The sequence below is a fragment of the Bradyrhizobium rifense genome, assembly GCF_008123425.1.
Lineage (GTDB): Bacteria > Pseudomonadota > Alphaproteobacteria > Rhizobiales > Xanthobacteraceae > Bradyrhizobium > Bradyrhizobium rifense.
The window spans coordinates 281,216-337,532 of the sequence record NZ_VSSS01000024.1 but is presented as its reverse complement, the minus strand read 5'-3'; the positions used below and the strand labels follow the sequence as shown (position 1 = coordinate 337,532).

54 protein-coding genes and 1 pseudogene (2 of these 55 cut by a window edge) are annotated in these 56,317 nt (G+C 64.1%); 39 read left to right on the top strand and 16 right to left on the bottom strand.

Annotation, left to right across the window (positions count from 1 at the left end):
• The 11 genes in view from FXB40_RS15355 to dhaK are tightly spaced (at most 38 nt apart) and all read left to right on the top strand, a layout consistent with a single transcriptional unit that may run on beyond the window.
• Positions 1-631 carry the 3' portion of a carbohydrate ABC transporter permease gene (locus FXB40_RS15355; RefSeq protein ID WP_148773015.1) on the top strand. It extends 329 nt beyond the left edge of the window, so 631 of the gene's 960 nt are visible here — the last part of the coding sequence; its start codon lies beyond the left edge, outside the window; it ends in the stop codon at positions 629-631.
• Positions 628-1,581, top strand: coding sequence for a carbohydrate ABC transporter permease (locus FXB40_RS15350; RefSeq protein WP_148773014.1), 954 nt, complete (start codon positions 628-630; stop codon positions 1,579-1,581). Before FXB40_RS15355 ends, FXB40_RS15350 begins: the two co-directional genes overlap by 4 nt.
• Entirely contained in the window at positions 1,578-1,790 is a 213-nt protein-coding gene (locus FXB40_RS15345) for a hypothetical protein (protein WP_148773013.1), read from the top strand. The genes FXB40_RS15350 and FXB40_RS15345 overlap by 4 nt, the downstream gene beginning before the upstream one ends.
• Before the next feature lie 5 nt (positions 1,791-1,795).
• Positions 1,796-2,893: an ABC transporter ATP-binding protein gene (locus tag FXB40_RS15340; protein WP_148773012.1), complete on the top strand. Its 1,098-nt coding sequence runs from the start codon at positions 1,796-1,798 to the stop codon at positions 2,891-2,893.
• Entirely contained in the window at positions 2,886-3,893 is a 1,008-nt protein-coding gene (locus tag FXB40_RS15335) for an ABC transporter ATP-binding protein (protein ID WP_148773011.1), read from the top strand. Before FXB40_RS15340 ends, FXB40_RS15335 begins: the two co-directional genes overlap by 8 nt.
• Positions 3,890-4,504: a dihydroxyacetone kinase subunit DhaL gene (gene dhaL / locus FXB40_RS15330; protein ID WP_148773010.1), complete on the top strand. Its 615-nt coding sequence runs from the start codon at positions 3,890-3,892 to the stop codon at positions 4,502-4,504. Before FXB40_RS15335 ends, dhaL begins: the two co-directional genes overlap by 4 nt.
• Positions 4,501-4,902 carry a dihydroxyacetone kinase phosphoryl donor subunit DhaM gene (gene dhaM / locus FXB40_RS15325; RefSeq protein ID WP_129267357.1) on the top strand — a complete coding sequence of 134 codons (402 nt, stop codon included), beginning with the start codon at positions 4,501-4,503 and terminating at the stop codon, positions 4,900-4,902. The genes dhaL and dhaM overlap by 4 nt, the downstream gene beginning before the upstream one ends.
• On the top strand, positions 4,895-5,209 hold the full coding sequence (locus FXB40_RS15320) for an HPr family phosphocarrier protein (RefSeq protein WP_148773009.1): 315 nt from the start codon (positions 4,895-4,897) through the stop codon (positions 5,207-5,209). Before dhaM ends, FXB40_RS15320 begins: the two co-directional genes overlap by 8 nt.
• A 4-nt stretch (positions 5,210-5,213) precedes the next feature.
• Positions 5,214-6,812, top strand: a complete 1,599-nt coding sequence (ptsP, locus tag FXB40_RS15315; protein WP_148773008.1) for a phosphoenolpyruvate--protein phosphotransferase — start codon at positions 5,214-5,216, stop codon at positions 6,810-6,812.
• A complete protein-coding gene (locus FXB40_RS15310; protein ID WP_148773007.1) occupies positions 6,809-7,240 on the top strand; it encodes a hypothetical protein in 432 nt (143 codons plus the stop codon). The genes ptsP and FXB40_RS15310 overlap by 4 nt, the downstream gene beginning before the upstream one ends.
• 38 nt (positions 7,241-7,278) lie before the next feature.
• Entirely contained in the window at positions 7,279-8,268 is a 990-nt protein-coding gene (gene dhaK / locus FXB40_RS15305) for a dihydroxyacetone kinase subunit DhaK (protein ID WP_148773006.1), read from the top strand.
• A 10-nt stretch (positions 8,269-8,278) separates the two neighbouring features.
• On the opposite strand, the gene FXB40_RS15300 is transcribed toward dhaK, so the two are convergent.
• The 5 genes and pseudogenes from FXB40_RS15300 to FXB40_RS15280 form a co-directional block, all read right to left on the bottom strand.
• Entirely contained in the window at positions 8,279-9,076 is a 798-nt protein-coding gene (locus FXB40_RS15300; protein WP_246207621.1) for a carbohydrate ABC transporter permease, read from the bottom strand.
• The gene (locus FXB40_RS15295) at positions 9,073-9,963 is read right to left on the bottom strand and encodes a carbohydrate ABC transporter permease (protein ID WP_148773005.1); all 891 of its coding nucleotides are present in this window, start codon (positions 9,961-9,963) and stop codon (positions 9,073-9,075) included. The genes FXB40_RS15300 and FXB40_RS15295 overlap by 4 nt, the downstream gene beginning before the upstream one ends.
• Before the next feature lie 160 nt (positions 9,964-10,123).
• Positions 10,124-10,441, bottom strand: a complete 318-nt coding sequence (locus FXB40_RS15290) for a hypothetical protein (RefSeq protein ID WP_148773004.1) — start codon at positions 10,439-10,441, stop codon at positions 10,124-10,126.
• A gap of 39 nt (positions 10,442-10,480) precedes the next feature.
• Positions 10,481-10,881 (bottom strand): annotated as a pseudogene (locus FXB40_RS15285) (DUF302 domain-containing protein).
• Positions 10,882-11,109: 228 nt separating this feature from the next.
• Positions 11,110-12,897: a peptide ABC transporter substrate-binding protein gene (locus tag FXB40_RS15280; protein ID WP_148773003.1), complete on the bottom strand. Its 1,788-nt coding sequence runs from the start codon at positions 12,895-12,897 to the stop codon at positions 11,110-11,112.
• A 288-nt stretch (positions 12,898-13,185) separates the two neighbouring features.
• Here FXB40_RS15280 and FXB40_RS15275 point away from each other — a divergent pair, with 288 nt between their 5' ends.
• Entirely contained in the window at positions 13,186-13,758 is a 573-nt protein-coding gene (locus FXB40_RS15275) for a hypothetical protein (RefSeq protein WP_148773002.1), read from the top strand.
• A gap of 171 nt (positions 13,759-13,929) precedes the next feature.
• Complete coding sequence (locus FXB40_RS15270) at positions 13,930-16,251, top strand: molybdopterin guanine dinucleotide-containing S/N-oxide reductase (protein ID WP_148773039.1); 2,322 nt, start codon at positions 13,930-13,932, stop codon at positions 16,249-16,251.
• Positions 16,252-16,467: 216 nt separating this feature from the next.
• On the opposite strand, the gene FXB40_RS15265 is transcribed toward FXB40_RS15270, so the two are convergent.
• Positions 16,468-16,905 carry a hypothetical protein gene (locus tag FXB40_RS15265; RefSeq protein ID WP_148773001.1) on the bottom strand — a complete coding sequence of 146 codons (438 nt, stop codon included), beginning with the start codon at positions 16,903-16,905 and terminating at the stop codon, positions 16,468-16,470.
• Between the two features lie 171 nt (positions 16,906-17,076).
• Here FXB40_RS15265 and FXB40_RS15260 point away from each other — a divergent pair, with 171 nt between their 5' ends.
• Positions 17,077-17,376, top strand: a complete 300-nt coding sequence (locus tag FXB40_RS15260) for a hypothetical protein (protein WP_246207619.1) — start codon at positions 17,077-17,079, stop codon at positions 17,374-17,376.
• Between the two features lie 53 nt (positions 17,377-17,429).
• Here the strand turns inward: FXB40_RS15260 and FXB40_RS15255 are convergent, their stop codons facing one another.
• From FXB40_RS15255 to FXB40_RS15245, 3 genes are read right to left on the bottom strand one after another with little or no spacing between them, the layout of a single operon-like run.
• Entirely contained in the window at positions 17,430-18,305 is an 876-nt protein-coding gene (locus FXB40_RS15255; protein WP_148773000.1) for a polysaccharide deacetylase family protein, read from the bottom strand.
• A 28-nt stretch (positions 18,306-18,333) separates the two neighbouring features.
• Entirely contained in the window at positions 18,334-19,419 is a 1,086-nt protein-coding gene (locus FXB40_RS15250; protein ID WP_148772999.1) for an LLM class flavin-dependent oxidoreductase, read from the bottom strand.
• 31 nt (positions 19,420-19,450) lie between these two features.
• Complete coding sequence (locus FXB40_RS15245) at positions 19,451-20,095, bottom strand: FadR/GntR family transcriptional regulator (RefSeq protein WP_187436895.1); 645 nt, start codon at positions 20,093-20,095, stop codon at positions 19,451-19,453.
• A 183-nt stretch (positions 20,096-20,278) separates the two neighbouring features.
• Here FXB40_RS15245 and FXB40_RS15240 point away from each other — a divergent pair, with 183 nt between their 5' ends.
• From FXB40_RS15240 to FXB40_RS15185, 12 genes are all read left to right on the top strand, one after another.
• Positions 20,279-21,442, top strand: coding sequence for a zinc-dependent alcohol dehydrogenase (locus FXB40_RS15240; protein WP_148772997.1), 1,164 nt, complete (start codon positions 20,279-20,281; stop codon positions 21,440-21,442).
• 46 nt (positions 21,443-21,488) lie between these two features.
• Positions 21,489-21,932, top strand: coding sequence for a cupin domain-containing protein (locus FXB40_RS15235; protein ID WP_148772996.1), 444 nt, complete (start codon positions 21,489-21,491; stop codon positions 21,930-21,932).
• Between the two features lie 31 nt (positions 21,933-21,963).
• The gene (locus tag FXB40_RS15230; protein ID WP_148772995.1) at positions 21,964-22,947 is read left to right on the top strand and encodes a quinone oxidoreductase family protein; all 984 of its coding nucleotides are present in this window, start codon (positions 21,964-21,966) and stop codon (positions 22,945-22,947) included.
• 102 nt (positions 22,948-23,049) lie between these two features.
• Positions 23,050-23,928: a branched-chain amino acid ABC transporter permease gene (locus FXB40_RS15225; protein ID WP_148772994.1), complete on the top strand. Its 879-nt coding sequence runs from the start codon at positions 23,050-23,052 to the stop codon at positions 23,926-23,928.
• On the top strand, positions 23,928-24,926 hold the full coding sequence (locus FXB40_RS15220) for a branched-chain amino acid ABC transporter permease (RefSeq protein WP_148772993.1): 999 nt from the start codon (positions 23,928-23,930) through the stop codon (positions 24,924-24,926). Before FXB40_RS15225 ends, FXB40_RS15220 begins: the two co-directional genes overlap by 1 nt.
• Positions 24,923-25,687: an ABC transporter ATP-binding protein gene (locus FXB40_RS15215; RefSeq protein ID WP_148772992.1), complete on the top strand. Its 765-nt coding sequence runs from the start codon at positions 24,923-24,925 to the stop codon at positions 25,685-25,687. The genes FXB40_RS15220 and FXB40_RS15215 overlap by 4 nt, the downstream gene beginning before the upstream one ends.
• Positions 25,677-26,408, top strand: a complete 732-nt coding sequence (locus FXB40_RS15210) for an ABC transporter ATP-binding protein (RefSeq protein WP_148772991.1) — start codon at positions 25,677-25,679, stop codon at positions 26,406-26,408. Before FXB40_RS15215 ends, FXB40_RS15210 begins: the two co-directional genes overlap by 11 nt.
• Before the next feature lie 35 nt (positions 26,409-26,443).
• Positions 26,444-27,718: an amino acid ABC transporter substrate-binding protein gene (locus FXB40_RS15205; protein WP_246207626.1), complete on the top strand. Its 1,275-nt coding sequence runs from the start codon at positions 26,444-26,446 to the stop codon at positions 27,716-27,718.
• A 32-nt stretch (positions 27,719-27,750) separates the two neighbouring features.
• Positions 27,751-28,671 (top strand): NAD(P)-dependent oxidoreductase, encoded by a 921-nt coding sequence (locus tag FXB40_RS15200; protein WP_148772990.1) that lies wholly within the window; start codon positions 27,751-27,753, stop codon positions 28,669-28,671.
• A gap of 10 nt (positions 28,672-28,681) precedes the next feature.
• A complete protein-coding gene (locus FXB40_RS15195; RefSeq protein WP_148772989.1) occupies positions 28,682-28,969 on the top strand; it encodes a DUF1330 domain-containing protein in 288 nt (95 codons plus the stop codon).
• A gap of 595 nt (positions 28,970-29,564) precedes the next feature.
• On the top strand, positions 29,565-30,815 hold the full coding sequence (locus tag FXB40_RS15190) for an efflux RND transporter periplasmic adaptor subunit (RefSeq protein WP_430647344.1): 1,251 nt from the start codon (positions 29,565-29,567) through the stop codon (positions 30,813-30,815).
• Positions 30,812-33,949 (top strand): efflux RND transporter permease subunit, encoded by a 3,138-nt coding sequence (locus FXB40_RS15185; protein ID WP_148772988.1) that lies wholly within the window; start codon positions 30,812-30,814, stop codon positions 33,947-33,949. The genes FXB40_RS15190 and FXB40_RS15185 overlap by 4 nt, the downstream gene beginning before the upstream one ends.
• 13 nt (positions 33,950-33,962) lie before the next feature.
• Here the strand turns inward: FXB40_RS15185 and FXB40_RS15180 are convergent, their stop codons facing one another.
• The gene (locus tag FXB40_RS15180; protein ID WP_148772987.1) at positions 33,963-34,538 is read right to left on the bottom strand and encodes a TetR/AcrR family transcriptional regulator; all 576 of its coding nucleotides are present in this window, start codon (positions 34,536-34,538) and stop codon (positions 33,963-33,965) included.
• Positions 34,539-34,691: 153 nt separating this feature from the next.
• Here FXB40_RS15180 and FXB40_RS15175 point away from each other — a divergent pair, with 153 nt between their 5' ends.
• A complete protein-coding gene (locus tag FXB40_RS15175; RefSeq protein ID WP_148772986.1) occupies positions 34,692-36,119 on the top strand; it encodes an MATE family efflux transporter in 1,428 nt (475 codons plus the stop codon).
• Between the two features lie 6 nt (positions 36,120-36,125).
• On the opposite strand, the gene FXB40_RS15170 is transcribed toward FXB40_RS15175, so the two are convergent.
• Entirely contained in the window at positions 36,126-36,404 is a 279-nt protein-coding gene (locus tag FXB40_RS15170) for a hypothetical protein (RefSeq protein ID WP_246207617.1), read from the bottom strand.
• Between the two features lie 331 nt (positions 36,405-36,735).
• Between FXB40_RS15170 and FXB40_RS15165 the strand changes: the two genes are divergently transcribed.
• From FXB40_RS15165 to FXB40_RS15120, 10 genes are all read left to right on the top strand, one after another.
• Complete coding sequence (locus FXB40_RS15165; RefSeq protein ID WP_148772985.1) at positions 36,736-37,518, top strand: MetQ/NlpA family ABC transporter substrate-binding protein; 783 nt, start codon at positions 36,736-36,738, stop codon at positions 37,516-37,518.
• A 125-nt stretch (positions 37,519-37,643) separates the two neighbouring features.
• Positions 37,644-38,678 (top strand): putative FMN-dependent luciferase-like monooxygenase, encoded by a 1,035-nt coding sequence (locus tag FXB40_RS15160; protein ID WP_148772984.1) that lies wholly within the window; start codon positions 37,644-37,646, stop codon positions 38,676-38,678.
• A gap of 30 nt (positions 38,679-38,708) precedes the next feature.
• On the top strand, positions 38,709-39,308 hold the full coding sequence (locus tag FXB40_RS15155; protein ID WP_187436894.1) for a CMD domain protein: 600 nt from the start codon (positions 38,709-38,711) through the stop codon (positions 39,306-39,308).
• 14 nt (positions 39,309-39,322) lie between these two features.
• On the top strand, positions 39,323-39,901 hold the full coding sequence (locus tag FXB40_RS15150; protein WP_148772982.1) for an alkylhydroperoxidase domain protein: 579 nt from the start codon (positions 39,323-39,325) through the stop codon (positions 39,899-39,901).
• 62 nt (positions 39,902-39,963) lie between these two features.
• Entirely contained in the window at positions 39,964-41,121 is a 1,158-nt protein-coding gene (locus tag FXB40_RS15145) for an ABC transporter substrate-binding protein (RefSeq protein WP_148772981.1), read from the top strand.
• Positions 41,122-41,174: 53 nt separating this feature from the next.
• Positions 41,175-42,998, top strand: a complete 1,824-nt coding sequence (locus tag FXB40_RS15140; protein ID WP_148772980.1) for an ABC transporter permease — start codon at positions 41,175-41,177, stop codon at positions 42,996-42,998.
• On the top strand, positions 42,998-43,846 hold the full coding sequence (locus FXB40_RS15135; RefSeq protein ID WP_187436893.1) for an ABC transporter ATP-binding protein: 849 nt from the start codon (positions 42,998-43,000) through the stop codon (positions 43,844-43,846). The genes FXB40_RS15140 and FXB40_RS15135 overlap by 1 nt, the downstream gene beginning before the upstream one ends.
• Entirely contained in the window at positions 43,843-44,583 is a 741-nt protein-coding gene (locus FXB40_RS15130) for an ABC transporter ATP-binding protein (RefSeq protein WP_148772978.1), read from the top strand. The genes FXB40_RS15135 and FXB40_RS15130 overlap by 4 nt, the downstream gene beginning before the upstream one ends.
• Before the next feature lie 104 nt (positions 44,584-44,687).
• Positions 44,688-45,752, top strand: a complete 1,065-nt coding sequence (locus tag FXB40_RS15125; protein ID WP_148772977.1) for a HoxN/HupN/NixA family nickel/cobalt transporter — start codon at positions 44,688-44,690, stop codon at positions 45,750-45,752.
• Positions 45,733-48,018: a TonB-dependent receptor gene (locus FXB40_RS15120; protein WP_148772976.1), complete on the top strand. Its 2,286-nt coding sequence runs from the start codon at positions 45,733-45,735 to the stop codon at positions 48,016-48,018. Before FXB40_RS15125 ends, FXB40_RS15120 begins: the two co-directional genes overlap by 20 nt.
• A gap of 157 nt (positions 48,019-48,175) precedes the next feature.
• On the opposite strand, the gene FXB40_RS15115 is transcribed toward FXB40_RS15120, so the two are convergent.
• Positions 48,176-49,687: a helicase HerA domain-containing protein gene (locus FXB40_RS15115; RefSeq protein WP_148772975.1), complete on the bottom strand. Its 1,512-nt coding sequence runs from the start codon at positions 49,685-49,687 to the stop codon at positions 48,176-48,178.
• A gap of 360 nt (positions 49,688-50,047) precedes the next feature.
• Here FXB40_RS15115 and FXB40_RS15110 point away from each other — a divergent pair, with 360 nt between their 5' ends.
• Complete coding sequence (locus FXB40_RS15110) at positions 50,048-51,112, top strand: ketopantoate reductase family protein (RefSeq protein ID WP_148772974.1); 1,065 nt, start codon at positions 50,048-50,050, stop codon at positions 51,110-51,112.
• Positions 51,113-51,408: 296 nt separating this feature from the next.
• Here the strand turns inward: FXB40_RS15110 and FXB40_RS15105 are convergent, their stop codons facing one another.
• The 4 genes from FXB40_RS15105 to FXB40_RS15090 form a co-directional block, all read right to left on the bottom strand.
• Positions 51,409-52,044 (bottom strand): MarR family winged helix-turn-helix transcriptional regulator, encoded by a 636-nt coding sequence (locus tag FXB40_RS15105; RefSeq protein ID WP_148772973.1) that lies wholly within the window; start codon positions 52,042-52,044, stop codon positions 51,409-51,411.
• A gap of 856 nt (positions 52,045-52,900) precedes the next feature.
• Complete coding sequence (gene fliI, locus FXB40_RS15100) at positions 52,901-54,226, bottom strand: flagellar protein export ATPase FliI (protein WP_148772972.1); 1,326 nt, start codon at positions 54,224-54,226, stop codon at positions 52,901-52,903.
• Between the two features lie 36 nt (positions 54,227-54,262).
• Positions 54,263-54,991 carry a flagellar basal-body rod protein FlgF gene (gene flgF / locus FXB40_RS15095; RefSeq protein ID WP_148772971.1) on the bottom strand — a complete coding sequence of 243 codons (729 nt, stop codon included), beginning with the start codon at positions 54,989-54,991 and terminating at the stop codon, positions 54,263-54,265.
• A 3-nt stretch (positions 54,992-54,994) separates the two neighbouring features.
• The gene (locus FXB40_RS15090; RefSeq protein ID WP_187436892.1) at positions 54,995-55,786 is read right to left on the bottom strand and encodes a DUF1217 domain-containing protein; all 792 of its coding nucleotides are present in this window, start codon (positions 55,784-55,786) and stop codon (positions 54,995-54,997) included.
• A 142-nt stretch (positions 55,787-55,928) separates the two neighbouring features.
• On the opposite strand from FXB40_RS15090, the gene motA reads away from it, so the two are divergent.
• Positions 55,929-56,317, top strand: partial view of a flagellar motor stator protein MotA gene (gene motA, locus FXB40_RS15085; protein ID WP_187436891.1) — the start only. Its footprint extends 508 nt past the window's final position; only the first 389 of its 897 coding nucleotides appear in the window; it begins with the start codon at positions 55,929-55,931; the stop codon falls past the right edge of the window.

The window sequence follows — 56,317 nt, the reverse complement described above, 5'->3', positions numbered from 1 at the left end:
CCTCGGATTTGGCCTTGCCTACCTCATCGACAAGAAGTTCCGCGGCCACGGGATGTGGACCACGATCATCCTGCTGCCGATGATGCTGTCGCCCGCCGTCGTCGGCAATTTCTGGACGTTCCTCTACCAGCCGCAGATCGGCTTGTTCAATTACGTGGTCGCCTTCTTCACCGGCCGCGCGGCCTCGTCATTCCAGATGCTGGGCGATGTCACGCTAAGCCCCTGGGCCATCGTCATCGTCGATGCCTGGATGTGGACGCCTTATGTTATGCTGATTTGTCTGGCAGGCCTGCGCTCGATCCCGGACTACATCTATGAGGCGGCTGAGGTCGACCGCGCGTCGAAATGGCGGCAGTTCTGGTCGATCACGCTGCCGATGGCGCTGCCGTTCATCATGCTGGCGGTGCTGTTCCGCGGCATCGAGAATTTCAAGATGTTCGACATGGTCAATCTGCTCACCGGCGGCGGGCCGGGATCGACCACGGAAGTTGCCTCGATCACGCTCAAGCGTGCGGCGTTCGAGAGCTGGCGCACCGGCTATTCCTCGGCCTTCGCGATCATCCTGTTCGTGACGGTGTTCGGCCTCGCCAACATTTATGTGAAGGCGCTGAACAAGGTGAAAAGCCGATGACCTCAGCCACCACAGCCCATTCCGTCGTCGAGCCGTCGATTACGACGCGGCGCTTTGCCGGCTCGCTCGTCGTGCTCTATGCCGTCATCACCATGATCCCGCTGGTCTGGATCATGCTGACCGCGTTCAAGTCGCCCGACGACGCGATCTCCTATCCGCCCAAGGTGATGTTCAAGCCGTCGCTCGAAGGCTTCTGCAACCTGTTCACGACCCGCTCGCGCCAGACCCCGGAGTTCATCCGTTCGCTCGGACCGCCGCAGGGGCTTTGCGACAGCATCGCGCGCAGCCGCAACATGGTGGTCGCCGGTCCCTCGAACTACGTGCCGCGCTTCATCAATTCGCTGATCATCGCGTTCGGTTCGACCGTGCTCGCCGTCGCGCTCGGCACCTTGTCGGCCTATGGCTTCTCGCGCTTCCGCGTGCCCCTGAAGGACGATCTGCTGTTCTTCATCCTGTCGACCAGGATGATGCCGCCGATCGCGGTCGCGATCCCGATCTATCTGATGTACCGCACCATCGGTTTGTCGGATACGCGGCTCGGAATGATCCTGCTCTACACCTCGGTCAACGTCTCGCTCGCGGTCTGGCTGCTCAAGGGTTTCATCGACGAAATCCCGCGCGAGTACGAGGAGGCGGCAATGATCGACGGATACACGCGCTTCCAGGCCTTCGTGAAGGTGGTGCTGCCGCAGGCCACCACGGGAATCGCGGCAACCGCGATCTTCTGCCTGATCTTCGCCTGGAACGAATACGCCTTCGCGGTGCTTCTCACCTCGGGCAACGCGCAGACGGCGCCGCCTTTCATTCCGATCATCATCGGCGAGGGCGGACAGGACTGGCCCGCGGTGGCCGCCGGCACGACGCTGTTCCTGGTGCCGATCGTGGTGTTCACGGTGCTTCTGCGCAAGCATCTGCTGCGCGGCATCACCTTTGGAGCCGTCCGCAAATGAGTATCGATGCCACCCCATCCATTGCGCGTCGCGGTCTTGCGGATCGTGTCCTGCGCCGTGGTCCGCTGGAGGCCGCGGCGACCACGATCATCGCGGCCGGTGTCGTCATGCTGATGCAGCCACTCTCCCTGACGCTGTATTCCTGGTCGTTTGCGACGACCCTGTTCGGCACGGTGATGTTCACCATCGTGTCGAAGGTTCGGGAGTAGGCGCGATGGCACAGATCAAGGTCGAGGCGCTCGACAAGTCTTTCGGTGCGTTTCATGCGGTCAAGTCGGCCAGCTTCACGGTGGAGGACGGCCAGTTCCTCTGCCTGCTCGGACCTTCCGGCTGCGGCAAGACCACGACGCTCCGCATGATCGCCGGCCTGGAGCTGCCGACATCAGGCACCATCCGGCTCGATGGCGAAGACGTGACGATGAACCGCGCATCGGCGCGCGACATCGCGTTCGTGTTCCAGCTCTTCGCGCTCTATCCGCATATGAATGTCCGGCGCAACATCGGCTTTCCGCTGAAATGCGAGGGCATCAGTGCGGCCGAGCGCGACCGGCGGGTCGTCGAGGCCGCGCGCATCCTGCGGATCTCCCATCTCCTCGACCGCTCGGTGTCGGGCCTTGCCGGCGGCGACCGTCAGCGCGTCGCGCTGGGGCGGGCGATCGTGCGCAAGCCGAAGTGTTTTCTGATGGACGAACCGCTCGGCGCGCTCGATACCGAGATGCGGGAGGCCATGATTCATGAACTGCGTTCTCTCCATGACCGGCTGGGCGCGACGACCGTCTACGTTACGCATGACCAGCTCGAGGCCATGGCGATGGCCGACAGGATCGCGGTGATGAATAATGGCGTCGTCGAGCAGGTCGCAAGCCCGCGTGACATCTATGATCGACCGGCCTCGCTGTTCGTCGCGGACTTCATCGGTTCGCCGCCCATGAACTTTCTGCCGTTCCGGAGTGGTCTGCAGACCGGCGCAGAGGCGATCCGGCTGGGCGAGCGTGACGTTGCAATTCCGGCCGCGCGCGAGGCCATGGTGGAAAGCGAGCTCGTGCTCGGGGTGCGGCCGGAGCATGTGCGCTTCACCGACCGCGGCATGGTCCGCGGCGAGGTCTATGGCACGGAATATCTGGGCACGACGCAGATCGTGACCGTGACGACGCACTACGGCGCACTCAAGGCCCGCTCACCGAGCAGCAGATCGTTCCGGACCGGAGAGACGGTCGGGCTCGACTTCCGGCCTGATACGCTGTCGATCTTCGACAAGGCGTCGGGTCGGGCCATTCGCACCGCGCTGCATGAGGGAGGTGCGCATGGCTGAGGTCGAGATCAACGCCGTCTCCAAGGCCTTCGGCAAGACGCAAGCCTTGAGCGACCTGTCGCTGACCATCGGCGATGGCGAGTTCGTCGCATTGCTCGGGCCGACTGGCGCGGGCAAAACCACGGCCTTGCGCTTGATTGCCGGATTGGAGCAGCCGGACAGCGGTTCGATCCGCATCGACGGGCGCGACGTGACCGGCGATGCACCGGCGGACCGCGACGTCGCCTTTGTCTTCCAGCAATATTCGCTGTATCCGCATCTGACCGTGTTCGAGAACATGGCCTTCGCGTTGCGCGCGCCGACCCGCCGCGTGCCCGAAGCCGATATTCGCGTGAAGGTGCAGGAGGTGGCGCGTCTGCTTCATATCGAGACCAAGCTGGACAACAAGGCGACGCAGCTGTCGGGCGGGCAGATGCAGCGCGTCGCGATCGGTCGGGCCCTGGTCCGTTCGCCCTCGATCTATCTGATGGACGAACCGCTCTCCTCGCTGGATGCCAAGCTGCGCGGCGAACTGCGCCTCGAGCTCAAGCGGATCCAGGTCGATCTCGGCGCGACGATCCTCTATGTCACCCACGACCAGACCGAGGCGATGACCATGGCCTCGCGCATCGGCGTGCTCGAAGGCGGGCGGCTGATGCAGATCGGCTCGCCGCGCGAGATCTACGAGAACCCGATCAACGCGCATGTCGCGGCACGGCTGGGCCAGCCGACGATCAACCTGCTGCCGGCAGCCCTGTTCGGCGGCGCGCCGGCCGGCGCCGAGACGATCGGCGCGCGGACCGAGCACCTGACGATTGCGCGCGGAGGTGGCGACGTGTCGGCGACCGTCAAGCGGGTCGAACATCTCGGCGACCAGAGCCATCTCCATCTCGACGTCGCCGGGCGACCGGTTGTGACCCTGGCGGATCCCGAGACGGGCTTCGGCGCCGGTGATGTTGTTTCGCTCCGTCTGAACAAGCCGCTGTTTTTCGATGCGAGGGGCTGGAGGGTAGCGGCATGAGCCTTGATCGGGTAGCCAGAGAAAGACTGGTGCGAGCGCTGGCAGGAGCGGTGATCGAACACGCGGACGAATTGACGAGCCTCGACCAGGCGATTGGCGATGGGGATCACGGGCTGAACATGAAGCGCGGTTTCGAGGCTGTGCTCGCGACATTGCCGGGCCTTGCCGACAAGTCGCTCCCCGAAATGCTGAAGGCGATCGGAATGACCTTGGTCATGAAGGTCGGCGGCGCTTCAGGGCCGCTGGTCGGGACATTCTTCATGGAGCTGGGCAAGGCACTTCCGGAGCAGCCAAGCCGGCCCGATCTCGTCACAGCGACGGAGAAGGCGATCGAGGCCGTCAAGGCGCGCGGGCGTTCGGAGGCAGGACAGAAGACGCTGCTGGATGTCCTGGTGCCGGTTCACGCCGTGTTGGCGGAAGGTGGCGACGCCAAGGCGATCGCGGCGGAGGCGGTGCAAGCGGCCGATCGCACCACGCCGATGCAGGCGATTCGCGGCCGCGCGTCGTTTCTGGGCGAACGCTCCATCGGTCATATGGACCCGGGCTCGCGCTCGGCGTCCCTCCTGATCGGCGCAGCAGTTGAGACACTGAAGTTCGAGGTCAATACATGAGCAGTTTACGTCCCGGCAATGTCGGAATTGTCATCGTGTCGCATTCGCCGAAGATCGCGGAAGGCGCGGCCGATATGGTGCGCCAGATGGTTGGGGACGCTGTCCCGCTGGCCTGGACCGGTGGCGATGTCGATGGCGGACTCGGTACGAACGTTGCAGGAATCCTCGAAGCAATCGAGACGGCCTGGTCACCGGCAGGCGTCGCGATCCTTGTCGATCTCGGTGGTGCCGAGACCAATTCGGAGATGGCGGTGGAGATGCTCCCTGAAGATCGACGCGCGCGCGTCCTGGTTTGCAATGCCCCGGTGGTCGAGGGCGCTGTGATCGCTGCGACCGAGTCTTCGGGCGGCTCGCCGCTGGCCGCCGTCAAGCGCAGCGCGGAGGAATTCTATGCATGATGCCAACGCCAACCGGGCGGCCCAGACGTTTGCGACGCTGACCGCCTCCGCGGTCCTCGTCAATCCGGTCGGCCTGCACGCGCGGCCATCGGTGAAGCTCACGCAATTGGCGAAAGGCTTTACCGCAAAGATCGAGATTGCGCTCGCCACCGATGGACCCTGGACGGACGCCAAGAGCCCGGTGAAGGTGATGCGTGTGAAGGCGCCGCAGGGTGCAACGCTGCATTTCCGCATCGCTGGCCCTGACGGCGAGGCAGCGCTCGCGGCGATGCTGGCGCTGGTGCATGACGGTTTCGGCGAGGCCTAGAATCGTGGGCGAGATCCATCTCACCGGCCATCCCGCCTCGCCAGGTCTCGCCATCGGCCCGGTCGCCGTGCTGACGAGTGCCGCGGCGAGCAGAGCGGCGAAGGGCGATCCCGCTCAGGAGGCCGCAGCGCTGAAAGTGGCGATCGAGGGAGCAGCAGTGGAGCTTGCCGACCTGATCGCAACGGTTCATGGCGAGGCCGCGGAGATCCTGGAATTCCAGGTCGCGATGCTCGGCGACGATGCGCTTGCGGAGGGGGCCTACGAAGCTATTGCGGCTGGTACGGCGGCCGATGATGCCTGGCGCGCGGCACTCGACGCGGAGATCGCCGGCTATCGCGCGGCGGATGAGGAATATTTCCGGGCCCGTGCCGCCGATCTGGTCGACATTCGTGACCGCGTGCTCGCGGGTCTGAATGGCGCGGATGCGGTCGCAAAGATCTCCGGCGATTCTGTCGTCATGGGTGATGACATTTCGCCGTCGACGTTCCTTGCCGTCGACTGGACCCGTGGCGGCGCTATTGCGCTTGCAGCCGGATCGCCGTCGTCGCATGTCGCGATGCTCGCGCGATCGCGCGGCGCCCCGATGGTGGTCGGATTGGGTCCATTGCCATGGAACGGGCAACCGCCGTCATTGGCGCTGGTCGACGGTGACACCGGCACCGTGATCTTTGATCCCAAGCCCGAAACGCGCCGCCTGTTCGAGCATCGCATGGCGGCCGCGAATGCTGCGCAGCTTGCTGCTGATGCCGGTCGCCTCAAACCGGCGCTGACGGCCGATGGCCGGCGCATCACCGTCCTGCTCAATGTTGCCGCGCCCGAAGATCTTGCGGGCCTCGATCCCGCCATCTGCGACGGCATCGGCCTCGTGCGGACGGAGTTTCTGTTCGAGGGATCGAGGGGCCTGCCCGGCGAGGATGCGCAATACGCGGTCTATCGGCGCATTCTCGAATGGGCTGCGGAACGGCCGGTGACGATTCGCACCCTCGATGCTGGCGGCGACAAGCCAATTGCCGGCCTGACGGTCGATGGCGAGCGCAATCCATTCCTGGGCCTGCGCGGGATCCGGCTCTCGCTTGCGCGGCCGGAGGTGTTTCGCGTGCAGTTGCGGGCGCTGTGCCGTGCGGCCGTCCATGGGACGCTGAAGGTGATGTTGCCGATGATCGCGGTCCCCGCGGAGGTAGATCGTGCCAACGTCATGCTGGATGTGGAGTTTGCGGCGCTCAGGGCAGAGGGCATCGCCTGTGCCCGGCCGCCGCTCGGCATCATGGTCGAGGTCCCGGCGGCAGCGCTATGCGCGGAAGATTTCGGCGCGGCATTCTATTCCATCGGGTCGAACGACCTCACCCAATATACGATGGCTGCGGCGCGCGATATCGGCGCTGTCGCCGACCTCAACGATGCCGGTCATCCGGCCGTGCTCGCGCTGATCGCGCGCACCGTTGAGGCCGGGCGCAAGCGCGGCGTCGAAGTCTCGCTCTGTGGCGATGCGGCGGCCGACACGCGCTTGACGAAGGCGCTGCTGGCAACCGGGCTGACGACGCTCTCGGTCTCGCCGATTGCGGTGGCGCGGCTCAAGGCCGCCATCGCCGGGGTGACCGCATGACCGACGATGCAGGCGAAGACACAAGCCGGCCGGGCGACAGCAATGTCGCGGACTACAAGCTCATCCTGCGGCGGGCGCTCGACAACCGGCCATCGGGTACGCGGTTGAAGCTCGCGGCGGCGCTCGGCAAGAACCGTTCCTTCGTCAGCCAGATCACCAATCCGGCTTATCTGGTGCCGATCCCGGCAAAGCATGTCCCGATTATCTTCGAGGTCTGCCATCTCGCAGGTGCCGAGCGCGCGGCTTTCCTCAAAGCCTATGGCCGTGCGCACCCGGGGCGGCTGCGCGGCGCCCACCGCGAGGCGCGCACACGCGTCGTTACGGTGACGGTGCCCGATCTCGGTGACGACAAGAAGAATCGCGCGCTCGAGCAGCTCATCGTCGACTTTGCTGCTCAGCTCGCGCGCTACGCCGAAAGCATCGGCTGACGAATTCGGACTGCAAAAAAGATAACCGGGAGGACGCCATGAAAAAGCTGATCAACAGCGCCGACACGGTGCTCGAAGAGAGTCTCGATGGGTTGGCGGCTGCACATGCCGATATCCTGCTGCTTGGCGCCGAGCGGAAGTTCGTGCGCCGCCGCACCCTGAAGCCTGGCAAGGTTGCGCTCATCTCGGGCGGCGGCTCCGGCCATGAACCGCTCCATGCGGGGTTCGTCGGTGTCGGCATGCTCGATGCCGCGTGTCCGGGCCAGGTCTTCACGTCGCCGACGCCGGATCAGATGATCGAGGCGGCCGAGGCCGTCGACACCGGGGCAGGCGTGCTCTTCATCGTCAAGAACTACGAAGGCGACGTGATGAATTTCACGATGGCCGCCGAGATGGCAGGGCGCGAGATCGTCAGCGTCGTGACCAATGACGACGTCGCGGTCGAGAAATCGACCTACACGACCGGCCGTCGCGGCGTCGCCGGCACGCTGATCGTGGAAAAGATGGTCGGCGCCGCGGCCGAAAAGGGCATGCCGCTCGCCGCGCTCAAGACGCTCGGCGATGACGTCAATCGGCGCACCCGCTCGATGGGCGTGGCGCTGCTGCCGTGCACCGTTCCGGCGGCGGGCCGGCCGAATTTCACCCTGGCTGACAACGAAATGGAAATGGGTGTCGGCATTCACGGCGAACCGGGTCGCCGCAGGGTGCCGTTGGCATCTGCCGATGCGATTGCCGCCGAGATGCTGAACGCGATCCTGGACGATCTCGCACCGGGCAAGGGCAGCGAAGTCCTGCTTCTGGTTAACGGCTTCGGCGCAACGCCGTTGATCGAGCTCTATCTGATGGCCAACAGCGCCAAGCGCATTCTGGATGGCGCCGGGATCACGGCGACGCGCTTCTTGACCGGGTCCTATGTGACGTCCCTCGACATGGCCGGTGCGTCGATCACCGTCTCCGTGCTCGACAGCCAGTCAAAGGAATTGTGGGACGCTCCCGTTCATACCGCGGCGCTTCGATGGGGCACCTAACCTATTCGGCTCACGTCCGGATCACAAAACCCTTGGCGAGATGATTCCGCACGAAATAGATCATCGCTACCCCCGGCACGAGCGCGAGCACGGTCATCGCCATGACGAGGCCGAAATCGGTTCGGAAGCCGAACAGCGCGTTGATCGCCATGGTGATCGGCTTGCCGCCGGTCGTCGTCAGGATGCGTGCCAGCACCACCTCCACCCAGGAGAAGATGAAGCAGAAGAACGCGGTGACGCCGATGCCCGGCGCAATGGCTGGAATGAGGTGGCGGAAGAAGAAGCTGGGAAGCGAATGGCCGTCGAGGAAAGCCGTCTCGTCGAACTCGCGTGGCACCGAGGCGATAAAGCCCTCCAGGATCCAGATCGAAATCGGGATGTTGAAGACGCAGTGAACCAGCGCGATGCCGACCGGTGTGTTCTCCAGGCCTACTTGTGCGAACAACACGAAGATCGGCAGCGACAGCACGACAGTCGGGGTGATGCGAAACACCAGCAGCAGGAAGAACAGTTGCCGGTCACCAACGAAGCTGTAGCGCGCGAAGGCATAGGCGGCCGGCAATCCGACGCCGAGGCAGAGCGCGACGTTGAGCACGACGTAAATGATGGAGTTGAGAATCGCTTCCTTCAGAACCGGCGAATAAAGGATGTTCAGGTAGTTGACGAGGCTGAAATGCCCTTCCGTGATCCCGGCTCTCGGCAGTGTCGACACAAAGCTCGTGATGATCGTCTGGGCCAGTGGCACCAGGACGAAGGCGCCGACCAAGGCGAACAACGCGATCCGCCCAACGGATGACAGCGACTTCACGTGGTGAGTTCCTTGGCCGGCTCCATGGCGACCGGCGCCCGTGTGCTCGTTGCCGCCTTGAAGATCCAGGCGACCGTCAGGACGATCAGGAAGTAGACGATCGAGCGGGCGGCGGACGGTCCATAGTTGAAGGACTGAATCTCCTCGCCGAGGTCGAGGCTGAGGAATGCGGTGGCGCCATCAGGGCCACCGGCATTGATGCGGAAGGCCTCGATATAAATCATGAAGCTGTCCATGAAACGAAGCAGCACGGCCATCGACAGCACGGTCTTCATTTTCGGCAGCTGAACGAAGCGGAACACCTGCCATGGCGACGCCGCGTCGATGGCGGCGGCCTGATAGTAGGCGGGCGGAATGCTGGAGATGCCGGCGTAAGCCAACACGACGACAAGACCCAGCCAATGCCAGGTGTCCATCACGACCAGCACGATCCAGGTGTGCAGGGCATCGAACTTGTAGTCGAAGGCGACACCCAACCAGGCCAGCGTCCGGCCGGCAAGACCGATGTTGGGATTGATGAAGTTGAGCCAGATCACCGGGATCATGTTCCAGGGCACCACGAGCGGCACGGTGATCAGGACGAGAACGGTGCTGACGACAAAGCGATGCGATCCTTGCAGCAGCAGCGCGATCCAAATGCCGAGCGGCAGCTGGATCGACAAGACGATCGCCGAGAACAGAAAACTGCGCCCCAAGCTCGCGTAGAAGCGTTCCGACGTGACGATGTTCCGGTACCAGTCGACGCCGACCCAATAGGGGTTGTTCAGGCTGAACAGGTCCTGGAAGGAGTAGTTGGTGACGGCGACCAGAGGGAGGATTCCGACGAAGGTCACGATGACCAGGGCAGGAAGCACCAGGAACCAGGCTCTGTTGTCGTATGGCTTCATTTCAGACAATTGCAATGGGGACACGTTCGGGCACGAAAAAGGGCCTCGGTCGACACCGAGGCCCTTTCAGCATTCCGGATCAAGCCAGAACTAGCCCGTCAATTGACTGAAGTCCAAGAGACGGCAGCGCAGCCCAGTTCCGCGCGGCGATCATGTGTCGTCAGCGCGGGCCGCGTCCATCGTCCGGATCGCTCTCCGGTTCGGGGATCAGCACGACCGGTTCGTCGTAGCCTTTGCGGCTGCTGTAGAACACCAGCGCCATCAGCCCGGCGCCGACGAGCAGCGAGAACACGACGCCGAGCACCAACGCGACATAGCCGGCTTCCGGCACCTTGGTGTCCGTGCTGGTCCAGCCGAGATAGCCGAGACTACAGGCAGCAACGAGCAGAACGGACAGCACCGCGATGACGACCCATCTGGCGACCTTGCCGCCTCCGGGGCTGGATGGCGCGAGCGACTGATTGTCGGTGTTGGTCATGGGCCTCTCCTCTTGCGCCTATATTGTGCGGCCGTCGCGCTATGGCGCGGTGGCCTTGGTCGCGATTGCATGCAGCGCTCCCGTCATTGCGGCAACCGCAGCATTGGCCGGTTCGCCAATGCCGTGACGGCCGGCGAGATAGGCCGGATCATTGTAGGACAGCCAGGTCGCGCCTTGCACGTCCTGCCAGACCAGCGCCTTCAGCGGCAGGTCGATGCCGACAGTCTGCGCCTGTTGCATCAACGGCGTGCCGCCCTTGGCATTGCCGAAGATGAGAAGGTCAGTCGGTCGCAGCTTCAGGTCGACGGCGGCCGCCCCGCGGCGTGATCGACATGGGCGAAGACGGTGAGGCCCCTGGTCTTCACCTCGGCCTCGAGCCGCTTCATCGTGTCCGCAGGTCCAAAATTGCTCTTGATGGTGATGAGTCCGTTCGTGGCCATTGCCTGCGTCTCCCATGAACATGTCGCTGCAACCAGCGCGAAGATGCTTATACGATCTCCCGCTGATAATCGTGTGTTTTGGAAAACCCGATCGCATTCATGTCACGACACTTACCGCATGCCGCGACGATTGCTTGTTAGGTTGTGTTAGAAGGAGTGAGCGTTGACGCGCTCACTCGTACCTTCGTTGCGCGCTGATGGCGGAGCCGGGTGCTCGGGCGGCGACGGTCAGCTCCGATACCAGCTCGCCACATTCCACGTCGTGACGTCCCACCCCGAGATGTCGGTCATGAGGTTGTTGACGGCGCCGCCGGTGATGTAGCGCGACAGCAGCGGCAGGAAGATGTTGGCTTCGCAGAAGATCTCATTGACCTTGATCAGCAGCGCGGCGCGCTTGACCGGGTCGAGCTCCTGTTGCGCGGCCTTGTAGGCCTTGTCCGCCTCGGGATCGGACCAGCGCGAGACGTTGCGGCCGAGCCATTTGTTGTCCTTGTTGGCGATCTCCCAGGAGACGCACTGGTTCAGGAACCGCTCCGGATCGGGCTGCGGCATCGTCGTGTTGTACATCTCGATGTCGCAATAGAATTTCGAATAGGTGTCGGGGTTGCCGACGTCGGAGGAGAAGAACACCGATGCGGTGACCGATTTGAGCTCGATCTCGATGCCGGCCTTCTGGCAAGCCTGCTTGATGATGGCCTGCGTCTTCTGGCGTGGCGCGTTGATCGACGTCTGGAACACATATTTGAGCTTCTTGCCGTCCTTCTCACGGATGCCGTCCGCGCCCATCTTCCAGCCGGCCTCGTCGAGAATCTTGTTCGCCTTGTCGACATTGAACTCGAAGCTCAGCTTTCTCGACTTGAACTGGCCGGGCTGGTTGACGAAGCTTGCGGTTGCGACGGCGCCGCGGCCGTAGATGAATTTCTGGATCCCGTCGCGGTCGATCAGCAGGTTGAGCGCCCGGCGCACAGCCGGGTCGGACAGCGTCGGATGCGTGGTCTTGGCGCTGGAGCGTTCGCTGTCGACCTCGGTCCACGGGTCGGTCGTGTTGAGGATGATGAACTCGACGCCGCCGGAGATTGTGAACTCTACCTTGCCTTTGCCGCCGGCCTCCATGCGCTTGAGGATCTCGTCCTCCACCAGCAGGTTCCAGGCATAGTCGTATTCGCCGGTCTGCAGCACGGCGCGCGCCGCGGAGACCGCGTCGCCGCCACCCTTGATCTCGAACGTGTCGAAATAGGGCTGGTTTTTGACGTGATAATCGGGGTTGCGTTCGGCCCGAACCAGATCGCCCGGCTTGAACTCGACGAATTTGTAGGGACCGGTGCCGACCGGCTTCAGATTGCCCGGCGCGTCGCGCGACTTCGCGCCGACATAGTCGCCAAAATGATGCCTCGGCAGGATCTGACCGACCGAGCCCACGAAGGGATCGGCCCAGAACGGGGTCGGCGCCTTGAAGGTCACCTTGACGGTGTAGTCGTCGATCTTCTCGACAGTGATGTTCTGATAGGATCCCGTGGTGTAGGCGGCGGTGGCGAGATCCGCGGCGTATTGCCAGGTGAAGACGACATCGTCGGCGGTGAAGGGCTTGCCGTCATGCCATCGCACGCCCTGCTTCAGCTTCCAGATCACGGTGGTGCCGTCGGCGGAGAGGCCGCCATTCGCCTTGGTCGGGACCTCGGCGGCGAGGCAAGGGATGAGGTTGCCTTCCTTGTCCCAGCCCGCAAGCGGCTCGAAAAAGACGCGCGAGGCGACCTGGTCCTTGGTGCCGAGCGCAAAATGCGGATTGAGCAGCGTCGGGGCCTGCCAGAGCAGGAGCTTGAGCGGACCGCCGCCGCCGGCCTTGGTCGGCTTGTAGGCCAGCGTGGCGTCCGCCATCGCCACGTCGTTCCAGAGCAGGATCTGGCTCGCGACTGGCGCTGCGATCCCGACCGCAGCCATGGTCTGGATGAACGAGCGCCGCGAGAGCGTGCCTTGCTTCACCTCGGCGATGAAGCCGCGGATGTCGTTTTCGTTCATCAGATGACCTCCAACCGTCAAAGAACAGTCGTCACCGGCGCCCCATCATGTTGCATCAGGGACGAGGCGGCAATGCCGACAACGTCGGAAAGCCCTGCGGCGAAATGGCGAGCGCGCGTTCGGCAATGCGATATGGCAGCAGGTCGGCAGCTTCTGCCGGGACAGATTTGCCGTCGCGATGGATCTGCCGACTGGCGTTCGCGATAAGTCCTTGATGGCAATGACGCTCTCGTCTGGCATGCCCGTTGCACGCGGTACGTGCGTTCGCAATGACAGTGGAGTTCGCGTATGAGCGTCGGCAGCATGAGCAGCATCAGTGGTGGAAACGCGACGAGTTCGTCCTCATCCACCAGCCCCTCCAGCCCCTCGAAATCGACAGACGGTTCGCAGGGAGACGGCTCGACCTTCGCCTCGCTGATGCATGACGGCACGCCTTATGACGAGGTCAAGGTCAATTTGCCGAACGGCATGTCGGTCGGCATCGTCCACTTCGGCGGTGGCGGCTTCGACAGCAATGCGCTCAAATCCATCGAGGATTTCGTGCAGCATTTCGCGAGCCAGCAGATATCGGGAAGTTCGTCCTCCGCGACCGGCCAATCGCAGAATGATGATGCCCCTGACACCGTCGGGATCGACAAGATCCATGTCGATCTCCCGAACGGATTCTCGTTCGAGGTGATTCATTCTTCCGGCAATCAGGCATCGGACAGCGCTGCCGTGATGAAGGAGCTCACCCATGCGGCGGAGGAGCTCACCGAGTCCTTCGCGCAATATTCGCCGGTGTCGCAAGCCACGTCCGCCTATGCCGCGCAGCAGGCCGCGTCATCCGATCGTACGAGCCGGGTCGACGCCCAGAGCTGAGCAGGGCTCTGCTCGACGCGCCGCAGGCCGCCGTGTGATCTGCGGGATGCGGCCATGCGCGCGGTTCCGGGCATCGGTAATCCGTTGCCCTTCACGCTCGCGCCTCATTATATTGGCTCCATAATTGCTGCCGGAGCCGCCTGCACGGCGCTCCGCGATGAGGGCCACGCGATGGACGATACGATTGGTTTCCCCGACCCCGGCCTGGATTTGTCGGACGGATTCAAGCCGCACACCTCGCATTGGGGCGTGTTTTCCGCACGCAACAGCGCAGCCGGGCTGGAGGTGAGGGCTTATGCGGGCGACCCCGATCCGAACGGTATCATCGACAATTTCCCCGGCGCCTTGCGTCACCAGGCGCGCATTGCACAGCCGGCGATCCGCCGCGGCTGGCTCGAGCGTGGGCCCGGCCCCGACGACCGGCGCGGCCGCGATGAATTCGTCTCGGTCAGCTGGGAGAAGGCGCTCGATTTGCTCGGCGACGAGCTGGCGCGCATCCGCGATACGCGCGGGCCCGGCGCCGTGTTTGGCGGCTCCTATGGCTGGTCGAGCGCGGGCCGTCTCCACCACGCCCAGAGCCAGGTGCACCGCTTCCTCAACATCGCGATGGGCGGCTATGTGCGCTCGGTGAATTCCTATTCGTCGGGCGCGTCCTCGGTGCTGCTGCCGCAGATTCTCGCCGGCTACGAAGACATCACCAAGCGCAACGTTACCTGGGAGCAGATCGCAACCGAAACGGAGATCGTGCTCGCGTTTGGCGGCATGGCGCTGAAGAACTCGATGGTCGCCGGCGGCTCGATCAGCAAGCATGTCGAGCGCGGTGCGATGGAAGCGGCGCGCGAGCGCGGCTGCGAGTTCATCCTGATGAGCCCGCTGCGCGAGGATCTGCCGGTCGAGGCCGGCGCGGAATGGATGACATGCATCCCCGGCACCGATACCGCGCTGATGCTCGGTATCGTCCACACATTGGTCGAGGGGGGCCTGCACGACCAGGCCTTCCTCGATCGCTACACCGAAGGCTGGCCGGTCTTCCTGCGCTATCTCACCGGCGAGAGCGACGGGCAGGCCAAGGATGCTGCCTGGGCTGCCGCGATCTGTGGCGTCGATGCGAATACGATTCGGACGCTGGCGCGTCGTCTGGCCGGCAAGCGCGCGCTCATCACCGTCTCGCACTCACTGCAGCGCGCCGAACATGGCGAGCAGCCGGTGTGGATGGGCATGGTGCTGGCGGCCGCTCTCGGCCAGATCGGTCTTCCCGGCGGCGGCTACGCCTATTCGCTGGGCGCGATCGGCTATTACGGCCGCCGCGTCAACGACGTGCCGGGGCCGACGCTCGGGCAGGGCCGCAACGGCGTTAGGGATTTCATTCCGGTGGCGCGCATTGCCGACATGCTGCTCAATCCCGGCAGCACCTATCGCTACAATGGCGAGACGCGCACCTATCCGGATATTCGCATGGTCTATTGGGCCGGCGGCAATCCGTTCCATCATCACCAGGACATCAACCGCCTGCGCAAGGCGTTTGCGAAAGTCGACACGCTGGTCGTGCACGAGCTCGCCTGGACCGCGACCGCGCGCCACGCCGACATCGTGCTGCCCTCGACCATGACGCTTGAGCGCGAAGACATCGGCTATTCCACCAACGATCCGCTGATGGTCGCGATGCACCGCATCGCCGAGCCGTTTGGCCTCGCGCGCGACGACTACGATATCTTTGCCGATATCGCCGATCGCCTCGGCGCACGCGAGCCCTTCACCGAGGGGCGCACGTCGCGAGAGTGGCTGGAACATCTCTACGAGCCGACCCGCGCCTCACTCGCCAAGCGTGGCCTCGAAGCCCCGAGCTTCGACGAATTCTGGCAGCGCGGTAGTCTGGTCGTGCCGCAGCAGCCGGACGATGGCGGCCGGCTGCGTTCCTTCCGCGATGACCCCGTCGCTCATCCCCTGCCGACACCGAGCGGACGCATCGAGATCTATTCCGCGAAGATCGCTGCGCATAACGATGCGGATTGTCCGGGACATCCGGTCTGGCTCGAGAAGAGCGACATGCCGAAGCCTGGCGCGCCCTGCTTCCTCGTCGCCAACCAGCCGGTAACGCGGCTGCATAGCCAGCTCGATTTCGGCGGGCATTCGCTTGCCGCAAAACATCGCGGCCGCGAGGTAGCGCGCATGAATCCGCGTGATGCGAATGCGCGCGGTATCGTTGATGGCGACATCATCCGCCTCTTCAACGAACGCGGCGCCTGCCTCGCCGCGGTGAACGTCACCGATGGCATCGCGCCCGGTGTCGTGCAACTGCCGACCGGCGCCTGGTATGATCCGATGGACCCGGAAGACGAGGCGCCGCTCTGCGTGCACGGCAATCCGAACGTGCTGACGCGCGACATCGGCACCTCATCCTTCGCGCAAGGCTGCACCGGCCAGCTCACCACGGTGGAGGTGGAGAAGTTCACCGGCAATCTGCCGCCGATCCGGGCGTTCGATCCGGTGTAAGAGCGCTTGCTACGCGCGCCCGGTGCGTGGCCTCAGCCAGGCCATGACCATGCTCTGCGGCGTCAGCCGGCTGCGGGGCAGCGCGTGTCGTACGATTGCGCCGTTTGCAAAGGCTGTGGCCTGCTCGCCGGAGCGTCGCTGAGCCGGCGGAAGGGCCATCCACTCGCGAATGACGGCGCGTCGTATCCTGGATCTCAACATCTGCTGGTCTCCCGTTTACGCCGCCTTCTGCATGGGATAGGCCTGCGAACGTCGCGCCAACAGCATGCTGCCACACGGATGCTCGGCGCCTTGCAGGACGACAAAGCCGTGCCTGCTCACGGCGGCGCGGAGATTGTCCTTCGCGGCCGGCTTCTGTGCATTGACCCAGATCGCGAGCACGGCACGCGGGCTGAGGAAATTGTCGAGCCAGTCCATCGTCGTATCCAGCGCATTCAGCGTGCGCCGTCGCCAATCGACCAGCGCGACCTCATACTGGCCGGCCGGAACGCCGCAATTGCCTGCCGCAGCCGCCTGCAGGTACCCACGGCGGTGCAGCGCCATCATCAATTCCATGCTTTTCGTGCCGATCACGACGATGCGCTGGCGCGCCGTGCAGCCCGTGATCGCGATCATCGGATCGAGGATCCTGTCGCCGACAAGAGGGGTAGACATGAGTTCACCGGAACGTTCGTTGCTGCCCGGCAGGAGAGATCCCGCCAGGCGTCACGCGAATGTGCGTGACGCCGCCGATATGGTGCCGGATGCAGTATGATTTCGAGATTGCGCCGGCCCTCGCCGTATAGGCGCGGCATAGGATGCGATCTCGCCGACAGGCAAAAACTTATGCCGCGCCTAAAATTGAAGGGTGCGATCCCCATCGAATTCAAATGCCGTCAGCGTCATCTTCCGGGACGAACGCTGGCTTTGACACATGACCTGGAGGTCAAAATGTCCGCTTACCGTGCATTGATCGTCGGGCGACACGACCGAGCGATCGGCGTGATCCAACTGGATTGCAGCGATGATGACGCCGCTATCACCCGTGCCCAAAAGCTCGTCGACGGCCACGATATCGAGCTTTGGCAGATGGATCGGCCGGTCGCCCGATTCGATGCGCGATCCGGCGAGATGCGCCGGAAATAGGCCGCGAACGCGCAAAGGAGGAGCCTGCTGCCGGCAGGCGCGGTCCGATTGCGTCAGACCCGCGCCATCTCCGCGCGATACCAGTCGCCGATCTCGCTCGCCGTCATCAGCGCGACGCCGTCGTGGCCGATGACGTAGTCGAGCAGCTGTTCGAGATATTTGATCCGGTGCGGCACGCCGGTGATGTAGGGATGGATCGAGATCGCCATCACCCGCGCGTTGTCTGCGCCTTCGAGATACAGCCGGTCGAACTGGTCGATGCCGCGCTTCAAAAACTGGTCGGACGGCAGATGCTGGAGCGCGTGGACGACGATGTCGTTGGTCTCGACCGTATAGGGGATGGTCGTGATGGTGCCGTGCGGCGTCGCGATGTCCTGCGGCAGATCGTCGATCACCCAGTCCGCGACATATTCGATGCCGTGGAGGCGCAGCAGGTCGAGCGTCTCCTCGGTCTCGGTCAGGCCCGGAGACTCCCATGAGCGCGGCGCGCGCCCGGTGAAGTTTGCAATGGTCTCGACTGAGCGCTTGATTGCATCGGCCTGGTCGGGAAGCCTATGCATCGGGCCCTGCATGAAGCCGTGGCCCATGAATTCGAAGCCGGCCTCGCGCGCGGCGGAGGCAACGCGCGGATAGGCGTTGCAGACATCGGCATTCGCGGCCAGCGTCACCTTCATGTTGCGATCTGTTAGCGCCTTGAATTGCCGCCAAAAACCCGCACGCATGCCGTATTCGTGCCACGACCAGTTCGGCACGTCAGGCAGCAGCGGCTGTCCCATCGGCGGGCTCAGCACGACGCGCGGCATTGCGTTCTCGATCCGCCACTCCTCGACATTGAGGATCACCCAGACCGCGAGCCGCTTGCCGTTCGGCAGCTTCAGCTTCGGCCGGTCGATCAGGGCCTGATAGGGAATGCGATCACTGAGGGCCATCGTGAGCCTCCTGCCTCAAAAGCTGGAACTATTTTCTGCCGGCGGTGACGCGCGGCATCACCTGCTCGGCCATCAGGATCATCGAGCGGCGCCCGAGCTCGCGATCGCGCCAATCCTTGCCGGCATAGAGCAGAGTGCCGAACTCGCCGACCTCCTCCTGAAGCGCCAGGATCCGGTCGGCGACGCTGTCGGGCGTGCCATAGATGATCAGCTTCTCGCAGACGGATTCGAGTGTGACCTCGTCATCCGGCTGGTCGCGGCGGGTCTTGAACAGCTCGATGCGCCCGTTGCGCTTCAGCTTGGTGAAGAGGGAGCGGTAGTAATAAACGTAAGGACTATCCGGATCGGTGGCGTAGGCCTTGGCGGTCGCCATGTCCTCGGCGACGAACACGCTCTTGGCCACGCGCCAGTTGCCGGAATCGACCGTCCTGCCGACGCGCTCGCAGCCCTCGACATATTTCGGCCAGTGGCTCTTGACCCACATCGGCATCAGGAAGTTGGCGGAGATCGGGTCCCAGCCGCGCGCGGCGGCCTCGGTGACGCCTTTGGAGAATGGCGCGACGGCGGTGACGACGATCGGCGGATGCGGCCGCTGCAAGGGCTGCGCGATAAAACCCTGGCCGATGTCGGCCATCAGCGTCTTCTCCGTCGTGATGTTCCAGAACTGGCCCTTGATATTGTAGGGCGGCTCGCTCGCCCAGATTTGCAGCACCTGGTTGATCGCCTCGAGGAACATGGCGTTGCGATCGCGTTCGAGCGTGCCGAACAGCTCGGCATCCGAGAGCAGGCCGCCCGGGCTGATCCCGAAGATCAGGCGACCGTCGAGCATGTGGTCCAGCATCGCGACGGTGGCGGCGACGGTGGCCGGGTGAACGTTCGGCATGTTGACAGTGCCGGTGCCGAGCTTGATCTGCTTTGTGGCAGCCGCGATCCAGGCCAGGAAGGCGATGCATGAGGTGATGTTCTCGGCGCGGTCGGTGACGTGCTCGCCGACATAGGCCTCGCTGAAGCCGAGCTCGTCGGCCAGCAGGAACGCCTCGCGATCCTCCTGCAGGGACTGTCGCCAGTCCTTCTCCAGCGGATGGATCGGCATCGTGAAGAAACCCAGTTTCATGGCCGGCACCTTGTTGTTTTTATGTGGGACGTCAGGCCTGCGTTCCCATCAGCTTGTCGACGGTGGTTCGCAAATGCCGGCGCATCGCCTCCATTGCGCGCATGCGATCGCGCTGCTCGATCGCATCGATCAGCGCGTCGTGCTCGGCAAAGGAGGAGTAGTCTTCCGGCGGACGCTCCGGCCTGGTATCGAGCCATCGCCACACCACCGCGCGCCGGACGTCGTCGACCGTCTGATGGATCGCCGACAGCAGCGGATTTCCGGTCGCCTCCGCGATCAGGCGGTGCAGCCGCCCGTCCAGCGTCTCGTAGTCCTTCCACGTTTCGGCCTCGCGCATCTGCTGCGCCAGCACACGCATGCCTTCGATCTGCTTGAAGGTGGCGTTGACCGCGGCGAGGCTGGCGATCTCCGGCTCCAGCACGAGCCTTGCCTCCATCGCATTGCGCGGGCTGGTGCTGTCGCGTAGCGCGGCGAGATTGGCGCTGCCGTTGTCCGCGGGCGCGCGAATGAATGTGCCGCGGCCGACCTCGCGCGAGAGGCGGCCGTCGAGTTCGAGGCGTGCGAGCGCCTTGCGGATCTCGTTGCGCGAAACGCCGAACTGCGCCGCGAGTTGTCGCTCGGGAGGAAGGCGCGTGCCGGGACCGCTCTCAGTCAATCGGGCCAACAAATCGAACACCGGTCCAATCCTCGCAACCAATATCAACCAATCCGTATTTAACGCGCGCGGCGTTCACAAATGCAAGACCAAAACGATGGGCATGAAAGTTAGGCGTTGACTTCGGCGGATTTGAAAGCGAGGCTTCAACCAATCAAAAAGCCAATTGTAAAATTGGTTGACCAATAGGTGAGGATCGTTGTGATGGTCGAGGTTGCTGGCGTTCGCACGTCAACCGACATGCCGATTCCTGACACGATGAAGGCCTGGGTGCTGGGCGACCCCGGCCAGCTGCGTCTCAGCGAAAAGCCGGTGCAGATGCCGAAGCGCGCGGAGGTGCTCGTACGCATCGATGCAGTTGCGATCTGCGCAACGGATCTGGAGATCATCGAACAAGGAACGCCGGCACTGATCCAGGGCGGCCCGCCCTTCAACAAGAATTTTACGCCCGGCCACGAATATATGGGCACGGTCGCAGCGCTTGGTCCCGGCGTCGACGAATACAGGATCGGCGAGCGCGTCACGGTCGAGATTCATGCGGGCTGCGGACAGTGCAAGCGCTGCCGGCAGGGCATGTATACGTCCTGCCACAACTACGGCCTGAACTACGGCGATGTCGACAAGGGCCATCGCGCCAACGGGTTCACCACCGATGGCGGCTTCGCCGAATATGCCGTCAACCACATCAACACGCTGTCGCGCGTGCCCGACGACATGAGCGACGAGGAGGCGACGCTGGTCGTCACCGCCGGCACCTCGATGTACGGCCTCACTGAGCTCGGCGGCCTCGTTGCCGGCGAGAGCGTGGTCGTCACCGGCCCAGGTCCGATCGGCCTTCTCGCGGTGGCGGTTGCGAAAGCGCTCGGCGCGAGCCCGGTGATCCTGTCGGGTACCCGTGACGCCCGCCTTGCCATCGGCACCAAGCTCGGTGCCGATCGCGTCGTCAACGTGCGCAACGAGGATCTCGTCACGGTCGTCAAGGAGATGACCGGCCGCGGCGCTGATTATGTCGTCGAATGCGCCGGCACCGACACGGCGATCAACGAAGCCGCCAAGATGGTCAATCGCGGCGGCAAGATTTGCCTCGCCGCGTTTCCGCACGAGCCGGTGCTCGCCGACATCGGCGCGCTCGTGAAGAACAACATCTACGTCTACGGCATTCGCGGCGAAGGCAAGAGCGCGACGCACCGCGCCATGGCGCTGATGGCGGAGAAGCGTTTCGACGCCACGCTGATCCACACCCACACATTCCCGCTCGCGGATCTGCCCATGGCGCTGCACTACGCGCGCAATCGCATCGACGACGCCATCAAGGTCGTGATCAAGACCCGCGGCGTGGTCACCCAGACCAGGAAGGAAGTGGCGTGAGGACGCCGCCCCTCGACAATTGCTAGCATCTGGAAGGAAACGGCTCATGTCGGACTCGAATCCCCGCGCTCATTGGCCCGTCGAAGTGCAGCGCGAATACGAAGAGGGGCGCAACAGCGGCTGCGTCGGCAGCGTGCTGGTGTCGGAGACCGATAGCGTGCGCGTCTGGCACCTGTCGATTGCGCCGGGCAAGCGCTGCGGCTTCCATCGCCACGTGCTGACTTATTTCTGGACCGCGCATAATCCGGGCAAGGCGCGCGGCTATTTCGAGGATGGCCGCATCGTCGATGTCGAGCACTACAAGGGCGAGACCAGGCATCTCGCCTTCGGTGCCGGCGAGTACATGGTGCATGCGGTCGAAAACATCGGCACCACGGATCTGCTGTTCACGACGGTCGAGTTCCTCGACAGCGCCAACAAACCTCTCGCGGTGCCCGACCATGTGCGGCTGAAAATTCCGCAGGGCGCTGACATCAAGATGGCATCATAGCCGGGCAGGATCGGCAGACGGGAATTTCGGTATGGGTACGAAAGCCAAGGCAATTCGCATGGCCGCGCAGGGCGGCCCTGATGTCCTGAAGCTGGAGACGGTCGAGCTGGCCGCGCCCGGCAAGGGCGAGGTGCTGATGCGGCAGACCGCGATCGGCCTCAATTTCATCGATGTCTATTTCCGCGACGGCTCCTATGCGCTGGATCTGCCGGCCGGCCTCGGCGCGGAAGCCGCTGGTGTGGTCGAGGCCGTCGGCGAGGGCGTGACCGATTTCAAGGTGGGTGACCGCGTCGCCTATGGCGGCTCGGCGCCGGGCGCCTATGCGACGCATCGGCTGATGCCGGCCGCACGCCTCGTTCCCGTTCCGCAATCCGTGAGTGACGAAGCCGCAGCGGCCGTGCTGATGAAAGGTATGACGGCGGAGTACCTCTTGAACCGCTGCGTTGCGGTCAAGCCGGGGCAGCAGGTGCTGTTTTACGCTGCCTCGGGCGGCGTCGGCCTGATCGCCGGCCAATGGGGCAAGCATCTCGGCGCCCGCATGATCGGCGTCACCAGCGGTGGGAAGAAGGCTGAGCTCGCGCTCGCGCACGGCTACGATGCCGTGATCGACCGCAAGACGGAACGCATCCCTGAGCGCGTGAAGGCGCTGACCGGCGGCAAGGGTGTCGCGATTGCCTATGATTCCGTCGGCAAGGACAGTTTTGAGGCCACGCTCGCCTCGCTTGCTCCGCGCGGCTACTTCGTCACCTTCGGCGCGACCACCGGCGCGCCGCCGCCGCTCGAGGCGGCATTGCTCCAGAAGAACGGATCTCTCTATTATACGCGGCCGACGCTTGCGACCTACATCGCGGCGCGCGACGATCTGGTAGCATCGGCTGCCGCCGTGTTCGACCTGGTCGGCAAGGGCGTCATCAAGCCGATGATCGGGCATCGCTACGCACTGTCCGAGGCAGCGGCCGCGCACCGTGATCTCGAGGCCGGATCGACCCGGGGATCGTCGCTGCTGATACCCTGACTTTTCTGATGGAGGCGGACAGCTGCCGCCTCCATGCGACCCGCGAAAAAACGACAACAAGAATCTCGGTTGCGTGCGTGAACAGGAGGAGGCCGGCAGCGGATGGGTCAAGTCGCAGGATTATTGCTCGATGCCATCGTCTCAGGCATTCTCGTCGGAGGCTTCTACGCCGCCATGGCGGTCGGTATCTCGATCGCGTTCGGCATGCTCGGCATCAGCAATATCGCCCATCCCGCGCTCATTCTGCTCGGCTCGTTCATTGCCTATGTGCTGAACGCCCAGTTTGGACTGGATCCGATCCTGGTCGGCGTGCTCGCGACCGTCCCGTTCTACTTTCTCGGGACGCTGCTCTACACCGCCTATGAATTCGCCTTCGAGCGGCGCGGCACGCAGCTGATCCGCGGGCTCGCGTTCTTCTTCGGCCTGCTCTTCATCACCGAGGTGGGGCTTCAACTGATCTTCGGCGTCGACTACCGCCTGGTCGAGGCGCCCTATATCGGGCCGTCCTACAATTTCGGACCGGTCTCGCTGCCGGTCCGGATGCTGATTCCGTTCCTGGCCTCCGTCCTGCTCCTGATCGGCCTGCAACTGTTCTTCACGCGCACCTTCACCGGGCGTGCCATCATGGCGGTGGCACAGGACAAGTTCGCGCTTCAACTGATGGGCGCGGCACCCGTTCGCATCAAGCGAATCGCCTTCGGTTTGTCCACTGCGACCGCGTCGCTGGCCGGCGCGTTCCTGATCATTCTCCAGCCGGTCGAGCCTTCGATGGGCCGCGACTATATCGGCAGAATATTTGCGATCTGCGTGCTCGGCGGCATCGGCTCGCTGCCGGGCACCTTCATCGCGGCCGTGATCGTGGGCGTCGCGGAAAGCATCACGGCAACCTTCTACGGTCCGTCATGGTCGCCTGCGATAGCATTCGGCTTCCTGCTGATCGCACTGGTGGTCAGGCCCGCCGGCCTGTTCGGGAGAGCTTGATGTCGAACGGGCGCTTCATCTTGCTCGCCTGCCTGGTCGGCGTCGCGCTGGTCGCGGCCAGCCTGTTCGTGACCAACGAATATTATGTGTTCGCGGCGTATTTCGTTCTTCAATACGTCGTGCTGGCCACAGCCTGGAACATTCTCGGCGGCTATGTCGGTTACGTCAATTTCGGAACGACCGCGTTTCTCGCCATCGGGCTCTACAGCGCAGCCGCTTTGAACAAATGGCTTGATCTGCCGATTCCGGTACTCATCCCCATCGCTGGTGTGCTCTGCGGCGCCGTGGGCCTCGCCATGGGCTACCTGACGATCCGCCTGCGCGGTGTCTACTTTACCATCGCAACGCTGGCGCTCTCCGTCGTCGTCCAGACCTTCATCACCAACTGGGATTATGTCGGCGGCTCGCGCGGCATCTACATCATGCGGCCGACCGATGTTCCGGTGTTCGGCAGTTATGTCGCCTATCTCTTCTTCCTGATGACGGTGCTTGCGGTTGCTTCCGTTGTCATCGCGCGCGTCATCGAGCGTTCGACCTTTGGCTTCGGCCTTGCCGCCATCCGCGACGACGAGACGGCGGCCGCCGCATCCGGCGTTCCGGTACTGCGGTTGAAGCTGGTCGCCGCGGCCATCAGCGGCGCCTTGATGGGAATGGCCGGCGCGCCGCTGCCGTTCTATTTGACCTATGTCGAGCCGACCTCCTCGTTTAGCCTGGCCTACACCGTTAACAGCGTCGCGATGCCGCTGGTCGGGGGCACCACGAGCTGGCTCGGGCCGGTGATCGGCGCTGTCCTGCTCGGCACCATGCAGCAGGCCATGACGGTCTTGATTTCGTCGTCGGTCAATCTGCTCGTGGTCGGCGTGCTGCTCGTGATCTTCGTGATCGCCGCGCCGAACGGAATTTTGGGATTGATCCGCTCCATGGGCGGCAAGAAGCCAGACCCCGAGACCAACCCGCTCGCCGCGATGCTCGTGACCGAGAAGCGGAGCAGCCAATGACGATCGAGGCGAGCGCTGCGACGGGAAGCGATCTGATCCTCGATGCCCGTGGTATCACCAAGCGTTTCGGTGGCTTTGTCGCGTTGAACAATGTCGACCTCGCGGTGCGGCCAGGCGAGCGGCTTGGCCTGATCGGCCCCAACGGCTCGGGCAAGAGCACGCTGACCAACTGCCTGTGCGGGGCGCTCAAGACGGACGGCGGCTCGATTTCGTTCGCGGGCAGGGCGATCGACAATCTCTCGTCCTATCAGCGCGCGCGGCTCGGGCTTGGCCGCAGCTTCCAGCTGCCGCGGCCGTTTCACAGCCTGTCGCTGCTCGACAATCTTCGCATCCCGCTGGTCTATGCCGTCAATGCGCGGGGCGGCACGCATCTGACCGAGCAGCAGATCCGGGCGCGCAGCACGGAGCTGCTCGGCGAGTTCGGCCTCGGCGGCAAGCTGCATCGCCTGCCGGGCGATCTGACCCAGGTCGAGATGCGCAAGCTCGAGCTCGCGCGCGCCATGGCGACGGACCCGACGTTGCTGGTCTCGGACGAGGCGCTCGCCGGCCTGTCGCATTCCGAGGTGAACGAGATCCTGGCGCTGCTGCTCGCGCTCAATAAGCGCGGCGTTGCCGTGATCTTCATCGAGCACATCATGCGCGCGGTGATGGCGTTTTCGGAGCGGCTCGTGGTGCTCGTCGCCGGCGAAAAGATCGCGGACGGTGCGCCGAAGGACGTGATCGCCGACGAGCGGGTGATAGGGGCGTATCTTGGCCAGTAGCATCCGCATCGACAACATCAATGCCGGCTACGGGGCGGTCCGCGTTCTCCACAACGTGTCATTGAACGTCGGCGCCCGCGAGACGGTGACGCTGCTCGGCACCAACGGCAACGGCAAAAGCACGCTGATCAAGACCATCATGGGCGTGGTGCGGCCGAGCTCGGGACGCATCGTCGCGACCATCGACGGCAGGGACCACGATCTCATCGGCAAGGAGACCGAGGAGATTGTCGACCTCGGCGTCGCGCTGGTGCCCGAAGGACGGCGGCTGTTTCCGCGCCTGACGGTCGAAGAGAACCTTCTGCTCGGCGCCTATCGTCCGACGGCGCGGGCGCGGCTGAAGGACAACATGGCTTACTGCTACGAGGCATTTCCGCGGCTTGCGGAACGCCGCGCCCAGCTTGCCGGCACCATGAGCGGCGGCGAGCAGCAGATGCTGGCGCTGGCGCGCGCGCTGATGTCGGCGCCGAGCATTTTGATCGTCGACGAGCCGTCGGTCGGGCTGGCGCCGCTGTTCGTCAGCCGCACCATCGACATGATCGCGCAGCTGAAGGAGCGTTATCATCTGACCGTGCTGATGGCGGAGCAGAATTTCACGCAAGCGATGCGGATCGCCGACAAGGGCTATGTGATCGTCCACGGCGAGATCGCATTCCGCGGCGAGAGCCCGGGGGAGATGCGGCGGAGCGACCTGATACGACAGCATTATCTCGGCATGTAGAACTCAAAATAGAAAACAGGGAGGACGACGTGAGGATGTTTCGGCTGACTGGCTTGAGGGGCGTCGCACTGGCGCTCTCGACAATGATTGCCGCGCTCTATGTGTTCACGGGCGCGGCGCGCGCGGCGGATCCGATCAAGATTGGCTTCGGCATCCAATTGACCGGGCCGCTCGCCGGCAACGGCAAGGCGGCGCTGCTCGGTGCGCAGATCTGGGCCGACGAGGTCAACAAGGCCGGCGGCCTGATCGGCCGGCAGGTCGAGCTCGTGCCCTATGACGACCAGAGCAATCCCGGTCTCGTGCCCGGCATCTATTCCAAGCTGCTTGACGTCGACAAGGTCGATCTGCTGCTGTCGAACAACACCAACCAGACCGCGCCGGCGATGCCGACGATCATCCAGCACAAGCGGCTGATCATGGGCATGTTCGCGCTCGCCATCAACGAGCAGTTCAAATATCCCGGCTATTTCCAGATCCAGCCCTATGGACCGAACGGCAAGGATTCGCTGACCCGCGGTTTCTTCGACAACGCGATCGCGATGGACCCGAAGCCGACCACTGTGGCGCTGGTCGGCGCGGATGCGGAATTCGCCAAGAATGCGCTCGAAGGCGCCCGCGCGCAGGCCAAGCGGCTCGGTCTCACCATCGTCTATGACAAGGTCTATCCGCCGACGACGGTGAACTTCACGCCGGTGCTGAAGGCCCTCCAGGCGACGTCGCCGGACCTGGTGTTCGTCGCCTCCTATCCGTCGGACACGGTTGGCATCATCCGGACCGCGCACGAGATCAATCTCGAGCCGAAGGTGTTCGGCGGTGCCATGGTCGGCACCCAATATGCCGCGATCAAGCAGCAGCTCGGCGAGGCGCTGAATGGCGTCGTCTCCTTCGAGCAGTACATCCCCGAGCCGACCGTCAAATTCCCCGGTATCGAGGACATGCTGAAGAAGTACCAGGCCAAGGCGGCGGAGGTCGGTGTCGACGCGCTCGGCTATTACGTGCCAGCGTTCGTCTACTCGGCGCTCCAGGTTCTCGGCGAAGCGGTGACCAAGACCGGCGGCGTCGATCAGCAGAAGCTGATCAATTACATCCATGGCAACACGTTCCAGACCGTGGTGGGCGACATCACCTTCGGTCCCGATGGCGAGTGGGTCGAGCCACGGATGTTTGCGGTGCAATTCCGCAACATCAAGGGCAACGACATCCAGCAGTTCACCCAGGCCGGCAAGGAAGTGATCATCTTCCCGCCGAAGTACAAGTCCGGCGACCTGGTCTATCCCTTCGCCAGCGCCCAGAAGGCCGCGCAGAACTGACCAGACCGTTCAAAAAGAAGAAACGAGACGTCATGACTGAAACGATCGGCATGCTCGGCATCGGGATCATGGGCTCCGCCATGGCGGGGAATTTGATCAAGGCCGGCTTTGCCGTGGTTGGCTACGATCCCGTGCCGGCGGCACGGGATCGTCTTTCCGATATGGGCGGCAAGGCGCTGTCGTCGCCGAAGGATGTCGCCGAGGCCGCCGCGATCAGCTTTGCCTCGCTGCCTGGTAGCGCCGCGCTCGCGGAGGCCGCAGCCAGCGTTGCCGGCGCGAGTGGCTCCGGACAGATTCTGATCGAGTGCTCGACGCTGCCGCTCTCCGCCAAGCGTGAGGCGTTCGCCGTGATGGAGAGCGCCGGCAAGATCTTGCTCGATTGCCCCGTCAGCGGCACCGGTGCGCAGGCCGCAACCGGTGATCTCGTGATCCTCGGCAGCGGCGACGAGCAGGCGTTCAAGCGTTGCGGGCCGGCCTTCGCCGGGATGTCGCGGCGGCAGGTCTATCTCGGCCGGTTCGGCACCGGCAGCATCATGAAATACATCGCCAATCATCTGGTGACGATCCACAACGCCGCAGCAGCCGAAGCGATGCTGCTCGGTATGAAAGCGGGGATCGATCCTGGCCTCGTTTACGATACCCTTGCCGACAGCGCAGGGACATCGCGCATGTTCCAGATGCGCGGGCCGCTGATGCGTGACGCAAATTACGACAATCCGACCGCGACCATCCGGACGCATCTGAAGGATCTCTCGATCATCTCGGCCTTCGCCGCCGAGCTTGGCTGCGCACTGCCGGTCTACTCAGCGGCCGAGCAGCTCTATCACGCCGGCGAGGCGCTCGGCTTTGCGGCGCGCGATACCGCGTCGGTCTGCGCGGTGCTGGAGCACATGAACGGTTTCGACCGTCACAGCGGCGCAGGCGCGTCACCCGTTTCGTCCTCCCAATCATGAAGGAAAACCCATGTCTACCTATTGGTGCGCACGCGTTCACGTGATCGATCCCGAGACCTACGGGAAGTACGCCGCTCTCGCCGGGCCTGCCATCGAGAAGCATGGCGGCGTGTTTCTCGCGCGCGGCGGCAAGCAGGTGATCCTCGAGGGCGGCAATTACGAACGCAGCATCGTTGCGCGCTTCCCGAGCCTCGATGCCGCAGTGAAATGCTACAACTCGCCCGAATATTCGGAGGCGCTCAAATACACCATTGGCACGTCCGAGCGCCACATGGTGGCGGTCGAGGGGCTTGATTAGACCGTCTTGAAGGAAACTGGACCGTCGCCTGACAACAGGTTCAGGCGACGGGTCCAGTGCGAACTCAGCGAACTTGGGGAAGTTGTAAGGCCGCGTGCAGACGCTAACCCGGCCGCCGAGGGCACTTCAAGTTTCGCTGTGTTGCAACGGCCAGAGATTCATTACTGCTGCCTCCAAACCGCCACAGATGGCGGCCGGGTAATTCGAACGCATCAGCGTTCGTTGGCAATGGCAACCGCCGCTTCCACCGCATTCTCCAGGAGTTCGCCGGACTTCGCTGTGTTGCAACGGCCAGAGATTCATTGCTGCGGTCACGAAGCTCCTGTGCAAAATGCTGCCTGAGATTCAGGTGCTTCGCCGCGCTTCTGCGACTAATGAAGTCAACGAAATCTGACAAATTGTTATCTCGCGGGAAAGCCTCATCGGCCGAGGCGCGCGGATGCGCGCCAACCGTGAATTGGGCCGCGCCGGATTGGTTCCCGATAAAGTGAATTGACCCTTGAAATGAGAGCCTACGCGAGCCCGTTTCCGACTATTGCGTCTCTGCCGGTGGTTTGCGAGCATGTCTCCCGGTTGGACCGGGAGTCACGGCGGCATGAGCACGAAGATGACGATCAATCGGGTTGCCGGTGCTGTCGTGATGGGAATGGCCTCGCTCGGTGTGCTCAGCCCCGCGAAGGCGCAGACGGGCCAAGCCGCCCCGCCGGCGGTGGGCGTGATGGAAACGGTCAATCGGCCCGTTACCCAATCGAACGAGTTTTTGGGGCGCATCGAATCTCCAGACCGTGTCAGCGTGGTTGCCCGCGTGACCGCCTTCCTGGAGAAGCGCAATTTTGTCGAGGGCGCCGAGGTGAAGACCGGCGATTTGCTCTACGAACTTGAGCGTGGCCCCTTCGAGGCGGACCTTGCCGCCAAGAAGGCCCAAGTCGCCCAGTTGCAGGCGACGCTCGCCAACGCCAAGCTGACGACGGACCGTGCAAGGACGTTGCTGGGCGGTCCGGCCGGCCAGCAGTCAACTTACGATGCCGCGGTCGCCAATCAGCAAAGCCTCGAAGCCCAGGTCCAGGGTGCTCAGGCGCAGGTCGACCTGTCGCAAATCAACCTCGATTACACCCAGATCCGTTCGCCGGTTGACGGCATGATCGGTCGCACGGCGGTGACGCAGGGCAACGTCGTTTCGCCGAGTTCGGGCGTGCTGACCACAATCGTCAGCCAGGACCCGATGTACGTGGTCTTCCCAGTGTCTGTGCGCGAGGCTTTGATCTTGCGCGAGCGCTATGTGACGCGCGGCGGGTTCAAGGCGGTCGTGATCCGAATCCGATTGTCGGACGGTCGCCTTTACGAGCAGGCCGGCCAGCTCAATTTCGTCAACAACACCATCGCCCAGAATACCGATACAATCACGCTGCGTGGCACGATTCCAAATCCTCCACTCTATGAGCGGTCTGCGACCCAGGGATCCGTGCGCGAGCTGACCGATAACGAGTTTGTTACGGTCCTTCTGGAAGGCGTAGAGCCGGTCGAGGTTTTGGCGATTCCCCGCGCGGCGGTGCTCTCGGACCAGCAGGGTGATTACGTCTACGTGGTAGGTGACGACAACAAGGCCGAGCAGCGGCGTATTCAGCTTGGGCAGTCCACCTCAACCGTCGCCTCGATTACGTCTGGTCTCAAGCTTGGCGAAAAAGTCATCGTCGAAGGTCTCCAGCGGGTGCGGGTGGGACAGCCTGTATCGCCCGGCCCGGCGAGCGCATTGTTGCAATCCAGCATGAAGGCGACTGCGGACGATGCCGGCGGCCAAAAGGCCAGCAACGGCATCGGGCCGAAGCCGGTGGGCAACGCCCCATGATCTCGTCCGTCTTCGTCGACCGCCCGCGGCTTGCGATCGTCATCGCGTTCGTCATCACGATTGCGGGCGCGCTCGCGCTGTTGCAGATTCCAGTGGCGCAATTCCCCGATATCGTGCCGCCGCAGGTGACCGTCAGCGCCAATTTCCCCGGCGCGTCGGCCGAGGTCGTGGAGTCCAGTGTCGCGCAGCCGCTCGAGGCGCAAGTCGTCGGCGTCGACAAGATGCTCTATATGAAGTCGACCAGCGGCAACGACGGCAGCTATACGCTGACCGTGTCGTTTGCGCTCGGCAGCAATCCCGACATCAATACGGTCAACGTCAACAACCGGGTGCAGAGCGCGCTTGCACAGCTTCCGACGGAGGTCCAGGCACAAGGCCTGACCGTGCAGAAAAAATCCTCCGCCGTGCTGCAGTTCATCGTGCTCTACAGCAACAACGGTGCGCAGGATCCGCTGTTCATCACCAATTATGCCATCATCAACGTTCTGGACGCGATCTCCCGGACGCCCGGCGTCGGCCAGGCGACGCTGTTTGCCAAGCTGAACTATTCGATGCGGATCTGGTTCGATACGCAGCGCTTGACCAGCCTCAATCTCGCACCCTCCGACGTCATTGCGGCAATCCGCGCGCAGAGCGTCCAGGCTCCAGTCGGCCGCATTGGCGCGCGCCCGATCAGCGACGAGCAGCAATTCCAGTTCAACGTTCAGACGCAGGGGCGCCTCACGACCTCGACCCAGTTCGGCAACATCGTGCTGCGGGCCAACACGGACGGATCGGTGCTGCGCATCAAGGATGTTGCCCGGGTCGAGATCGGCGCCCAGAACATGGACAGCGAGTCCCGCATCGACGGCAATCCCGGCGTGCCAATCGGTATTTATCTGGCGCCGGGCGCCAACGCGGTGACGACGGCGAAAGCGGTGCAGGATACCTTGACCAAGGCGTCGGCCCGCTTTCCGCCGGGCCTGAGCTATCTCGTCCAGTACGATTCCACGACCTTCGTGTCCGACACGATCAAGGAGGTGCTGAAGACGCTCGGCGAGGCCTTCGTTCTCGTTGTGATCGTCGTGTTCCTGTTTCTCGGGAATTTGCGCGCGACGATCATTCCGGCGGTTGCCGTGCCCGTCAGCCTGATTGGCGCCTTTGCCGTGCTGCTTGCGCTCGGTTACTCCGCCAATACCGTATCTCTGCTCGCGATGGTGCTTGCGATCGGCATCGTGGTCGACGATGCCATCGTCGTGGTCGAGAACGTCGAACGGGTGATGGAGGAAGAGCCCGATCTCTCTCCCGCGGACGCAACCAAGAAGGCGATGAGCCAGATCACGGCTCCGATCATCGCGATCTCGCTGGTGCTGCTGTCGGTGTTCGTCCCGATCGCCTTCATTCCCGGCATCTCCGGAACGCTGTTCCGGCAGTTCGCGGTGACGATCAGCGCGGCCATGGTCATCTCCGCCCTGAACGCATTGACCTTGTCGCCGGCGCTGTGCGCGGTGTTCCTGCGCCATACCGGGCCACGCCACGGCATCATGGGCCGCGTGCTTGGCGGCATCGACTGGGTTCGCGACCGCTATGCCGGCGTCGTGGGCCGGCTGCTGCGGGTGTCCGTGTTGTCACTGGTTGCGGTGCTGGTGTTCGCCGGCGGCATTTTCGGCGTAGCGAAGATCACGCCGACGGGATTCCTGCCCGAGGAAGATCAGGGAGCGTTCTTCATCGCCGTGCAATTGCCCGACGGCGCCTCGGTGGCACGCACCAGCCAGGTCGCCAAGCAGGTCGAGGCCCTGCTGAAGAAGATGCCCCAGATCGACCACGTGCTCGCGATCATCGGCTTCTCGTTGCTCGACGGCGGCAACGAGCCGAACGCAGCCTTCATCGTCGCGCGTATGAAGCCGTTCGCGGATCGTCAGGCGGCAACCGATACGGTGCAGGCAACGATCCGGCGGACATTCGGTGAGGGCGCGCAAATTCGTCAGGCCAACATCCTGCCGTTCAACCTGCCTCCGATCATCGGGCTGTCGACCTCGGGCGGATTCGAGTATCAGCTCGACGCGCTCGAAGGTCAGGATCCGGCCGCGCTCGGCAGTGTGATGGGCGGGCTGGTCGGCGCCGCCAACCGCGATCCGCGGCTGACCCGTGTGTTCTCGACTTTCACCGCGACCAATCCGTCGATCTATCTCGACATCGATCGGGCCAAGGCCCAGGCCCTCGGCCTCAACATGAGCGACGTTTTCACAGCGCTTCAGGCCACGCTCGGCGGCATCTACGTCAACAACTTCAATTTGTTTGGCCGCACCTGGCAGGTCAACGTGCAGGGCGAGGCCGCCAATCGCGGCGACATTCCTGATATCTGGCAGATCTATGTGCGCAATGCGACCGGCGAGATGGTGCCGATCCGTTCGATCGCGAGCCTGAGGATCGTTACCGGACCGCAGGTCATCACCCGCTACAATAACTACCGCTCGGTGACGATCAATGGCGGGCCAGCGGCCGGCGTCTCCTCAGGAACGGCGATTGCGGCCATGGAGGAGTTGTCGAAATCGACCCTACCGGCCGGCTACTCCTATGAATGGACCGGGACGGCCTATCAGGAGCAGGCTGCCTCCGGGCAGACCGGGATCATCCTCGGTCTCGCGGTGCTGTTCGCCTATCTCTTCCTGGTTGCGCTGTACGAGAGTTGGACCATTCCGGTGCCGGTGCTGCTGGCGGTTACGGTCGGCGTGCTCGGCTCCTATCTCGCCATCAAGATTGCCGGCCTCAATCTCGATCTCTACGGCCAGATCGGCCTCGTGGTGCTGATCGCGCTCGCGGCCAAGAACGGCATCCTGATCGTCGAGTTCGCCAAGGAGCAGCGCGAAGCGGGTCAGTCGGTGGTGGACGCGGCGGTCTTGGGATCGCAGATGCGCTTTCGTGCCGTCATGATGACTTCGATCGCCTTCATCCTCGGTCTGGTGCCGTTGGTGGTCGCGACCGGCGCCGCCGAGATTAGCCGCAGGGCCGTCGGCACGGCGGTGTTCGGGGGCATGCTCGCGGCGAGTTCGATCGGCATTTTTCTGGTGCCGATGCTCTACGTGACATTCCAGAACTGGCGAGAAGCCATAAAGCGGCTGTCGAGCAAGAAACAATCGTCGGAAAAGCCCTAGGAATCAGTCCGAACTATTGCTCGTTCGCCATGGCGACCGCCGCTTCCACCGCATTCTCCAGGATCTCATCGGACAATGGCTTGTCATTGACCGCGCGTGACAATTGCAATGCGCCGACCATGGTCGCGTAGATCGTGATCGCCTTGCGCCGCCGGTCGTCCGCGGAGCCCTGCCGGATCTGCTCCGCCACCAGCGTGAGGATGTCGGAGACCTTGCCGGTGAAAGCGTCACGCGTCGCTTTCGGATGCCGCGCGATCTCGGCGACGAGCGCGGCGGTCGGGCAGCCTGTCCCGGCGCGGTCGCGATGCCGCGTCGAAAGATAGTCGCGGATTGTGGTCTCGAGCGCGACGCCGTTTTCCAGATTGGCTTTGTGCCGCTCCTCGCGCCGGGTGAGTGCATCGGTGAGCACCTCCCGGACCAGATCCTCCTTGGAGGCGAAGTGCGAGTAGAAGGCGCCGTTGGTGAGGCCCGCCTCCGACATGATGCCGGCAAGGCCAACCGCGGCGATGCCGCTCTCGCGGAACTGCGCGGAGGCGACATCGAGGATATGCCGGCGGGTTTCGTCCTTGTGTCCCTTGTCGTAGCGCATGGGCCCTAACTCCCTCCTGTCGTCCGCCCTGGAAGTGCTGGCCACAGGATCGTGAGCGATTTTCTATTGCATTACGATCATAATAAAGCATTATGGACGTAATGCAATGGTTGACGCACCGGCGACAGCCCGAAGAGCAACAGGACCTCAGGAATGTCAGTCGAGGACGTCGCCGCACCGCCCTTGTCAGCAATGGAGGCGCCGGCTCGCAGCGCGCCTCGCACCGCGCCGACTTCGGCCGATCAGCGGCGCGCCGCGCTTCTGACGGCACCGATCCTGCCGACCTTGCTCAAGCTCGCGCTGCCGACCGTGACCGTTCTGGTGGCGCAGACCGCGGTCAACATCGCGGAGGCCTATTATGTCGGCTATCTCGGTACCGATGCGCTGGCCGGTGCTGCGCTGGTGTTCCCGATCTTCATGCTGATGACCATGATGTCGAACGGCGGGTTCGGCTCCGGCGTGGCCTCGTCGGTGGCGCGCGCGGTCGGCGCCGGCCGCCGCGACGATGCGGATGCGGCACTGTTCCACGCCATCGTGCTTGCCATCATCGCGGGCGCGCTGTTCACGCTGGGGGTGCACTTCGGCGGCCCGGCGTTGTTCCGCGCCCTTGGCGGCCGCGACGGCGCGCTCGACGCGGCCATCACCTATTCGAGTTATCTGTTCGCGGGCGCGATTCCCGTGTGGATCGTTAACCTCCAGGCGGCCGCGCTACGCGGCTCCGGCAACGTCAAGGTGCCGGCGCTGGTGACGCTGATCGGCGCGATCGTGACGATCCCGGTGTCGCCGCTGCTGATCTTCGGCTTCGGGCCCGTCCCAAGCCTCGGCATCGGCGGCGCCGGCATTGCCTTCGGCCTCTATTACGGCGCGGCCATGCTGTTCCTGCTGCGCTACATGTCCTCGGGCGCATCCGGCCTGAGGCTGCACATCGTACCGCTCCGTGCAAAGATTTTCGGCGACATGTTGAAGGTCGGCATCCCGACCGCGTTCAATGCCGTGCTGACCAATCTCACCGTCATCCTCGTCACCGGAGCGGTCGGCCTGTTCGGAACATCGGCGCTGGCCGGCTACGGCATCGCTTCGCGGCTCGACTACATCATGATCCCGCTGCTGTTCGGCATCAGCACGGCGACGCTGACCATGGTCGGCGTCAACATGGGCGCAGGCCAGACCGCGCGGGCGCAAAGGATCGGCTGGGTCAGCGGCGCCGCCGGCCTGATCATGACCGGCTCGATCGGACTGCTGGTTGCGGTCTTTCCGACGGCGTGGCTGCATCTTTTCAGCCACGACGCAGACGTGGTGAGCGAGGGCATGACCTATTTACGCATCGTGGCTCCCGCCTATGCCGCGCTGGGCTTCGGCTTCGTCACGTCGTTCGCCGCGCAAGGCACGGGGCGGGCGATGGGCCCTCTGCTGTCCGCTGTCGCGCGCATCCTGATTGCGGCCGGCGGCGGCTGGATTGCGGTTGCGTATTTCGGCGCGGGAATGACCGGGCTCGCCGCCATGGTCACGGTATCGCTCGCCGCCTATGCCGTGATCTGCGTGCTGATCATGCTGTCGCCATCGACCTGGCGTGCCGAGTAAGCAGGCTCACTGCATGCCGGCAACGCCGACGGCCAGCGCCGACAGCAGCAGCAAATTGCTCAGCAACTTGAGCGGCGTGTTTGGCTGCGCCAGCCAGCGCGTGACCTTGTCGGAGAACGACAGCGCCGGATCGGCGAACAACGGCTCAAAACAGTGTCTGAAGAAATGCGGAAACTTCGGGCCGAGCCACGGCGTCGCCAGCGCGTGAAGGGTTGACGCCATCGCAATGAAATTCGCGGCGCCAAAGGGCTCGCCGATGAACTCGGACCCGTTGATCAGCCTCATCGTCAATGCGACGGCGGAATCAAACGGCACGCCTTGGAGCAAGGCATAGAGCGCAAAACATTCGAGGTGGTTCCGGTTGGTGAGCTTCGGGGTGGCGGGGCGGTCATGGCTGGATTCCCTAGCTATCGTGCCGCTAATCTCGCGTTCTCGGCGTGAGCCCGCCGTGATACACCTCACGCTTGTCGCCGCGGCCGTTCGTTTCTATTTGCCGCCGAAATGGAGAAGCGTTGTCCGCCGCAGGCGGGAAATATGGATTTCCATTTCATTGATTTCGCCTGGCGGAGAAGCGAATACGGCTCCAATCATTGTCGCTGAGTTCTGGAGACCATCAATGTCGTTTCGTCCCGCCCTGATCCTCGCAACCGTGCTCGCAGCGTGGTCGGCGGCAGCTGGAGCCGAGACCATCAAGATCGGCGTGACGCCGGGCCCGCATGCACAGATCTTCGAGGCGGTGAAGCCGGTCGCCGCCAAGCAGGGGCTTGACATCCAGCTCATCGAGTTCTCCGACTATGTGGTGCCGAACGCGGCGCTCGATGCCGGCGACATCCAGGCCAATTCGTTCCAGAACCAGCCTTATCTCGACAACCAGAAGGCCGACCGTGGCTACAAGATCGAGTCGGTCGGCCTCACCGTGAATTTCCCGATCGGCGTCTATTCGAAGAAGCACAAGGCTTTCGCCGACATTCCCGACGGCGGCAAGATCTCGATCCCCAACGATCCGACCAATGGCGGCCGCGTGTTGCTGCTGTTGCGCGACAAGGGCGTGATCAAGCTGAAGGACGGTACAGGCTTCAAGCCGACCGTGCTCGACGTCACCGAGAATCCCAAGAAGCTGAAGTTTATCGAGGTCGATGCGGCCCAGGCGCTGCGCGCGCTCGACGACGTCGACGCCGCCGCGATCAACACCAATTATGCAACCCAGGCGGGCCTCGATCCGGTCAAGGATCCGATCCTGCGCGAGGACCCCAAGGGTCCCTATGTCAACCTGATCGCGGTGCGCACGGCCGACAAGGACAAGCCCTGGGTCAAGATTCTGGTCGACAGCTATCACACGCCTGAGGTGAAGGAGTTCGTCCTCACCAAGTTCAAGGGCGCGGTGCTGCCGAGCTGGTAGGCAGTCTGCCTAGGTCCAGCGCGAGGGCCGATCCCGGCGGGCAGCCTTGCACATTGCCCGCTTGTCTCGGGCCGCGGCAACCGACATCATCGGGGCTGTGGCTATCCTCGCCCGACAGGGGTCGTATGAAACGCTTTGCAAACCTGAAACGCCTGGGCTTCTTCACGCGGCTGCTCGATGAGGCGCCGCCGGCGGAGCGGTATCGCTTCGCCGCCGAGCAGATCGTGCGGGCCGAGAAGGCCGGTCTCGATTCCGCGTGGATCGCCCAGCATCATTTTCACGAGCGCGAGGGCGGACTGCCGTCACCCTTCACCTTTCTCGGCTATGCCGCAGCCCAGACCTCGCGCATTCGCCTCGGCACCGGCATCGTCACCCTGCCGCTGGAGAGCGCGGTGCGGGTGGCGGAGGACGCCGCGGTGCTCGATCTGCTCTGCAACGGCAGGTTCGAGCTCGGCGTCGGCACCGGTGGCAACCCGTCCGCCTTCGCCGCCTTTGGCCTCGACGGCACCCAGCGCAATGAGATATTCGCGCGCAATCTCGAGGTGGTCCGCAAGGCGCTGACCGGCAAGCAGCTCGACGGCGGCGACACGCTCTATCCGCAGCGGCCGCAATTGGACAAGCGCATCTGGCAGGCGACATTCTCGGTGGCGGGCGGCGCGCGCGCCGGCAAGGCTGGCGACGGCCTGCTGCTCTCGCGCACCCAGCCGCGGGCCAAGGACGCGCCAAAGGCGACGCTCGCCGAGATCCAGAACCCGATCATCGATGCCTATCTTGCGGTACTGCCGCCGGGCGTGGAGCCGCGGATCATGGCGTCGCGCAGCGTGTTCGTCGCCGACGATCATCGCGAGGCGCTGCGGCTGGCAGATATTGGGTTGCGGCGTGCATTGCCGCAGTTCATGAAGAGCGGCCACCTTCCCCCGGGCGAGACGCTGGAGGAGATGATCACGGCGTTCGACACCCATGTCGGCGGCGCCGACGAGGTCATTGCCTCGCTGCGCACGGATGCGACGCTGGAGCGGGTGACCGATCTGGTGTTCCAGGTTCACTCGGTCGATGCGCCGCACCCCCACGTTCTGCGCTCGATCGAGCTGGTGGCCGAGAAGGTCGCACCGGCACTGGGTTGGACCAGGACGGCACCCGAAGTGGCCCTGGCGGGCTAGTCGGATTTATGGATTGCAAGAGGCCCTATGATGAGTACGCCGGATATCATCGATACGCTCGCCGGGATCAAGCCAGGATCGGAGCTGGACGCCATCCGCGCGAAGCGCGTGCAGGCGCGCGACAATGCGCAGAAGAGCTACCTCAGCCTGTTCCAGCCGATTGACGCCGGCGATTTCTTGCTGCTCGAACGCGCCGCGGTTGCGGCCTTCGTGACCGGGCTCCATGGCGAGTCTCCCGTTGCCACCTTCTACCGCGAGAAGCTTGCCGCGAGCGCGGATGGCGCGCGCCTGGTCGAGGTGATCGAGGCCGAGATCGCGCGGGGCAAGACGTCGGGTCCGTATGGCTCCTTTCCGGCCGGCCCGCTGTCGATCGAGAACACTGCCGGCTTGATCTATCGCGTGAGCGCGGCGAGCAAGCCGGCACTCGGCACCAGGCTCATTGCGGCGCTCGAGCATGCGCATCTCCTGGTGTTCCGGCCGCGCGACGCGGCGTCCACCGATATGAAGGCGTTGCTTGCCGCCGGCTGGTCGAACACCGGCATTGTCACCTTCTCCCAACTCGTCGCGTTCCTGTCGTTTCAGGTGCGGGTCGTCAGCGGCTTGCGCACGCTCGCCGCGGCGAACGCATAAGAGGAGGCTGCATCATGAGCGCCACCGTCAATCCGCCCGTCGTCTTCACCCAGGATGAGCTCGGTTGGGTCTCCTGGATCGAGCCGCTGCCTGAGGCCGAGCTGACCGAGCGGCATTACGCTGGTCTCGTCGATCGCGCCCGCGCCAAGTCGGAATATTTCCGGCTGCTGGTGCGCGATCCCGAGGTGCTGGAAGCCCGCACCAAGACCGACAAGGACATCTTCTACAACGTTGCCGACGGTCTGCCGCGCGCCGAGCGTGAGCTCGCAGCGGCGGCAACCTCGCGCTACAACGGCTGCATCTATTGCGCCTCGGTGCATGCGCGCTTCGCCAGCACCTATTCCAAGCGCCGTGAGGACGTGCAGAGGCTGCTCGACGAAGGCGTCAGCGCCGATCTCGGCGAGCGCTGGAACGCCGTGGTCAAGGCCTCGGTGGCGCTGGCATCGACGCCGATCGCGTTCGGTCCCGACAATATAGCGGAGCTGCGCAGTGCGGGCCTCGACGACGCGGAGATCGTCGACGTCATCAACGGCGCCTCGTTCTTCAACTGGGCGAACCGGCTGATGCTGTCGCTTGGCGAGCCCTCGAAATAGGTAATCTCACCGGCACAAGAATTGCTGCTTTGTTTGTAACACCTGACTGGATGGAGCCGTGCATGAGCAACATCAATCGTAGAACCCTAGTCAAGGGCTCGCTCGCCGCCGCAATCGCCGGAACAGCGCTCTCGCGTGCTGCGTTCGCTGATACCGCAGAGCCGATCCTGCTCGGCGTCAGCGGTCCCCTCACAGGACCGAACGCGCAATATGGCACGCAATGGAAGCAGGGCTTCGATCTCGCGCTCGACGATATCCTGGCCGGCGGCGGGATCAACGGCCGCAAGCTCGCCTATCAATTCGAGGATAGCCAGAGCGATCCGCGGCAATCGGTCGCGATCGCGCAGAAGTTCGTCTCTGATCCCAAGATTGTCCTGGAGCTCGGCGATTTCTCGAGCCCCGCCTCGATGGCGGCCTCGCCGATCTATCAGCGCGGCGGCCTCGTGCAGTTCGGCTTCACCAATTCGCACCCTGACTTCACCAAGGGCGGTGACTTCATGTGGAGCACCTCGGTGAGCCAGGCCGACGAGCAGCCGCTGCTGGCGGCCTATGCCGTGAAGAAGCTTGGCCTGAAGAAGCTTGCGGTGCTGCACCTCAACACCGATTGGGGCCGCACCAGCCGCGACTACTTCAACAATGCCGCCAAGGAATATGGCGCGGAGATCGCCATCACCGAAGGCTATATCGCCGAAGAGCGCGACTTCCGCTCGACGCTGGTGCGCGTGCGCGACGCCAATCCCGACGGGCTGGTCCTGATCTCCTATTATTCCGACGGTGCGCTGATCGCGCGCCAGGCGCGGCAGGTCGGGCTGAAGCAGGTGATCTGCGCCGCGAGCTCGGTCTATTCGCCGAAATTCCTCGAACTTGGCGGCGACGCTGTCGAGGACGTTCATGTCGGTACGCGCTACTTCCCGGAGGATCCGCGTCCCGAGGTGCAGAAATTCATCGCCGGCTTCAAGAAGAAGTACAATGGGCTCGAGCCTGATGCCTTCAACGCCTACGCCTATGACGCGATGAACATGGCGGCCGCCGTGGTGAGGATCGGCGGCACCGACCGCAAGGCGATCCGCGACGCCTTCACCAAGGTCAAGGACGTCCCCAGCGTCATCTTCGGCACCGCGACGTTCGACGTTGCCAGCCGCCGCGTCAAAGGCGCGATGAATGCCGAGCTCGTCGTGCGCAAGGGCCAGTTCGCGCTTTGGGACGGCAAGCCGACCTGACATGATGGCCGGGGCGCCAGCCTCGGCCGCTTTTCTCTGATTGGGACCATCGCGTGTCTTCCTGGCTCGACTACACCATCAACGGGCTGATCGTCGGCAATGTCTACGCCCTCGTTGCAGTCGGGCTCGCGCTGATCTTCGGCGTCAGCCGGCTGATCAACTTTGCGCAGGGGTCGATCTATCTCGTCGGCGCCTATATCGGCTGGGTCGCGGTGGTGCAGCTGCACACGCCGTTGCCACTCACCATCATCTTTGTCGCGGTGGTTGCGGCGCTGGTCGGGCTGATCATCGAGCGGTTTGGCCTGCGGCCGCTGCAGAACTCGGTGCGCATCGCGCCCTTGCTGGCGACGATCGGCATCAGCTTCGTGCTCGACCAGCTGGTGATGCTGACGTTCTCACCGAATCCGCGCGCGCTGCCGAGCCAGTTGCCGGACGTGCGCTTCCAGGTCGGCGGCGGCACGATCGGGCCGCTTGATCTCCTGATCGCCGGTGTCGGCATCTCCAGCGCGCTGCTGCTGTTCGTGTTCCTGCGCTACAGCAAGCTCGGCTGGGCGGTGCGCGCAGCCTCGCAGGACCGCGACGCCGCGATGCAGATGGGCGTCGACGTCAACCGCGTCAATCAAGCGGTGTTCGGCATTGCGGCTGCGCTCGGCGGCGTCTCCGGCCTGCTGGTCGGCATGTATTACAACCAGATCGACACCGCGATGAGCCTGCAGGCGACGCTCAAGGGCGTCGTCGCGGAAGTCGTCGGCGGCGCCGGCAATGTGCCCGGCGCCGTGGTCGGCAGTCTGCTGCTCGGATTGGTCGAGAGCTACGGCGTTGCCGTATTCGGCACCAGCTATCGCAATCTGTTCGCCTTCCTGCTGCTGGTGGTCGTGCTGGTGCTGCGGCCGAACGGCCTGTTCGCAAGCGCCCGGCAGGCGCCGCCCGAACCGCTCACCGGCACTTTTATTGCGCCGAGCCGGCCGGTGCGCATTCCGCGCTGGGCCTTGCTGGTCGCGGTCGCCGTATTCGCGATCCTGCCGCTGTTGCCGGTGTCGTTCTACGTGCTCCAGACCCTGATCAACGCCTGGCTGCTTGGCATGCTTGCGCTGAGCCTCACGCTGGTTGCCGGCACGATCGGCCAGGTCTCGCTCGGGCACGCCGCGCTGCTCGCGATCGGCGCTTATACGTCCGCGCTGCTGTCGCTGACGCTCTCCGTTCCGGTCGGTCTCGCCATCATCGCCGGCGGCTTGATGAGTGCCGCGCTCGGCACGATCCTGATCTCGCCGTCGTTCCGCCTGCGCGGGCATTACGTCTCGATCGCGACGCTCGCGATCGGCGAGATCGTGTCGCTGGTGATTTTGAACTGGGAAAGCGTCACGCGTGGTCCGATCGGTATCTCCGGTATCCCGCCGCTGTCGCTGTTCGGCTACGATCTGATCGACCCGAAATCGGTGTACTGGTTCAGCTTCACCGTGATGGTCGTGCTTGCGCTGCTCCAGGCGCGCCTGCTCTCATCGCATCTCGGCCGCAGCTTCCGCGCCATCCGCGACGACGATATCGCCGCGCGCGCCTATGGCCTCAGCCTAAACCGCTACAAGTCGCTCGCCTTCATCTTCGGCGGATTCGCCGCTGGCGTCAGCGGCGGCATCGCGGCGCATCTCTATTCCTACATCAACCACGAGACCTTCAACACGCAGCAATCCATCCTGGCGCTGACCGTCGTCATCCTCGGCGGTCTCGGCAACGTCGTCGGCGCGGTCGTCGGGGCGGTGGCGCTGGTCGGTCTGCCGGAAGTGTTCCGGATCGCCGCCGAATACCGCATCCTGATCTACGGCATCGTGCTGCTGCTGCTCGTGCGGTTCAGGCCGCAGGGCCTGTTGGGGACGATCTGATGGCGGAGGCGCATGCACCGCTGTTGTCCCTGCGCGGCTTGACCCGCCGCTTCGGCGGGCTGACGGCCGTCGACAGCATCGATCTCGATCTCGCCAAGGGCGGGCTCGTCAGCATCATCGGCCCGAACGGCGCCGGCAAGACCACGCTGTTCAATCTCGTCACCGGGCTCGACCGGCCGGATGCGGGCGAGGTTCGCTTCGAGGGGCAGGACATCACCGGGCTCTCGCCGGAGCGGCTCGCCGCCCAAGCCATCGCGCGCACGTTCCAGCTGGGCCGCGTCTTCGGCAATCTCAGCGTGATGGACAACGTTCTGATCGGCGCTCACACGCGGTTACGCGCCGTGAAGCCGGCGGTGCCGATCATCGGCCCGCTCCTGGAATTGGGGCTCGCGCTGCTGCGCCCTTCCAGCGTCAAGGCTGAGGAAGAACGGCTGCGCGAGGAGGTCAAAACCATTCTCGCCCGTTTCGGCGAGCGGCTGCTGCCGCGGATCGACCAGCCCGCCTACAGCCTGTCCTACGCCAATCGCCGCCGCGTCGAGATTGCCCGCGCGCTCGCGTTGAAGCCGCGCCTCTTGCTGCTCGATGAGCCCACGGCCGGCATGAATCCGAGTGAGACCGCGGAGATGCAGGGCCTCGTCGCCGAGCTGAAGGCGGAGGGGCTGACCATCCTTCTGATCGAGCACAAGCTGGAGATGGTGATGCGTCTCTCCGACCGCGTCATCGTCATGGACGAGGGCCAGAAGATCGCGGAAGGGCCGGGCGAACAGGTGCGCAACGATCCCAAGGTGATCGAGGCCTATCTCGGTCACGGCCTGTCGGGGACGGCGGAGCAGGAGAGCGCGGCATGACCACGGGCGCCCCCGAACCGTTGCTGGCGCTGACGAACGTCAACACGTTCTACGGCCAGGCCCAGGTGCATTTTGACCTGTCGATCACCGTCGGCCGCGGCCACATCGTCTGCCTGCTCGGCGGCAATGCCAGTGGCAAATCGACGACGATGAAGATCATATTGGGCCTGGTGAAGCCGCGCTCCGGCGAGGTGACGTTTGACGGCGCCTCGCTGATCGGGCTCACCACGCCGCAGATCGTTCGTCGCGGCATCGCTTCGGTGCCGGAGGCGCGCCGTCTGTTCGCGGACATGAGCGTTCGCGAGAACATTCTGATGGGCGCCTTCGTGCGCAACGACCGCGAGGCGATCGCGCGGGATCTCGACAAGATGCTGACGCTGTTTCCAAAGCTCGGCCAGCGCCTGTCGCAGCGCGCGGGCTCGCTGTCCGGAGGCGAGCAGCAGATGGTCGCGATGGCGCGCGCGCTGATGAGCCGGCCCAGGATGATCGTGATGGACGAGCCGACCATGGGCCTGTCGCCGCTCTATGTCGACCGCGTGCTGGAGCTGATCCGCACCATCAACCAGGAAGGCGTCTCGGTCTTCATGGTCGAGCAGAACGCCAGCCTCGCGCTCGAGATCGCACACGAGGCCTATGTGCTCCAGACCGGCAAGATCGTGCTCTCCGGCTCCGCGCGCACGCTGAAGGACGATCCCCGCGTGCGCGACGCCTATCTCGGTGGCTCCGAGGCGGCGTAAGGCGGGCATGCACGAAAATCGTCCCGGTCGCGCGGGATTGCACTGGCCCGTATGATCATTCTATGAAAAGATCATACCGTTGACGCAACGAGGCGCGCGGCGTGATGAGTTTCGTGACGAGGTCTTTGCGGGCGGCCGAGCCCGGAATGGTGCTGCTGTTCGGCGGGCTCGTCGCCGCCAATGTCGCCGCATGGGCCTGGGCTTTTGCGGCGTTCGGCGACCGGCCCGCAGTGATGGCAACCGCGCTGCTCGCCTGGGTGTTCGGCCTGCGTCACGCGGTCGACGCCGACCACATCGCCGCCATCGACAATGTCGTGCGCAAGCTGATGCAGGCGGGCGATACGCCGCGCAGCGTCGGCCTCTATTTCGCGCTCGGCCATTCCAGCGTGGTCGTAGTCGCAACCATGCTGCTCGCGCTCGGCGTGGTCAGCCTTGGCGGCGACAGTTTTCTGAGGGACATTGGTGGCCTGATCGGTACCTCGGTGTCGGCGTTGTTCCTGCTGGCGATCGCGGTAATCAACCTCGCCATCTTCGCAGGCCTGTGGCGGACGTTTCGCGTGGCGCGTGAGCAGGGTGTTCAAGACGCCGCCGGGCTCGACGCACTGCTCGCCCATCGCGGCTTTCTCGCACGCCTGCTCGGCCCGATGTTCCGCCTGGTGACAAAGTCCTGGCACATGTTTCCGCTCGGCCTCTTGTTCGGTCTTGGCTTCGACACCGCAACCGAGATCGGCCTGCTCAGCCTCTCCGCCACCGAAGCCGCGCGCGGCGCGTCGTTAGCCGATATCCCGGTCTTCCCCGCTTTGTTCGCATCGGGCATGGCGCTGGTCGACACCGCCGACTCCGCACTGATGGTGAGTGCCTATCGCTGGGCATTCGTCGATCCCATGCGAAAGCTCTGGTACAACCTGACCATCACCGGTGCGTCCGTTGCGGTTGCGCTGTTCATCGGCGGCATCGAGGCGCTTGGCCTGATCGCCGACCGGCTAGGGCTTTCCGGCGGCGTGTGGACGCTGGTCGATGCCCTCAACGACTCGCTCGCCAATGTCGGCTTCGCCGTGATCGCGCTGTTCATGATCGCCTGGCTCGTCTCAAGCCTGTTCTACCGCCGCATGTTCACAGACGCGCGCGGCGATGCGCCGGATGGTCTCGATGCGACCGAGACGGCCTGAGCCCGGCCCTCGTTGCATCGTTCTCGCGGCGCTTCCGGCTTTCGTCCTTGTCGCAGATGACGGCAAGGCGTTTGCGCAGAGCGAACTGCCGCCGATACAAATCACCGGCGGCGAGGCGCCGCATCGCAAGAAGCCGCCCACGCCACGGCGTACTGCTAGACCGGCCGCGGCGCCGCGTCATGTCGCCCAGCCGACGCCTGCTCCGTCAGGCGCCGCCTCCGGCGTGCACAGCCCACCGAGCATGGCGAGCGAGCTCACCATCTCCGGCGAGGCGCTCAATGCGCGCACCTTCACGCGGCTGGGTGAGGCGCTTGAGGCCGTGCCGGGGTTGATCGTCACCCAGCATTCCGGCGAAGGCAAAGCCAACCAGTATTTTCTGCGCGGCTACAATCTCGACCACGGCACCGATCTCGCCATCACCGTCGACGACGTTCCCGTCAATATGCGCACTCACGCGCATGGCCAGGGTTATGCGGACCTGAATTGGCTGATCCCCGAGACCATCGGCACGATGGATGTGCGCAAGGGTCCGTATTTCGCCGACGAAGGCGATTTCGCCTCCGTCGGCAGCGTCCATACCGGCCTGATCGACCGCACCGAAAAGGGCCTCGCGCAAATCACCGCCGGCAGTTTTGGCTATCGCCGCCTGCTCGGCATGGACTCGGCGAAGGTAGACGACGGTTCGCTGCTCGTGGCCGGCGAGCTCGGCACCTATAACGGCCCGTGGGATAATCCTGACATTGTGCGCAAGCTCAACGGCCTCCTGCGCTACAGCCAGGGCACCGCGACCGACGGCGTCTCCGTCACCGGGATGGCCTATACGAACAAGTGGAATTCGACCGACCAGGTGCCGCAGCGCGCGATCACCAGCGGATTTCTCGACCGCTTCGGCTCGGAGGATCCGAGCGACGGCGGCAACACCAATCGCTTCGCGCTATCGGGCCGCGTGGCGCAGAGCGACGATCTCGGCTCTTGGAAAGCCAACGCCTATGTCGTGAAGAGCCAGCTCGATCTCTTCAACAACTTCACTTACTTCCTGAACGATCCCGTGCTCGGCGACCAGTTTCACCAGCACGACGATCGCCTGATGGCCGGCGCGAATATCTCGCGCACGCTGAACGGCTCGTTCGCGGGTCTGCCGATGCAGACCAATTTCGGCCTGCAATCGCGCTATGATGCGATCGATCTGGCGCTCTCCAACACTTTCCAGCGCAGCTTCCTCTCCAGCGTCCGCAGCGACAAGGTCGGCGAGGGCAGCGTCGGAATCTTTGCCGAAAACACCGTGCGCTGGACCAACTGGCTCCGGACCACGGTCGGCTGGCGCGGCGATTATTATGCTGCCGACGTCACTTCGCTGTTCAACGCGAGTAATTCCGGGCACGTCGATGCCTCGCTCGGCAGCCCCAAATTCAGGATGGTGCTCGGCCCGTTCAACCAGACTGAATTCTTCCTCGGCGCCGGTTATGGCATGCATTCGAACGACGCCCGTGGTGCGACCACGACGGAGGACCCCAGCGATCCCGCCACAAAACTCTCGCCGTCGCCGCTGCTGGTGCGCACGCGCGGCGCCGAGGTCGGCGTTCGCAGCAAAATCATTCCCGGTCTCGATTCGTCATTCAGCGTTTTCATCCTCGACCAGGATTCCGAGATCCTGTTCTCGGGCGATGCCGGCGACACCGAGGCGACGCGCGCCAGCCGCCGCTACGGTTTCGAGTGGACTAACCACTACCGCCCGCGCTCCTGGATCGACATCGACGCCGATCTCGCGATGACGCATGCGCGCTTTCGCGGCACCGACAGAGAGCAGGCGGCGGTCTACGCTTCGCTGGCCGGCTATCCGGAGGCGCAGATCGGCAACGCGCCCGGCAATTATATTCCGAATGCGCCGCCGATGGTGGCCTCGGCCGGCATCACGCTCGGCGAGAAGACCGGCTGGTTCGGCGGCGCGCGCTGGCGCTGTCTGGCGGCGAGCCCGCTGACGGAGGACAATGCGTTCCGCTCGTCAGCGACCAGTATCTTCAACGGCCGCCTCGGCTATCGCGCGGACAATGGCTGGCGCATCCAGCTCGACGTGCTCAATCTGTTCGACACACGGGCAAACCAGATCACCTATGCCTATGGTTCGCTGCTCAAGACCGACACGCTCTATAATCTCTGCACCGGCGGCGTCGCGCCGACCGCGGTCTGCCAGAACGGCGTGATGGACTACGTGCTGCACCCGGTCGAGCCGCTGACGTTTCGCGTTACTTTGGCTGGGGCATTCTAGTGCCGCGGGCTCCATAACCTCTCCCGCAAGCGGGAGAGGTCGCGCCGCAGGCGCGGGTGAGGGTTTTCTCCTCTTGGGGAATCCCAGTGTCGAGAGACCCTCTCCCCAACCCTCTCCCGCAAGGGGGAGAGGGCGCGCACCATCTTCGTGGTAGCAATCAGGCCGAAGCTGCGCTCGGCATCGGCTCGGTCGGCTGGTCGTCGCCATTGGGGTCGCCCGGAGCGGTTGCCCACGCGAGCTCCACCAGCGTCACGAACCTGCGTCCGCCGCCGTCGAGCTGGACGACGATCAGGCCCTGCTCCTCCATATAGCCGAGCAGCCGTTGCGCCCGGCGCAGCGAGTGCGAGCCGTAGGCGCGGGCGATCGCGGCATCGCCGGGGCAAGGCCAGCCTTCCTTGGCAGCGCGCGCGATCATCATGAACACGCCCTGCATGTCGTCGGGCAGGATCGAGGCGCGCAGCGTCACCTCCTGCCAGGCATCGTCCTCGGCGATATCAGTGCCGAGCCCGGCACGCGCATGCGTCAACATGCGGCGGAATTCGCCGAGGTCAGGTACGGCCGCGCCAAGGCCTTCGATGCGGCAGCGGACCACGAATTCCTGATAGAGCACGCCGATGGCGCGGAAGCCGGCATCGGGCGCGGCCATCACGGCGTGCAACGTCCGATCCACGCGCTCGCGCCGTTCCGCGAGTTCTTCGGCACTGACGGGGGTCTCGACCACTTCGGGGCTGACCTCGGGCGTTGCCGCCTTGGCCGCACGGAGCTGCTCGAGCAGGTCAGGCGCAGGGCGACGCTGCGGCCGGCTGGCATCCGGCGGCGGCGCGGCCAGGATCACGGCGCGCGCGTCCTCCAGCGCCGCTCCCGGCATCGGCATCAACCGTGGCGTGGAATTGCGCGGACTGGTGTCGGTGGGGCCGATGTTCAGCCGCAGCGGACGACGCGACAGCGCAGGTCCAAGCGCCATGAATTGCCCGCGTTCGAGATCGCGAAAGGCTTCCGCCTGCCGCCGCTCCATGCCGAGCAAATCGGCGGCGCGCGCCATGTCGATGTCGAGGAATGTCCGGCCCATCAGGAAGTTCGAGGCTTCGGCGGCGACGTTCTTGGCGAGCTTTGCCAGCCGCTGCGTCGCGATGATGCCGGCGAGCCCGCGCTTGCGGCCGCGGCACATCAGGTTGGTCATGGCGCTGAGCGAGAGTTTTCGTGCCTCGTCGGACACTTCGCCGGCGACCGCGGGCGCAAACAGCTGCGCCTCGTCGACGACCACCAGCATCGGGTACCAATGGTCGCGCTCCACGTCGAACAGGCCGCCGAGGAAGGCGGCCGCGCGCCGCATCTGGTTCTCGGCATCCAGCCCTTCGAGATTGAGCACGGTGGAGACCCGGTGCAGCCGCGCGCGTTCACCGGCGACCTGAAGGCCGCGCTCGGTGTGATCCTCGGCCTCGATCACGAGATGGCCGAAGCGCTCGGCCAGCGTGACGAAATCGCCCTCGGGGTCGATGATGGCCTGCTGCACCCAGGGCGCGCTCTGCTCCAAGAGGCGCCGCAACAGATGCGACTTGCCGGAGCCGGAATTGCCCTGCACCAGGAGGCGGGTCGCCAGGAGTTCCTCGAGGTCCATGGCCGCCGCGGCGCCCGCCGTGGTCAACCCCATCTCGATTGCAACCGTCATCCCGACTCAGGCCCTTCCATTCGCGGACAGGGGCTTATCAATCGAAGCGGGATGCGTCGAGCGAAACAGGACGAATCACGCCGCGTTGCCCACGGCGGATTTCAGTCGAGATTCGAAAGCCGTAGAAAGTGCGGGCCGGGATGAGAGGCGGATGACCCGACGAAGCCAGGATTCGGTAAAATCGCAACTACTTCGAGGGAACCCCGCTGTCGGTTTCGCCCGCACCGTGGAATATCCGGTGGCGCCTTGTATGCATTATCCCAGTTGCCATCCCCGGCAGGTTTGCCTTAGATGCCGCCAACGCACCCGCGGATAACGCCCCGGGGCTCAAAAATCACACACATTGTCGAGGGGACGAACATGGCGCGTAACGTTCTGATTCTGGGAGCTTCTTACGGCTCCCTGCTGGGCACGAAGCTGCTGATGGCCGGGCACAACGTGACCCTGGTCTGCCGGTCCAAGACCGCGGAGCTGATCAACCGCGACGGTACCGAGGTGCGCATCAAGCTGCGCGACGAGGCGGTGCACCGCGCGATCTTCTCGCGCGACCTGCCCGGCAAGCTCGACGCGATAACGCCGCAGAATGTCGACGTCTCCCGCTACGATCTGGTCGGCCTTGCGATGCAGGAGCCGCAATACACCAACCATACGGTCCGCATGCTCATGATCAAGATCGCCGCGGCGAAGCTGCCGTGCCTCTCGATCATGAACATGCCGCCGCTGCCTTATCTCAAGCGCATTCCGGCGCTCGCCGACATGGACCTCGAGGAGGCCTACACCAATGCGCAGGTGTGGGAGCGGTTCGAGCCGGGGCTGGTGACGCTGTGTTCGCCCGATCCGCAGGCCTTCCGTCCGCCGGAAGAGGCGGCGAACGTGCTGCATGTCGGCCTGCCCACGAATTTCAAGGCCTCGGCCTTCGCCGACGAGAAGCACAACAGGGTGCTGCGCGAGCTCGAGGCCGATATCGACGCGGTGACGCTGGCGGGCCAGGACGTGCCGGTGAAGCTGAAAGTGTTCGACTCGTTGTTCGTGCCGCTGGCGAAATGGTCGATGTTGCTCACCGGCAATTACCGTTGCATCACGCCGCATGAGCCGCAGTCGATCCGCGACGCCGTGCACGGCGACCTCGCGCGCTCGCAGACGATCTACGACCATGTCGACGCCATCGCCCGCCGCCTCGGCGCCGATCCGCAGGATCAGGTGCCGTTTGCGAAATATGCCAAGGCCGCCGAAAGCCTGCTCAAGCCCTCGTCAGCGGCGCGGGCCGTGGCCAGCGGCGCGCCGTTCATCGAGCGCGTCGATCTTCTGGTGAAGCTGATCTCGCATCAGATCGGCGCGCCCAATGCCGAGATCGATCGCACGGTCGATACCGTCGATCAGAAGCTGAACGAAAAGATCGTGCAGGGCGGATCGGGCGCGCAGTAACGGCGCCGAGGTGCGGGCAAACGCGATACCGACTCATACTCCGTCATTGCGAGCGCAGCGAAGCAATCCAGAGTCTTTCCGCAGAGGGATTCTGGATTGCTTCGCTGCGCTCGCAATGACGACGGGGAGGGAGCGAGCCAAGATCTCGGACATCGCAGGGTGGGCAAAGCGACTTGTCCGCCGTAGCTCGAAGAGCGAAGGCGGAAGCGTGCCCACCACAATGCGTACCGTGATCGGAATGGTGGGCACTGCGCCTCGTAACCTCTCGCCGGCCGCTCACGCGGCGCGCGGCTGCCTCAACTCTGGTTTGCTACGCGCGCGCGATCGAGATGCTCCTCGATCTTGGGGCGGTCACGGGTGCGCTCGAAGCTGGTGCAGAGCAGCTCCGTCTCCTCGAGCGAGACGGGCGCGCGATACAGCCGGCACATGAACTCGGCGGTGGCGCGCCCCTTGCCCGTGCCGGGGCTGCGCTCGGCCAGGAACATGCAATCGCGGCAGACGCTGGCATCGAGCCGCTGATGGGCGGCGTCGAGATGATTGAGAACCTCGCGCAGCGAGTCGCGCAGCCGGAGACGCTCGTCGGTCTCGAGTGCCCTGACGGCATTGACGACGTGATTGATCGGATCGTGCTGGCTCAGGCATTTCTCGCCCTGCGCAGTGACGTGGAGCACGACAGAACGCTTGTCTTCCTGCGACGGTTTTCGCACCAGGAAGGATTTGCTCTCCAGCGTCTTCACGATCTGCGATGCGGTCGCCCTGGTCGCGCCGATGAAGCCGGCGAGCGCGGATGGTGTGCGCGAGAAGCGATTGGCGCGGCCGAGAAAGCGCAGCGCCATCCATTCCCGATCGCGTAACCCGTGTTGATTGCCTTCGAAATACCAGGCTCTGGCCGCCTGAACCAGCAGCTCGACTGCTTCGCGTGCCAACGGCATAAAATTCCTACCTCGCCCCGGGAATCGCGTGTGCGGCGCCCCGAAGCCACTTTCCACCATGGCGCACGAATGTCTCGCGGGAATCCTGATGCCCGCCAATGTCCGATACGTGCGTCGTGCCGGGCTTCAGCGCGAAGCCCTGGACTGCACGGCACATGACTTGGACTGATGAGCGTCGCAAGATACTGCGCGAGAAACGCTGCTGCCGATGGCATGCCAACCGCAGATTCGTCGAACGCAAGCCCGAGCTGCCGTCACTGCCGGACGATGGATCGGAGTTGTACAACCGAAGCCCCTGAGTTCAAGTCACACGCAGACGTTTCTTATGTTCGACCGAAACGATGAATGAGCTTCTCAACAAAATCAAGTAGAGACACTCGTGGAGATCGGATGTCGTTGCAGACGAATGTAACGTTCAAGACAATCTCGCTCTTCAGGACACATGATGGTGAACGCATGCGCAGTCTAGCCGGCTAGATGCACATAGTTCTACGCCCGTTTGATTGCACGGATATTGCTGTCCGTCGTTGATGCAAGATGATCGATGCTTGTGCACGACAGGCACTGTGCGCCACGAAAATCATCCACAACTTCCGCGATCTGCTTCTGGAATCGCCATGACGGCATCAGGGGAACTCGTTGGGATTACACGTGGCGGTTGTTATGATGTTCTACCTGGAGTATCATCCGCGTGTCGTTTTCCACGACCATGCTGATGGTCTCATCCAAATGGTTGAGATTCGCGCGGCGAACATTGCTGGCGAACAAGCGCCTATGCAGTTTGTGCCACGACATGCGCGTATCGAGGGCAAGATGCGAGGGCGCGGGTCGCGCGGCCGGCTAACGGCCTGCGCCGCTAGTCGCCCTTGAGCATGTCCCTGAGCTCGCGGAACGGATCGGCGCTCGGCGCAGCAGAGACGTCTTGTCGCATGGCGTCGTAGATTCGCGGAACCATGTCGACCGCCTGGTCGAGCCCCGAATCACGTCCCGATTGGTATCCGCCCATCAGGCGAAGGTCGCGGGTGTCCTCGTATTTGGCGATCAGGGTGCGCAATTTGCTCACCAATTCGCGCTCCTCGGGGTCCCAGACGTTGTGGGCGAGGCGGGAAACCGAGGCCAGCACGTCGACTGCGGGATAGCGCGCCTGGTCGGCAATGTGCCTGGAGAGCACGATGTGCCCGTCTAATGTGCTGCGGATGGTGTCTGCGATAGGCTCGTTATGGTCGTCGCCGTCGACCAGCACGGAAAAGATGCCGGTGATGGTTCCGGAGCCCTCCTCGCCGGGTCCGGCGCGCTCGAGCAGGCGCGGCAGGTCGGTGAAGACCGTCGGGGCATAGCCGCGGGCCACCGCGGGCTCGCCGGCCGCAAGCGCGACTTCGCGGGAAGCATGGGCGAATCGGGTGATCGAATCGACCACGAGCAGCACCGATTCGCCGCGGTCGCGGAAATATTCGGCCACGGCCATTGCCGTCTTCGGCGCCAGCCGCCGCATCATCGGGCTTTCATCACCGGTCGATACGATGGTGACGGAGCGGTTGCGGTCGTTGCCGAGCACGTCCTCGATGAATTCGCGCACCTCGCGGCCGCGCTCGCCGACCAGCGCCAGCACGACGGTGTCAAAACCCTGGCTGCGGGCGAGCATCGCGAGCAGCGTCGATTTGCCGACGCCGGAGCCGGCAAAGATGCCGACGCGCTGGCCGGCGCAGATCGGCGCAAACAGGTCGATGACGCGGACGCCGGTGCGCAACGGCTTGTGGACGCGCGCCCGCTTCATCGCGGGCGGCGCGTCCGTCTCTGCCGAGACCGCACGCGATCCCGGGGTGAGCGGGCCCATTCCGTCCAGCGGGGCGCCGAGCGCGTTGATGACGCGGCCCTTCCAGCTCGGATCCGGCGCGAACGACAATGCCGGCATGCGGTAGGCGACCGAGCCGAGTCCGCCGGCGAATTGCCGGTCGAACGGCTTTGCGACGATGCCGTCGCTGTCGATCCGCACCACCTCGCCGATCTGGGGCTTACCGCCGGAATTGACACCGATCAGCTCGCCGAGCTTGACGGCGCGCGACAGGCCGGAGACGCGGAAATGCGTCGGCGCGATCTCGGAGATCGCGCCGCTGATGCTTGCCAGCGGCGTACTCTGCTGGAGTTCGAGCAGCGCCCACTCAAGTTGACGAAGAGCGTTCAAGGAAACCGTCCACCCCAATTACGCGCGACGCGCAGCCTACTTGCTCGGATCGCCCAGCGTCCGGATTGCATTGCTGAGCGTGCTCTCGGTGCCCTCGATCAGCGAATTGGTGCTGTCGAAGGCGCGCGAGGCCGACATCAGCTTGGTCAATTCCATCATCGGATTGGCGCTGGAGCCTTCGACATAGCCCTGCTTGAAGCCGTCCCGGCTGAAATCGCCGATGGCGGTCGCGGGACGGTCGGGCGTGACGCCGGAATTGCCGTAGCGGTCGAGATCGGCATCGGCCGGAATGTTGAACAGGCCGATGGTGCCGATCTCGTTGTTGTCCTGGGTGATCGCGCCGCTGCGCGAGATCGAGACCGGCCCGCCGTTCGGGTCGAGCGAGATCTGCGCACCGCCGGAATCGATGACGGGGAAGCCCGACACCGTCTGAAGGTCGCCGTTGGCGGCGATCTGGAGCCGGCCGTCGCGGGTATAGACCGTGCCGTTGGGGCCGGCGAAGGCGATCCAGCCCTGTCCGACCACGGCGACGTCGAGCGGATTGCCGGTCTCGGTGATGCTGCCGGCCTCGCGCGAGATGATGTTCTCGCCGGGCGAGGAGAACGCGACCGGGTTCGCGGCGGCCTTGGACAACACCGTCTCGAATTTCACCACGTCGGTGCGAAAGCCGGAGGTGTTGACGTTGGCGACGTTGTTGGCGATCGTCTGGAGGCGCTTTTCGAGCGCGACCTGCGCCGACAATCCCACATAAAGAGCCGATTGCATGGGTTACCTGTTGAACTTGATGTTCTGAAGTGTCGTGAGCAAGTCGGTGTCCATGCTGGTCGACGACGCCGACGCGCCGGTGATCAGGACCAGCGCGGGGTTGGTCGAGGTGTCGCTCTGGGCTTGGGTCGCGTCCCACATCGCGGCGAAACGCTGCACGAATTTGGTGACCTTGGTCGGGTCCTGGAAATCGGTGAGATTGATCTTGTCCGTGATCATCTTGGCCTGCATGTCGATGTCGGACGAAGAGATCATCGACGACCAGCCTTCCGCGGTCTGTACCACCTGGGTCAGCGCCTTGTCGGCAAGGATCTGGTAGGGGCTCGTGACGGAGGAGGCCTTGCGCGTGAAGTAGAGCGCAAGCCGCAGGCCCTCGTTCTGGTCGCCGGCATCCTGCTCCAAGGTCTGGGTGGCATATTGGCTGGTCGTGCCGGTCGTGGCCGCGGTGCTCTGGGTCGCATTGGCGCCGTTGGCGGCGAAATTGAAAGTGGCGGCGAAGTCCCGGTAGCGGCTGTCGCTCAGCTTGTTGGCGAAGGTGTCAGAGGTCGCGATGCCCTCGGTCAGCACCTTCCGCATGAACGCCTTGGCGTAGATCATGTCGTCGAGGCCGAAGGCCTTCATGGCATAGGAGTAGAGCTTATAGTTGTTCAGGAAATCGTCGATGCTCTTCACGTTGCCGATGTTGGCCAGGTAGTAGGCGGTATCGCGGCTGACATCAGGTTGCTGCTCAACCTGAGTCAGCGACTTGCTCATGTCGGTGGTCAGTCTGGTGTAATCCGCGATCGTGGATAGCATGGCACGCGCCCCTTTGGCCGCTATTGCGACGTCGTCTCAGGCTGCCGTGAATTGCTTGCGCGGGGCTGGCCATGCGGAAGCCAGCTTCGCGCAAGCGTCGCCGACTAGATATTCCCGATGGGATCGGCGATGGAGTGGCGGGTTGCTCAGTTTCGTGGGGATTTTCATCACGGTGGCGGCACTGCTCGGCGGATTTGCCGCCATGGGCGGGCATTTGGCCGTGCTCATGCAGCCGTGGGAATTCGTGATCATCATCGGCACCGCGGTCGGCACCTTCCTCGTGGCCAACCCGTGGAAGACGGTCGTGGACTCCGGGGTTGCCTGCATGCAGGCCATCACCGGCGCGGTGCCGGGTGAGCGCTATTATCTCGATCTGCTCGGAGCGCTTCATGCCCTGATGCGCGAACTGCGCGGGAAGGGCCGCAACGAGGTCGAGGCGCATATCGACGATCCCTCGTCCTCGGAGATTTTCAAGGCGTTTCCGAGCGTGCTCGGGGACCCGGCGCTGCTCCAGTTCATCTGCGATTATGT

What these genes read in the sequence shown, in the direction of transcription:
- FXB40_RS15350 (WP_148773014.1), top strand. Translation starts at nt 628, where the DNA reads ATGACCTCAGCCACCACAGCCCATTCCGTCGTCGAGCCGTCGATTACG.
- FXB40_RS15345 (WP_148773013.1), top strand. Translation starts at nt 1,578, where the DNA reads ATGAGTATCGATGCCACCCCATCCATTGCGCGTCGCGGTCTTGCGGAT.
- FXB40_RS15340 (WP_148773012.1), top strand. Translation starts at nt 1,796, where the DNA reads ATGGCACAGATCAAGGTCGAGGCGCTCGACAAGTCTTTCGGTGCGTTT.
- FXB40_RS15335 (WP_148773011.1), top strand. Translation starts at nt 2,886, where the DNA reads ATGGCTGAGGTCGAGATCAACGCCGTCTCCAAGGCCTTCGGCAAGACG.
- dhaL (WP_148773010.1), top strand. Translation starts at nt 3,890, where the DNA reads ATGAGCCTTGATCGGGTAGCCAGAGAAAGACTGGTGCGAGCGCTGGCA.
- dhaM (WP_129267357.1), top strand. Translation starts at nt 4,501, where the DNA reads ATGAGCAGTTTACGTCCCGGCAATGTCGGAATTGTCATCGTGTCGCAT.
- FXB40_RS15320 (WP_148773009.1), top strand. Translation starts at nt 4,895, where the DNA reads ATGCATGATGCCAACGCCAACCGGGCGGCCCAGACGTTTGCGACGCTG.
- FXB40_RS15310 (WP_148773007.1), top strand. Translation starts at nt 6,809, where the DNA reads ATGACCGACGATGCAGGCGAAGACACAAGCCGGCCGGGCGACAGCAAT.
- dhaK (WP_148773006.1), top strand. Translation starts at nt 7,279, where the DNA reads ATGAAAAAGCTGATCAACAGCGCCGACACGGTGCTCGAAGAGAGTCTC.
- FXB40_RS15295 (WP_148773005.1), bottom strand. Translation starts at nt 9,963, where the DNA reads ATGAAGCCATACGACAACAGAGCCTGGTTCCTGGTGCTTCCTGCCCTG.
- FXB40_RS15290 (WP_148773004.1), bottom strand. Translation starts at nt 10,441, where the DNA reads ATGACCAACACCGACAATCAGTCGCTCGCGCCATCCAGCCCCGGAGGC.
- FXB40_RS15280 (WP_148773003.1), bottom strand. Translation starts at nt 12,897, where the DNA reads ATGAACGAAAACGACATCCGCGGCTTCATCGCCGAGGTGAAGCAAGGC.
- FXB40_RS15275 (WP_148773002.1), top strand. Translation starts at nt 13,186, where the DNA reads ATGAGCGTCGGCAGCATGAGCAGCATCAGTGGTGGAAACGCGACGAGT.
- FXB40_RS15270 (WP_148773039.1), top strand. Translation starts at nt 13,930, where the DNA reads ATGGACGATACGATTGGTTTCCCCGACCCCGGCCTGGATTTGTCGGAC.
- FXB40_RS15265 (WP_148773001.1), bottom strand. Translation starts at nt 16,905, where the DNA reads ATGTCTACCCCTCTTGTCGGCGACAGGATCCTCGATCCGATGATCGCG.
- FXB40_RS15260 (WP_246207619.1), top strand. Translation starts at nt 17,077, where the DNA reads ATGCCGCGCCTAAAATTGAAGGGTGCGATCCCCATCGAATTCAAATGC.
- FXB40_RS15255 (WP_148773000.1), bottom strand. Translation starts at nt 18,305, where the DNA reads ATGGCCCTCAGTGATCGCATTCCCTATCAGGCCCTGATCGACCGGCCG.
- FXB40_RS15250 (WP_148772999.1), bottom strand. Translation starts at nt 19,419, where the DNA reads ATGAAACTGGGTTTCTTCACGATGCCGATCCATCCGCTGGAGAAGGAC.
- FXB40_RS15240 (WP_148772997.1), top strand. Translation starts at nt 20,279, where the DNA reads ATGGTCGAGGTTGCTGGCGTTCGCACGTCAACCGACATGCCGATTCCT.
- FXB40_RS15235 (WP_148772996.1), top strand. Translation starts at nt 21,489, where the DNA reads ATGTCGGACTCGAATCCCCGCGCTCATTGGCCCGTCGAAGTGCAGCGC.
- FXB40_RS15230 (WP_148772995.1), top strand. Translation starts at nt 21,964, where the DNA reads ATGGGTACGAAAGCCAAGGCAATTCGCATGGCCGCGCAGGGCGGCCCT.
- FXB40_RS15225 (WP_148772994.1), top strand. Translation starts at nt 23,050, where the DNA reads ATGGGTCAAGTCGCAGGATTATTGCTCGATGCCATCGTCTCAGGCATT.
- FXB40_RS15220 (WP_148772993.1), top strand. Translation starts at nt 23,928, where the DNA reads ATGTCGAACGGGCGCTTCATCTTGCTCGCCTGCCTGGTCGGCGTCGCG.
- FXB40_RS15215 (WP_148772992.1), top strand. Translation starts at nt 24,923, where the DNA reads ATGACGATCGAGGCGAGCGCTGCGACGGGAAGCGATCTGATCCTCGAT.
- FXB40_RS15205 (WP_246207626.1), top strand. Translation starts at nt 26,444, where the DNA reads ATGTTTCGGCTGACTGGCTTGAGGGGCGTCGCACTGGCGCTCTCGACA.
- FXB40_RS15200 (WP_148772990.1), top strand. Translation starts at nt 27,751, where the DNA reads ATGACTGAAACGATCGGCATGCTCGGCATCGGGATCATGGGCTCCGCC.
- FXB40_RS15195 (WP_148772989.1), top strand. Translation starts at nt 28,682, where the DNA reads ATGTCTACCTATTGGTGCGCACGCGTTCACGTGATCGATCCCGAGACC.
- FXB40_RS15190 (WP_430647344.1), top strand. Translation starts at nt 29,565, where the DNA reads ATGAGCACGAAGATGACGATCAATCGGGTTGCCGGTGCTGTCGTGATG.
- FXB40_RS15185 (WP_148772988.1), top strand. Translation starts at nt 30,812, where the DNA reads ATGATCTCGTCCGTCTTCGTCGACCGCCCGCGGCTTGCGATCGTCATC.
- FXB40_RS15180 (WP_148772987.1), bottom strand. Translation starts at nt 34,538, where the DNA reads ATGCGCTACGACAAGGGACACAAGGACGAAACCCGCCGGCATATCCTC.
- FXB40_RS15175 (WP_148772986.1), top strand. Translation starts at nt 34,692, where the DNA reads ATGTCAGTCGAGGACGTCGCCGCACCGCCCTTGTCAGCAATGGAGGCG.
- FXB40_RS15170 (WP_246207617.1), bottom strand. Translation starts at nt 36,404, where the DNA reads ATGAGGCTGATCAACGGGTCCGAGTTCATCGGCGAGCCCTTTGGCGCC.
- FXB40_RS15165 (WP_148772985.1), top strand. Translation starts at nt 36,736, where the DNA reads ATGTCGTTTCGTCCCGCCCTGATCCTCGCAACCGTGCTCGCAGCGTGG.
- FXB40_RS15160 (WP_148772984.1), top strand. Translation starts at nt 37,644, where the DNA reads ATGAAACGCTTTGCAAACCTGAAACGCCTGGGCTTCTTCACGCGGCTG.
- FXB40_RS15155 (WP_187436894.1), top strand. Translation starts at nt 38,709, where the DNA reads ATGAGTACGCCGGATATCATCGATACGCTCGCCGGGATCAAGCCAGGA.
- FXB40_RS15150 (WP_148772982.1), top strand. Translation starts at nt 39,323, where the DNA reads ATGAGCGCCACCGTCAATCCGCCCGTCGTCTTCACCCAGGATGAGCTC.
- FXB40_RS15145 (WP_148772981.1), top strand. Translation starts at nt 39,964, where the DNA reads ATGAGCAACATCAATCGTAGAACCCTAGTCAAGGGCTCGCTCGCCGCC.
- FXB40_RS15135 (WP_187436893.1), top strand. Translation starts at nt 42,998, where the DNA reads ATGGCGGAGGCGCATGCACCGCTGTTGTCCCTGCGCGGCTTGACCCGC.
- FXB40_RS15130 (WP_148772978.1), top strand. Translation starts at nt 43,843, where the DNA reads ATGACCACGGGCGCCCCCGAACCGTTGCTGGCGCTGACGAACGTCAAC.
- FXB40_RS15125 (WP_148772977.1), top strand. Translation starts at nt 44,688, where the DNA reads ATGAGTTTCGTGACGAGGTCTTTGCGGGCGGCCGAGCCCGGAATGGTG.
- FXB40_RS15120 (WP_148772976.1), top strand. Translation starts at nt 45,733, where the DNA reads ATGCGACCGAGACGGCCTGAGCCCGGCCCTCGTTGCATCGTTCTCGCG.
- FXB40_RS15115 (WP_148772975.1), bottom strand. Translation starts at nt 49,687, where the DNA reads ATGACGGTTGCAATCGAGATGGGGTTGACCACGGCGGGCGCCGCGGCG.
- FXB40_RS15110 (WP_148772974.1), top strand. Translation starts at nt 50,048, where the DNA reads ATGGCGCGTAACGTTCTGATTCTGGGAGCTTCTTACGGCTCCCTGCTG.
- FXB40_RS15105 (WP_148772973.1), bottom strand. Translation starts at nt 52,044, where the DNA reads ATGCCGTTGGCACGCGAAGCAGTCGAGCTGCTGGTTCAGGCGGCCAGA.
- flgF (WP_148772971.1), bottom strand. Translation starts at nt 54,991, where the DNA reads ATGCAATCGGCTCTTTATGTGGGATTGTCGGCGCAGGTCGCGCTCGAA.
- FXB40_RS15090 (WP_187436892.1), bottom strand. Translation starts at nt 55,786, where the DNA reads ATGCTATCCACGATCGCGGATTACACCAGACTGACCACCGACATGAGC.